A 55787-nucleotide genomic window follows, 5' to 3' on the forward strand; every position below is an offset into this window, starting at 1 on the left:
GATGAGAAAGGCCGGGATCGGCAGGAACAGCACGGCCAGGATGATGACGATGCCGAGCGCGAAAAAGATGTCGCGGCCGTTCTTGGCCACCGCGCCGGGCTGGATGCTTTCGCTGATCGCCATTCTCGTCCTCGAACCCATAGGGCTGCCGAGCATGCGACAGCCCGGCGAGGGTAGCTGGCCAAGCTTGCGCGAGGGTGGGAGAGTGGCCGGATCGACTCTCTCGCGAAGGACTATCCATGCTGCTGATCATCGGTACGATCCGCCTGCCGCCCGGCAGGCTCGACGAGGCAAGGCCGGTGATGGAGCGCATGGTCCGCGCCAGCCGCGCCGAGGACGGATGCCTTGAATATTCCTACGCGCAGGATGTGCTTGATCCCGGCTTGATCCGGGTCACCGAGGTATGGCGCGACCGGCCGGCACTCGATGCGCATTTCCGCTCGCCGCACATCGCCGACTGGCGCGCGAGCTGGCCGGGGCTCGGCATCGGCGAGCGCAATCTGGTGCTCTACGAGGCCGGCGAACCCATGCCGACCTGAACGGTCTGGCACCTCGCCAGCCGCCAGCAAGCAATCAGGTTTCGGCGGTATCGGCGGTGGCAACGCCGACCAGCCACCGCCTGACGGCTCGTTCCTCCGACGCCGACAGACCGGTGGCCAGTTCGGTCTCGATCGCATGCACACGGTCCCGGCATCGCCGCAGCAGCGCCTGTCCACTGGGGCTGAGCTCGATATGCTGGATGCGCCCATGTACGGCGTGGGGCTTGCGCAGCAGCGAGCCGGCGCGCTCCAGATTGGTGACGATGACGCTGAGCGTTTGCGGGGTGAGCAGCGCCAGCCGGGCAAGATCGGCGTTGGAGAGGCCGGGATAGGCCGCCAGCATGGTCAGCGTGACGAATTGCGGCTGCGTCACGCCGAGGTCGGCCAGCGCCCGGTCGACCCTCAGCCGATGCGCGCCGGCGGCCTGCCGCAGGAGATAGCCGAGATAGCCTTGCTCGCCGCGTTTGCCTTCGCCCGGAGCCGGAACCGAGGCATGTTGATCTGGCTTGCTCATGATGTAAGAGCTCTTATATGTTGTTCGAACCCTGAGATTATAGCAGAGCAAGGACGATGACGATGGCCTATCGGATTTTTCTCGCCGGCGCTTCGGGCGCCATCGGGCAGCGGCTGATCCCGCAACTCCTGGCCGCCGGCCATCAGGTGACGGGCACTACGCGCAATGCCGACAGAGCCGCCAAATTAGGGACCCTTGGCGTCGAGCCAGCGGTTGTGGACGTGTTCGATGCCGACGCACTGTCGCGGGCGATGCGTGCTGCCCGCCCCGACATCGTCGTCCACCAATTGACCGACCTGCCGGCAGGCCTGGACCCGAGCCGCATGGCCGAAGCTGTCGTGGGCAACGCCCGCATCCGCGAGGAGGGCACACGCAATCTGGTCGCCGCGGCCGTCGCATCCGGCGTCAGGCGCATGGTGGCGCAAAGCATCGCCTGGGCCTTCGCGCCAGGCTCCGAGCCGCATGCCGAGGCCGATCCGCTGGATAGCGGCGCGAGCGGCAATCGCGGAATCAGCGTCGGCGGGGTCATCGCGCTCGAAACGGCCGTGCTCAATGCACCATTCGCCGGCATCGTCCTGCGCTATGGCCAGCTCTACGGCCCCGGAACAGGAGCGGACACGCCCGCCGGCGCGTCGCCGCTGCATGTCGATGCGGCTGCCTATGCGGCGCTGCTTGCACTGGACAAGGGCGCGCCAGGCATCTTCAACATTGCCGAATCCAATGAGGCCGTCTCGACGCGAAAGGCGGCCGAGGAACTCGGCTGGCGCGCCGATTTCCGCTTGCCCGCCTGAACCAATCCGCTCGGAGACATCGACATGATCACCCATCAAGCTCGTTTGCGGACCGGCCAGTCCCTGATCGCCGTCAGTGCCGTCGCGGTTCTGTTCGCGCTGGCGGCCAAGTGGACCGGTCCGGGTTTGATGGCTGTCGAGCCGGTCGGCATGGAAACGCACATGAACATGGAAGGCGCTGCCGTGGGTAGCTCCGCCGCACGGCCCAAGACGGTCGTCACGCCTGTCTCCTGTGAAAGGCTACCCAACGTACCGGGCAAGTCGATCACCACGGTCGTCGTCGTATTTCCTCCAAATGCTTATACGCCCCGCCATCGGCATCCGGGCTCGGTCAGCGCCTTCGTGCTGAAGGGTACGCTGCGTTCACAACTGGCGGGCGGCCCCGTCGGCACCTATGCGCAGGGACAAACATGGTTCGAGCCGCCCGGGGCGATCCATCTCTTCGCCGAGAATGCCAGCACGACGGTGCCGGCCGAACTGCTGGCGACCTTCATTGCCGACGACGATTGCGGCCCGCTGACGATCCCGGATTGACCACCGCGCCGGTGGCTTTCCGATCCAGGGCTGGAAAGGCTGGCGGCATCGCGGCCATATTGGCGCCTTCGATGTCGGCATTGTGGTTGTCACGACGTGCCGCCCGGCGTATCAGGCGGGTCTTCCTTTGCCTTTGATATCGGCGAGCCGCCCCGTGCTTTCCAGAAACCAACCCCAAGTCTACGCCCGCCGGCTGCGCGCGGTGCTTCTGAGGTCAATCCCTCTGCTGGAGGCGCGCGGCATTGCCGTGGTCATCCTGGCGGGCGTTGTCGGCGTCATGGCAGGCATGCTGGTCACCGCGATGAGCCAGATCGTGCAGGATCTGCACGGGCTTCTGTTCGGTGTCCAGCCCGGCGGCCGGCTGTCCGGCATGTTCTCGCTTGCCGATCCGATGCAGGCACTGATCCCGGCGATCGGCGGCATCCTGCTCGGGATATCGGTGGTCTGGCTCAGGCTTCGGAAATTCCGCACGCCGGTCGACCCGATCGAGGCCAACGCGCTCTATGGCGGGCGCATGTCACTGACCGATACCTTCATCATCGTCGTCCAGACGATGATTTCCAGCGGCTTCGGCGCTTCGGTCGGCCTGGAGGCCGGCTATACGCAGGTCGGCTCCGGCGTCGCCTCGCGGCTGGCGCGCGCCTTCCGGTTGCGCCGCAACGATGTCCGCATCCTGGTCGGCTGCGGCGCCGCCGGCGCCATAGCCGCCGCCTTCGATGCGCCGCTGACCGGCGCCTTCTACGGTTTCGAACTGGTCATCGGCATCTACTCGGTCGCCAATGTCGCGCCGGTCATGACCGCGGCGATCTCCGCCTCGCTGACGGCGGAAGTGTTCGGCGGCGTGCCGTTTCCGCTCGAGCTCTCAGGGTTGCCGCAACTCACCGCCAGCCAATATGTGCCGTTCCTGCTGCTCGGCCTGCTTGGCGGGGCGGCCTCGATCGCCATCATGCAACTGGTCACGCTGATCGAACGCGGTTTCAACAGGCTGTCGGTCGATGCCTCGCTGCGCCCCGTCATCGGCGGTGTCCTGGTCGGGCTCCTGGGGCTGATCACGCCGCAGGTCCTGTCCAGCGGCCACGGCGCGCTGCATCGCGAGTTCGCCATGAATTACGGGCTGGCGGTGGTGGCGAGCGTCTTCGTGCTGAAACTGGCGGCGTCGGCCATCTCGCTTGGCTCGGGCTTTCGCGGCGGATTGTTCTTCGCCTCGCTGTTCCTCGGCGCGCTGCTCGGCAAGGCGTTTGCCGGTGTCATGGCGCTCGTCTCGCCGGCCACTGGCATCGACCCCTCCGTCGCCGCCGTCGTCGGCATGACGTCGCTTGCCGTCGGTGTCGTCGGCGGTCCGCTGACCATGACCTTTCTGGCGCTGGAATCGACACGCGACCTGACGCTCACCGGCGTGGTGCTGGCCGCCTCGATCATGGCGGCGATCCTGGTGCGCGAGACCTTCGGCTATTCGTTCTCCACCTGGCGCTTCCACCTGCGCGGCGAGACGATCCGCAGCGCCCACGATGTCGGCTGGATGCGCAGCCTGACCGTCGGCTCGATGATGCGCAAGGATATCAAGACCATCGATGCGTCGACGACGCTGGCCGCCTTCCGCAAGGAATTCCCGCTGGGGTCGGCCCAGCGCGTAATCGCCGTCGATCCGGGGGATGAGTATGTCGGCGTGCTGATCGTGGCCGAACTGCACAGCGATCCTTCCGGAGGCGAGGCGACCGTGCGCGATCTTGCCCAGTACAAGGATGCCGTGCTGGTGCCGAGCATGAACGTGCAGGCCGCCGCCGAGACCTTCCAGCGCGCCGGTGCCGAGGAACTGGCCGTGGTCGAGGATTTCGCCGACCACATCGTGCTCGGTCTGCTGACCGAGGGCCATTTGATGCGGCGCTATGCCGAGGAACTCGAAAAGGCGCGCCGGGACCTGTCGGGGGAGGGATAAGCCGCCCGCGTTCTCCGAGTCGTCAGTGCTCGATCGGTCCCTTGGCCGGCACCAGAGCCGTGCCGGCTGTCGTCGGGCGCTCGATGACGCGGCGCACGCGCGGCGGCTCGTCGCCCGAGTGCAGCGCCCGCAAGCGTTCGCCGACCATGGCATCGGCATGGGTGATGCGGCCGTTATGCCTGACATATTCGAGCCAGGTCGGCGTGTGGTAATGCTCGATCCAGATCGACGGATTTTCGAGATCGCGCGCCAGCGTCCAGTTGCGGGCGCCGTCACGGCGGCGGATGCGGCCGCGCTCGGCCATGGTGGCGAGGAATTCCGCCTCGTCCTCGCGCCGGATCACATATTCGATCATGATGGCGATCGGGCCGCTGCGCGGCTTGAGGTCGAGCGCGAGGTGCGGTTCCCTGAAACGGTTGAGCGGGTCGAGGTTGAGCACCTGCTGCTGCGGCAGCGGCAGTACGAGGCCGATGGCGCCGCCGGCCAGCATGGCGATGGCCGCGGCGATCAGCGCCGTCTCGGCACCATGCGCATCGGCAACGACACCCCAGATCCAGCTGCCCAGCGCGATGCCGCCGAAGGTGGCGGTCTGGTAGACAGACAGGACCCGGCCGACCACCCAGCGCGGTGTCGCCATCTGCACGGTGACGTTGAAATGGGACAGCGCGATCACCCAGCAGGCACCGCCGACCAGCAGGCCGAGCGAGGTCTGCCAGGCATGCTGGCTGATGGCGGCGTTGAAGGCGCAGGCAGCGAAGCCGGCGAAGGCACAGCGCACCATCGTCTCGCTGGAGAGCAACTGCCGCAGCCGCACGCTGATCAGCGCGCCGCCGACGGCACCGATGCCGAAGGCGCCCAGCATGATGCCGTAGGTCAGCGCGTCGCCCTTGACGACGTCGCGCGCCACCAGCGGCAGCAGCGCCAGCACCGCGCCGGCGCTGAAGCCAAAGGCCGCGCCCCTGACCAGCACCTTGCCGATGTTGGGCGACATGGCGACGTAACGCAGGCCGGCGCCCATGGCGGCCCCCAATGACTCGCGCGGCAAGGTCGAGACCGGTAGATCCGGTTTCCAGCGTGCCAGCACGACGATGAGGCCGATATAGCTCACCGCGTTCGCCGCGAAGGCGGCGGCCGCGCCGGCGGCCGCGACGATGATGCCGCCGATCGCCGGGCCGACGCTGCGGGTCAGGTTGAACCCCATGGAATTCAGCGCCACGGCGGCAGGCACCTTGTTGCGCGGAACGATGTCGCCGACGGAGGCCTGCCATGACGGGCTGTTGAGCGCCGTGCCGCTGTCGATCAGGAAGGTAAAGGCCAGCAGCGTCCACGGCGTGATCAGGTCCAGATAGGTGAACGCGGTCAGAAGCACCGAAACGACCAGCATGAAGGTCTGGGCGACCAGCATCACCTTGCGGCGGTCGAAGCTGTCGGCGATGGCGCCGGCGACAAGCGCGAACAGCATGATCGGCAAGGTGGTCGAGGCCTGGACCAGGGCGACCTGATAGGGCGAGGTGGCGATGGTGGTCATCATCCAGGCGGCGCCGACGCCCTGGATCAAGCCGCCGAAATTGGAGACGAGACTTGCGCCCCATACGGCGCGGAAGATGCCGTGCCGGAACGGCGCCAGCGCCGAGACGCTTTCGCTATCCGGCTTTTCGTCAATCATCGGTGGGTTCCTGCCACGGCGCGCTGATCCTTGCGGTGATCCGTTTCCCCGCATGATTTGCCGAAACTATGGCATTGCGGCGCAAAGCGCGAATGCCTTGCGGGGAAGATCATGGTCCAACAAGGGGATAGCGAAGGGCCACACGCCTCCAACCTGACGTTTCAGCGCGTCTCGGCGACGGCCGCGTGCAGTGCCTCGGTCAGGTGGCCGGTGGATTGGCCGCCGGCATGGAGACGAAGGAAAAGCTCCATTCCCACCAGCCGAAGCCTCGAGGCCTGATCGCGCCTGGCGAGGTCGATCAGGTCCGCGACCGAAGATGCCGGCCACTTCATCGCATCGCGCAGAAAGCCGCCATGCAACAGGGACTCGGTGCCGGCTGTGAAGTTCGCCGATACCTGGAAACCGTTCTTCCTGGCCCTCACGTTCTGAAGTGGAATGTGTTTTTCCGCGACTTTCTTCAAAAGCCATTTTCCTTGCTTCTGGCGGTATTTGTGTCGCCGAGGCAGATGGATCGCGAAGTCGATCAGCCGGTTCTCGAGGAACGGCACCCTGAGCTCAACCGAGGCCGCCATGCTGAGCCGGTCATGCCGGTTCAGCAGATCCTGCAGATGCGAATACATGTCGTGAAGGCAGCATCCGAGGAAGGCGCGGTCGCCAAGCGGCGTCACCGGCTCCAGCCGGTCGAAGATCTTCGCCTGAAGGAAATTCAATTCCGGCGAAAGCGCCCTGAGCACGATGTTGCGATCCCAGGCATGGCCACCCGCGATCGATGTGCGGAACGGGGCATGACGCTGGCGCTCGAATTTGCGGGTCAGGCTTCGCTTCGAAAGAAACAGCCGCCTCGGCCAGGACCAGGGCCGCCACAATTTCAGGCTGGCTTCCTGCCAGTCGTAGCCGCCAAAGAGTTCGTCGGCGCCTTCACCGGTCAGCAGCACCTTGATGCCATCGGCCCGGCACTGCTCGGCGAGCGCGAGCAGGCAGACATGGCTTGCATGCCAACCGTCGCTTTCCAGATGCCAGATGGTCTTCGGCCATAGGTCGAGGAACCGGTCCTTGTCGACCGGCACCCTGTTCAGCGGCACATGGGCTTGGCTGGCGGTGCGCTCGGCGTCATCGGCTTCGCTGTGGCCAATGCCGGGATCGACGACATAGGCCGTCATCTCCGGCCTGAACCGTTTGGCCAGCGTGGTGACGAGACCAGAATCGACACCGCCGCTGCAGGCCGCGGCCAGGCTGGTATCGGCGATGCAATGGAGCTCGACGCTGTCCTTGATCAGCGCTTCCAGCGTTGCCATGTGCTCGGCGTCGCTGGCCGTATCGCCAACGATGCGGGCGGGGTCGAGCGCATCGAGGACATGCCAGAAACAGCGCTTCTCAATGCCGGCATCGCTGATCTTCCACAGGCCTGCCGGCGGCAGCCGCTCTATGCCCTGGAACAGGCTGGAACAGGAGTCACGGCTCTGCCAGGCAAGGCGCAAGGTGATCTCGCGCGCATCCACGCTCCGTGCAACGCCATCGCAGGCCAGGATCGCCTTGTCCTCGGAGGCGAACAGGATTCGCTCGCCCGTCTCGGCCACCGACATCGGCTTGATGCCGAGACGATCGCGCGCGAGCCACAGGGCGCCGGCACGCGCGTCGAAATAGGCGATGGCGAACATGCCGTCGAACATCGGGATCGCCTTGTCCGGCCCCCAGTGATGCAGCGCTTCGAGAACCACCTCTGTATCCGAGACCGTCCGGAACCGCCTGCCCTCAGCCTCCAGCGCGTCCCGCAGCGAGCGATAATTGTAGACCTCGCCATTGTAGACCAGCACGCCCTTGCCACAGGCCGTGAGCATGGGCTCGCGCGCCTGCGCGGACAGATCGATGATCGACAGCCGCCGGTGACCGAGCGCCAGCCGGCCGTCGTTCCAGCTGGCATGGTCGTCGGGCCCGCGATGGGCCAGCGCCTGCATCATGCTGTTGACGTCGGCGATGTCGCCGCCGCTGATCGGATCGCGTTTGCGCCAGACGCCGGCTATGCCGCACATGGCGTGCCGGCCGGTCTGGGCTGGTCCGGGGTTCTGCGAGAAGCCATTGGGACAAAACGATCGCCTGGCCGGGAGTGGCCAACACGGCAATCTAGCCGGAACCGGGTCAACCGCAAGCGGGCCGCCGCTTTCAGGGCATTCCGAAGGGAAGCCGCACCGTCCCGGAAGGTTCCGGATCAGAAACCGTTCTGGATGCGCTCGAAGATGACATTGGTGAAAGCCGATATCTGGCCGCCGATGAAGGGACCCGTAAGCGCCACCACAAGCATGATGGCGACGATTTTGGGCACGAAGGTCAAGGTGATCTCCTGGACCTGCGTCAGTGCCTGGATCAGCGCGATGCCGATGCCGACCGCCATTGCGACCAGCACCACCGGCGCGGAGGCGGTCAGCACCGTCCACACCGCATACTGGACGATGTCGAGAGCGTCGGCCTCATTCATGTGGCGGTTGGCCTAGCTCGCCGGCTTGATCGATACGCCCGCGCCGACGGGGACCGTGGTGCCATCCTGCAGCACCGCGATCAGTCCGTTGCTGCCAAGCGTCACCGACGCCACCGTGCCCGTGGTCTTGCCATCGGCCGAGGTGATGTTGCGGCCTATGAGAGCGTCGGCCTGCGACAGCGCCGACGACTGCATGATCTGGTCGAGCTTGGTGTTGGTCTGCACTGACTGCTCGACCTGCGAGAAGGTGGCGAGCTGGGCGACGTACTGCGTCGAATCCATCGGCTTGGTCGGATCCTGGTTCTTCATCTCGGCGATCAGAAGTTTCAGGAACGAGTTGTAGTCGACAGCGGTCTTGGCGGTCTGCGTGGTGGTCTGGTTGGCGCCAACCGGTATCGAAGTCGTCATGTCCACGGTCATTAGTATCGTGCTCCCACGGCCAGCGGGCGCGCGGCGCCCGGAACGTCGTCATTGCCGCCAAGCGCGCGGCGTTCGAGAGGATAAAGCGAACGGATCGCCTTCAAGGCCTCGTAGATGTGATCCTCGCCGACCATGCGGTCGACCTGTTTCAGCGCGTTGCCGATCTCGGCGTCTTCGAAGCTTGCAATGAGCAGCGGCAGCGAGCGGCGGAACATCTCGCGCGCTTCATCGGCACCAGCGGGGTTCATCAGCATGACCTGCACGATGAAGTAGAGCTGCCGCAATGGCGTCGACGCCTCGTCGGCCTGGATCACGTGGCTCTCGAGCAGGAACTGCACGTCGTTCATCAGCTCGACGGTGACCTTGCGGTCGACGCGGATGACCGCGCCGTTGATGTAGATCTTCTCGTTGGGCTTCAGTGATATCTTCAGCGTGTTGGTCATTGAATGCCGTCGCGGATGATCTGGGATACTTCGATCAGCCCCTCGAAATTGTCGGTGCGGCCCTGGCGGATGTCCTCCGCCTCGCGCAGCAGCCACAGGCCGATGGAAATCAGGTTGGCGCGCAATTCCTTGGGGAGCGCATTGTCGCTGGAGCCGAGGTCTTCGACGAAGACAGTCCAGATACGGTTGGTGAAATTCAGTGCCTCCACGGCCTCCATCGAATCCCGGCCGGCCGCCGCCGCGGCCGACAGCATGTCGATCGAGCGGGTCAGCAGCTCGCGCTCGCGGTCCTTGGCGTCCGTGACGGAGGTGCTTTGGACGTCGGCGTAGGAGAATTGGTACATCGTTGGCTCTACCGTTCCGGTTCAGAGTGCTTTCAGGTCAGGTAATTCAACAGGCTGAGCTGCTGCAGGCGCGCCGTCAGAGCAAAGGACGTCTCGATATGCTGCGTCAGGTCGGCGACGCGGGTCGCGGCTTCCGCCGGATCGACTGCTTCGAGATCCAGAATGTGCCGTTCGAACAGGTCGATCTGCGTTTTCATACGGTCGCTGGCGTCGGACACGCGCTTCTGGACGATACCGGTCTGGGATTGGACCTGCGCGATGCCGCTCAGCGCCTCGCCGACCAGTTTCTGCGAGTGGTCGATGATGCTGTCCTTTGCCGCCTGGCTGATATTGGTGGACATCAGGCTGGAGACCATGGCCGCCGCCATGGCGAGCTTCCTGATGCCGTCGTTGTTGGCGCCGGTCGAGGTCTCGGTGGTTTCGTTGAGCGCGATGCGGCTGACGATCTGCTGGTCGGTGGCATTCGACATGTTGGTCTGCCAGCCCGCGCCGAGGAACTGCGGCGTGACATAGTTGGTGATGAAATCGTCCATCTGGGCCGCAGTGATGTTGGCCGCGAGCGGGTCAGCGGGCGTGAAGCCGAATTTGGCGACGAAGGAGGCGTCGAAGGCAGCCTTGGCGGGAGAGCCGGCGGCGGTGAAATCGTTGATCGGCTTGACGTCGGTGTTGGTGCCAGCGAACAGATATTCGCCGTTGACGCTCGTGTTGAGGATCGACGTAAGCTGCTGGATAGTTGTCTGGCCGGTCGATTGGGTCAGGCTGTCTGAGTTGTCGCCCGACGATGCGGTGGTCAGGCTGGACAGGAAAGTCTGCGCGACGTTGGAGAGCTGGCCGAGCGAGGTCTGGGTCGACGAGAGCCGGGCGGCCACCAGTCCGTTGGAATCGACAATGACGTTGAGCCGGTCGAGGTCGCGCGAAAAGGTAACGGACTGGGCGGTACGTCCACCAAGTGCCAGACCGACATCGGCGACCTTGCCGGTAGAGGACTCCTTCGTGGCTTTGACGAGATCGGCTTGCATGCGCATCTGCTGATAGCGCATGGCATTCGTAAGGGCAGCAGAGGAGACGAAGGTCATGGCTTATCCCACCGCGTTCAACAGCGCCGTCATCATGTCGTCGACGGTCTTCATCATCCGGGCGGATGCCTGATAGGTGTGCTCGAGATCGAGCATCAGCGACATTTCCTGATCGACATTGACGCCGGTTGCGTTGGACAAGGCATCGGCACTGCGCTGTGCCAGGGCTTCCTTGGCGTCGGCGGCGGTCGAAGCCTGCTGACGAATGCCCTGCAACCAGCCTATCGAATTGGCGGCGTAGTCGGCAACGCTGGAGGTTGCCGAAATCCCGGCCGAGGGATCGAACGTCATCGGCTTGTCGAGCTGGTCGCCATAGGCGACCAGAAGATTGGAGTATGAAGGCCCGCCAGTGGTGTTGGCGACGTAGGCGGCGCCGTTGGCGCCCCCATCGCGCAGCAATGTCGGGTTGCCGCCGGCGCTGGGGTCCATCGCGGCATTGATCTTGATCGTTCCAGCAAGGCCATCGACGAGCGTGCCTGCGGCTGGCACCGCCGGTGCGCCCGGCCAGGTGAACAGGCCGGCCGCGTTGGGCATCGACGGTGCGGTTTCGGCAAAGGCGGTGATCAGGCCGCGCGCGGTTTCGTCGAGCTGGCCCTGCATTGTCGAGGCGACGCCGTCACGCAATTGCAGCAGGCCGGCAATCGTGCCGCTGGCGGTGGTGTTGCCGCCGCTGCCCGCCGAGACCGGTACGTTGTCGATATAGACGGTGTTGCCGGCCGCACCCGCCGCATAGCCCGAGGAGGGGGCGAAGCTGACGGTGCGTGGGATCGTCTCGAACAATGTCGTGCCGTCACCGGTGGTGATGACCATGTCATTGTCGCCACGCGTGAAGGTCGATACCGGAATGTAATTGGCGATCTTCTTCAACAATGCGTCGCGTTGGTCGAGCGCATCGGAAACGTCGGTGCCGGAACGGGTTCCGGACATGACCGCCGTGTTGGCATCCTGGAACTGGTTGAGCAGCGAGTTGAGATCTTTGACGGCGGTATCGATCTGGCCGTCGGTTTGGGTACGAAAGTCCTGAATGGCCTTGGAGCCTTCATTCAGGGACCGCACGACCTGTTTGGCCGCGTCGATGACGCTCGCGCCAAGATTCTGGTTGGACGGCGAGGTCGCGTATAGTTGCAGCGCCTGCTGCAGGTTGCCGATCGCAGTCGAAGGTGAGGAGGCGTTGTCGACGCCATTCACTGAAACGTCGAGCTGATCCATGCCGCTGTAAAGCGCGCTCTGGCCGGCGTAGGCGGACAGGGCGCCGAGGTTCTGGCGAAACAGCAGGTCGTTGGCTGCACGCTGGACATCAACCGAACGTGCGCCGGGCGTCGTGCTGGTGACGAGCGCGATGCGGCGCGAATAGTTCGGATTGTCGGCGTCTGCCACATTGCGCGTGACGACGCTTGTCTGCCGCGAGGTGGCCAGAAGCGCCGATTGGGCGATGCTCAGTGCGGTGGAAAGCGACATGCTGGTCTTTCACGGGCGGAGCCCGGTTATCTCTTCAGGTTGACAAGGACGTCCATCAGATCGGAACCGGTCTGGAAGACTTTCGAATTGGCGGTGTAGCTGCGCTGGGCCGCGATCATGTCGGTCAATTCCTCGGCGATATCGACGTTGGAATTCTCGAGCGCGCCGGAGATGATCGAGCCGGCCTTGCCTTCATTGGCAAAGCCGACACGGACCGCGCCGGACTCAGTGCCTTGCGCGTAGACGTTGCCAGGCAGCGCCTTGAGCTGGTCGGGGCTCTGCACGTCGGCCAGCGGAATCTTGTAGAGCGGCTTGGAGGTGCCATCCTTGTACTGAGCGTAGATGGTGCCATCCTTGCTGATCTGGATCTTGTCGATGGTGCTCGGCGCATTGCCGTTGACCTGGGCATCGGAAACGGTGAATCCGGTCCCGAGCTGGGTCAGCTTCGACAAGTCGAGATTGAGGCTGGCGCCACCCGGCACGGTGAATGAAATGCCTGTGGGTGTGCCGGTCAGCTTGCCCGTCGTGGTATCGAAGGTCAGGTTGGCTGAGCCGAGCGCGCCGCCGACGGCGTAGGGAAAACCGGTTCCAGGCGTTGCCTTCGACTGATCGAAGACTGCTACCTCCCAGGTGCCGGTGCCGGTGTTGGTGAAATAGACGTCGAGCAGCTTCTTGTTGCCGAGATTGTCATAGGCGACCATCGACGTTTTCTGAGTGTACTGTGCGGTGGCGGCGTTGGCGCTGGGCAGGTTGGCGGCAGCGACCGGTGTCGCGCCCGCCGGCAGATTGCCACTGAAATTACCCTCGGTGCTCGGTGTCGCGGTCAGTCCCTGGTCGGAGATGACGACCGGCTCGAGACCTTCGAAGCCGTTCACTGTCGCCGCCGGCGTGCCATTGGCGTAGCTGTAGGCCATCAGCTGAAAGCCGGCGGCATTGACCAGCCGGCCCTGTGCGTCGGGCACGAAGGCGCCGGCGCGGGTCAGGAAAGGCGTGCCGCTGGGATCCTGGACGACGAAGAAGCCATCGCCGCTGACGGCAAGGTCGGAAACCGATGTCGTGTATTGAAGCACGCCCGGATCGCTGACCGCCTGGCGGATCGTCGTGGTGACGCCGCCGGAATTATAGGCGCCGCCTGTCGACGGCATGATCAGCGTCGAAAATTCAGCCGAGGACCGCTTGTAGCCGGTGGTGTCGGAGTTGGCGATGTTGTCGGCTGTCGTCGACAAGCGGTTTGCCTGTGCGTTCATGCCGGAAACGCCGGTCCGCATCATTCCGTAGAGGCTCATCGAGATGTCTCCGCAATATCCATGCCACTGGCTTCGAGGCTACGCGTCCTGTCTTGCGCGAGGCTGGCGCGGCGCCGCATCAGAACACGAGCCGGTAGCCGAGGAAGCGCTTGGAATCGATAGGGTCGGTGCCCAGCTTCTCGCGCAGTTTCTTGCGCAACTTGCTGATGTGGCTCTCCACCACGTTCTCCTCGACCTCTTCGTCGAAGATGCCGTAGATGGCGTTGAACACCTGGGTCTTGGTGACGCGGCGGCCGCGGTTGCTCGCCAGATATTCCAGGATACGGCGCTCGCGGCGCGGCAAGGGCAAAGGCTGGCCGTCGATCTCGGGATCGCGGCCGTCCATGAAGATGCGCATGGCGCCGATCTCGGTATAGGCGACGTCTTCGCTGGCGCGTCGGCGGATGGCGGTGATGCGGGCCAGGATTTCACGGATGTGCACCGGCTTGCGGATGACGTCGTCGACGCCGCTCTCGAACAACCGCAGCGTGTTTTCCAGCGAATGCTGCTCGCTGAGCGCAATGACCGGAGCCCCGGTGCGGTCGCGGATCTGGCGCGGCGAGATCGCGCCGTCACGGCAGTCGCCGATCAGGAACGCCCGGACCGAGCGCAGATCGGTGTCGGCGGCCGAGTTGACCCACTCGCCGAATTCGCCCGGTGCGAAACCGGCGCAGGCGATCCCCTCGCGGTCGAAAAGTGAATTGTAGCCCTCTGTCACGAGCTCTCGCTCGTCAACGATAACGATCATCGGCCCCGCCTCCGAATCAGCACATTTGCCCCGTGGGGAAAGGCGTATCCGCTGCCGGGAATCCTGAACAACCGTCATTTCTTATAACTAGTTTCTTGGGAGTCTGGAATCGGATCGGTTGCATTAGCGTACAGCCAGATATGCTTGCGGGTGCAAGTCTTGACCAAGTCGTGCCGAACCGCTCCGCAGTCGGGGATTGATGTATTAGAAGCAGAAAATGCGCTTACGGGTTGCAGAAGGTGCGCGCGTTCGTGGTCCATTTGCCAAAGCCGGTGGCAACCATGTTGGCGATCACCCTGCAGACATAGACCTTCTGCGCCGGGTCGTTGTCGGGACCGGCATGATAGCGGGCGACGGCCATCGACCAGGTCTCGTGGCGGGCATGGAGGCTGGCCAGGAAGCGCGCCGCGTAGTCGACGTTCTGGCGTGGGTCGAGCATGTCCTCGACGCTGCGGAAATGCGAGGCGTGGTAGTGATGGTTGATCTGCATGCAGCCGAGATCGATCAGCGTCTTGCCCTCGCGCTGGGCGTTGGCGAAGGCGGCAAGCGCTTCGGTTCGGCTTCTCGGAAAGACTGCTTTTCCTTCTATATTCAATGCGTTGGGCTGAAGACTGCCCTTGTTGCCGGTTTCCGTCAACCCGACGGCATAGAGGATGCCGGCGGGCACGCCATAGCGGTCGGCGGCACGCAGGATCTCGGGTTCGCAGGGATTGGTGGCGGCGCCGGCGCTGCTCGCGAGGCTAGATAAATATATCGCCGCCAGCGCGCTCGCGAGAAGGCGAAGCGACGCGGCCGTGTGTTTGCGCATCATCATGGCTACCCCTTGCGGAATGCTGACCCGACTGCTGGCCACCGGCCCCACTATTGCCGCCGCCGGAGTTTCCGGGCTGGAAGGATGATGGATCGCGGCCGGGTGCCGCGCTCACGGAGGCGGTTGTATCCGTCCGGATTGTGGAGGTGACTGCAATCGATGGTTGCAAGATGGTCACCTTGTCAACCTCGAAACCGAGCCCGCGCAGCGACTTGACGATCGCTTCGCTGTCGCTGGAAAGCCGGCGATAGGCATCGTGTGTTTCGGGCTTCAACTCAATCGACAGTTGTTCTCCGGAGAGCCGAAGATGGGCCGTGACCATGCCCAGTTCGGCCGGGTGAAGTTCGATCTTCAAGACATGTGTCGGAACGGCAACAGAGCCCGTCAGCTGAGCGGTCGCGGACGCCGTGGCGAGCGCCTGGTTCGGGCCGCCGTCGGCTGAAATGGCGCCGATCACGTTGAGGGCCGCCTGGCTCATCGGGGCCTGCGGCGGCGCGGGGAAGCTGCGCTCGGAAACGACGTCGATGCGTGCCGCCGCCGACTGCTGTTTTCCTGGTTCGGACCGCAATGAAGACTGAAGGTCGGCGATGGATTTCAGCTGCGGCGCCGCCTGCTTCGTCTCCACCCCCGGCACCTCCGCGGATGTCTCGGGCAGGGGGCCGGCCTCGATCATGCCGTCGTGTCTTGGCGCGCCGGCGGCATCGCGGACGAGCTGACCGTCGAGTTTGGTCAACGGCCCGTCTGCGAGCGATACCCGCTCAGGCTTGGAGATGGGGTCGAGACCGTCACTCGGGGCGGCGGATTTCTGCCGATAGCCCTTCGTGGGAAGCTGTCCAACGACAGCGGCGTCCTGTCCTGTTTCGCCCGCGCTCGAGTCGGCCGACTTGGCCGACGTCGAGAAATGGCGCAGGTCATGAAACGCCATCAGCAGCGGCAGATGCTCGTCGAGCGCGGTTGCACCCGGTTCGACGGCCGACGCGTCGGCATCGGCATCCTTGTCCATCCCGGTGTCCTTGCCATCCTTCATGGATTTCGCGGCAGATGATCCACTCGGCGTAGTCCTTGCCTTGCCGGCGGGCATCGGCTCATCCTCGCCAGTCTTCGCCGCAAGGTCTGCCGCAAGCCTGCTCCAGCGCGGATCGCGAGAGCCAGCCTCGGCCGGTGGCTGCTTTTCCGAATTGGCAGGGCTCGCGCCGCCGTGCACCATCTTGCCGAAACCGGTGTCGTCCTTCTTTCCAGGCGCGGCCGGCTGCTCGGCCGTGCGCGCGGCGGTAAATCCTGGCAGGGCCGGGCCGAGGCTGGGGGTCATTTCGGGGCGGCTCCAAGCATCTGGTCGATCAGGTCGAGCTGTCGACGGGTTTTTGTCATGGCGGCGTCGGTCGGGTCTGTCGTGTCGGCGCTGGCCGAGGTCGCCGGCGCCGATGCCGGCAGGGCGGTTGCCGCGTCGGTTGCCGGCGCGGATGCGTTCGGCGCAGCAGGCGCGGCGGCCAGGGATGGCGCCACGGCCGGCCGTTCGGAGACGGCGCCCTCGACGGGGGGCAATCCGGCGGCATCAGTGGTCGGCACCGCCGCAACCTCCGGTTCGGGTGCCGGCACCACTGGTGCGGGCGCCGGGTTTGCGGCCGCAAGTGAGGCAGGCGGCGCCACCACTTCGCCGGCGATGGCCTGGGCCGCGTCGAGCAAGGCGCGGTCGCCGTCCGACAATTTGCCGCGGTCGATCTTGCGCAGTTTGGCGCGCACGTCCTCGATGGTATCGGAGGTCACCGTGGACAGGCTGGAATAGAGCAGCGCGCGCGGATCGCCCTGATTGGTGTTGCCGTCGCGACCCTGTTCGGCCCGTGCCGAGGCGAAGGCCGACAAGTCGCTCATGCCGTCAATCGCGGCGCGGCGGGCGATGCGCAGATAGATCACTTTCTCGCGCTCGGGATCCATCATCGAGGTGATGTCGGCAAGCTTGTCCTGACTGATCGACATGTGCAGTGCGATGACGCCGGAGACGAAGGAGTCGGCGAACTGGCTGGCGTAAGGCGAATAGAGATAGCGCTCGACATATTGGGTCGAGGCAAGCGCGAACCGTGCCGCGTCGCCTTGCGTCACCGCAATGCCGACCGAGCGCCGCAAAGCCGCTTCCTCGACCAGAGTGCCGGGGCTGAGCAGCTTGGCCTCATCGAGCAGCATCAGCGCGGCGGCCGGCTGTTCCGTGGCGAGCAGTGACCCTTTGACCAAAGCGAGGAACGCGCCGAGATCGCTTGGCTGGGTCATCGGGTCGATCGGCCTCAAGGCTTCGATCGCCTCGCCGGGCCGGCCGTTCAGATAGCCGATCACGCCTTTGGCGATGGCAAGGTTCCGCGGATCGGAGGCGGCGCGCGATACGGCCGCCTCGACGGTCACCGGATTGCCGCCGCTCATGCCGTAGACCAGCAGCGCGCGAAAATTCTTGGGGTCCTTGAAATCCTCGGCATCCGCGGCGCGCAACCGGGCATCGGTCATCTCGAGCAATTTGGCCTGCATCGGCATCGCGGCATGATCGCCGGCCGCGATACGGTCCTGGACGAGCTGCAACGAGCGCACCAGCTGATAGGGCTGCAGCGTATCCTGGGCGAGGCCCGTGGACGGACACGCCGCGGCCAGCAGCAACAGGCCTGTCAGGCGGCTGGTCAGCGCCCCCCTCTTCATCCGCCGGTCGCCATCAGGATCTCGATGCGGCGGTTGGCCGCCGACATCGGGTCTGCCGGATCCTTGGGCTGGCGATCCGCGAAGCCGGCAACCTCGGTGATACGGCGTTCATCGACGCCACCACGCACGAGCATGTAATAGGCCGAATGCGCGCGCGCCGTCGACAGCCGCCAATTGTCGTAGCTGTCGCTGCGGAAAGGGCGCGCATCGGTGTGGCCGTTGATGCTGATGGTGCCCTTCTGGCTGTTGACGATGCGGCCGATCTTCTCCATCGCCAGCACCAGTTCACGGCTCGGCACCGCCGATCCGACCTCGAACATGCCGAAGTCGAGCTGATCGGTGATGGAGATGACGACACCCTTGTCAGTGGCTTCGACCGAGACACCGTCATGCAGCTTGTCGCCGGGCTTGAAGGCATCGGCAAGCTGCTGCTTGACGTCGGCGGCCGCTTTCACCGCGGCGGCGGTCGGAGCCTTGTCCGCCGCCTCGGGCTTTGCGGCCTCCTGCTGCGCGACGGCCTTGGGCGTATCCGCAGCCTTGCTGTCTCCAGCCTTGGCGTTGCCCGCCTTGGCATCCCCAGCTTTCACATCGCCGGCCTTGGCCGTTGCCGCGGCGGCATCCTTGCCATCCCCGGCCAAGGGCTCCAGCGGTGCGTCCTTGACCGGGGGTGCCGGCGGCACGGCCTTGACCTTGGCGATCTGTGTCTCGGCAGCCTTGTCGCCGGGCTTGAGCGGATCGCCCTCGACCCTGGGGCGCTGGGCACTCGCCTCGGCGCCAGGTGCGGCGACCTGCTGCGACCAGAAGTCAGGCTCGAAGGGATCGCGGTAGGACGCGCCGCCCGAGGCGCCCGTCGCCGGACCAGAATTCTGCGCGCCGCCGTCGCCTTTCTGGCTGACATTCTGCATGACGCCGGTCTCCGTGGCGATCTCCGAGAGCACCGCATAGGGGTCGGCGAAGAGATGCTCGTCGGACTGTTGCGACTGCTGCGGTTCCTGCTTGTCTTGCTTGCGGTTGGATGAGCCCGCGGCGCCGCTGCCGTCCTGCCCGGCCTTGGTTGTCGCTTCCTGCGGTTCGTCGGCCATCAGCCCGACCGAGCGCGGCCCATTGCCGAGATCCTGGAGGCCCTTGCGGCTCGACTCGCGATCGACCAGCTTGACGGGATTGAAGTAGCTGGCGACGGCCGCCTTGGTTTGTTCGTTGGCGGCATTGATCAGCCACATGACCAGGAAGAAGCACATCATCGCGGTCATGAAGTCGGCGAAGGCGATCTTCCAGACGCCGCCATGATGACCTTCGTCGTGGTCGTCATGCCCGCGCCGCACGATGATGATCTCGTGCCTGCCGTGATCGGCATCGGCGACGCTCATGACAGGACCTCGGAAAGGGTTGCCGACCATTCGGCCATGCGCGTCTCGAACACGGCCTCGTCGATGGTGACCGTCAGGTCGAAGCCGGGCGCCTCGATGAAGTCGAGATTTTCGGCGCGCGGCCCAAGCGATGCCTTCAGCGTTTCGAACAGCGAGAGTGGCCCGCGGACGGCGATGCGCACGGCTTCGCCATCGCGAACGGCTTCGCGGATCGCGCCGGCGAGCGCTTCAAGCGAGCGCTTGCGCAGATCGTCGCTGACAACGCCGCCGATGATGCGGGCGACCGTGGCGCCGACAAGATCCGTCACGCGCGCCTCCATGGCGTCGAGCCGCGACGAAACCGCCTTACCGACATCGCCACCGAAGCTGTCGAGAAACGCCCTCGCTTCCTCGGCATTTGCCTGGCGTTCCGCTTCCAGCGCTGCTTGATGGGTCGCGGCAAGCCGCTCGCCGAGCGCTGCCTCCGCCTGGGCAACCGCCTCGGCGATCAGCGTGCCGATATCGGCCGGCGGTGCCGCCGCCTCGGGCTTGTGCTCGGCGGCGGGCTGGGGCTGGCTGGCGCGTTGCGCGCGCGCGCCGAAGTCCGGAAGAAGATCGAAGAGGGCTGCGGAGGGCATGGTCTACGCCGCGACTTCCTGGGCCGCCCATTTGCGCAGGATCTGCGCGGTGCGTTCCTCGTTGATGTCGACCATGCGGGCAAGCCGCTCCTGCGGGGCCGGCCTAATCTTTTGGCGCAAATCGTCGAGCGGGGTGGCGCCGGCACGCGTGCCGGGCAAGGCGCCGACGGCGGCACCCGCATCGGCGGAAGCGGCTGCCTCCGGGGTCGGCAGAGAGCGTTGGACTTCATCGAAATTGGGGCCTGCTATGGCGGGCGTCGCCTTGGCCGTCAGCGCGGCCGCCATCGGCCGCAAGCCGAAGAAGGCGACCAGGAACACCACGACAATGAAGGCGCCGGCATTGATCAACGTGCCGGCATGCTGGCCGATGGAATCGAGCATTCCCCCCTGCGGGATCGCCTCGCCGTCCAGCCCGTCGATGAACTCGACCGCCGAGACGTCGATGACGTCGCCACGCTTGTCGTCGAAGCCGGTGGCGGAACTCACCATCTTCTGGATTTCGGCGACGCGCTTGGCGATCTGGTCGGGCGTCGCGTCCTTGCCCAGGATCGCCTTCAGCCGGTCCTGGTTGACGACGACTGCGATCGACATCTTGGTGACGCTGTAGCCATTGGAGACGGTGGCGATCTTCTTGGAGTTGATCTCGTAATTGGTGATTTCCTCCTTGCGGTCGTTCGCCGAGGAGGTCTGCGGACCCTCGGTGCTGGTCGCCTGGGTCTCGGGCAGGTTCTGCTCGACGCTGGCCGGGGTGGAGGCCTGTTTCTGATTGCTGTTCTCGTTGGCGCGCACCGACTGCACCGAGCGTTCGACGCGGGACTCCGGATCGAAGATCGTCTCTTCGGTCTGGCGGGTGTCGGTGTTGACGTCGGCCTTGACGCTGGCGCGGAAATTGTCAGGCCCGAGATAGGGCGTCAGCGCGCGGCGGATGTTGTCGCCGATCTGCGCCTCCACGGTCTGCTCGACGCCGAGTGTGCGGGCGGCGCTGGTGTTGGAGGGATCATCGCCCGCGGCCAGCAGATTGCCGTTGGAATCGAGCACCGTCACCTTGTCGGCCGACAGGCCAGGGACGGCGGCGGCGACGAGGTGGCGGATCGACATGGCGCTCTTCTCCGCGTCGATGCCGGAGTAGCGAATGACGACCGAGGCGGATGGCTGCTGTTCATCGCGGCGGAAATTGGCGCGCTCGGACATGACGATGTGGACGCGTGCCGCCTTGATGCCGGCGATGGACTGGATGGTGCGGGCGATCTCGCCTTCGAGCGCACGCACGCGGGTGATCTGCTGCATGAAGGAGGTGAGGCCCATCGCGCCGACATTGTCGAACAGCTCGTAGCCGGCATTGGCGCTGGTCGGCAGGCCCTTCTCGGCAAGCAGCATGCGGGCCTGCGCCGTGGTGCCGGCCGGCACCAGCACGGAGGTTCCGTCGGAGCCGACGTCGAAGCCGATGCCTGCCTCGCCCAGAACGAGGCCGATCTGGTTCACGTCGGAGCGGTCGAGCCCGACATAGAGCGTGTCATAGGCCGGGCGGTTGAGGTAGACCGAGGCAATGCCGATGACGCCCATCACCAGGACAGCGATGCCCGCCAGCATGGCGAGGCGCCTGACGCCAAAGCCGCGGAGATTCGAGATGATGCTCTGGATCTGTTGCGGCACGGTTGAGCGACTCCCAGCATGACTGTCCGCCGGAACACTAAGCCTCGAAGCTTGTGCGAAAATGAAATCGGGCCGCGCTTGCGGCGCGGCCCGTGAATTGGAAGTCGAAGTATCCGTCGGCTAAGGCTGAACTAGCCGTTCTTGAACAGCGACAGGATCGACTGCGAGGAGCTGTTGGCGATAGACAGCGACTGGATGCCGAGCTGCTGCTGCACCTGCAGCGCCTGGAGGCGGGTCGATTCCTTGTTCATGTCGGCATCGACGAGCTGGCCGACGCCGCGGTCGATGGAGTCCATCAGGCTCTGCGTGAAGGTCTTCTGCAGATCGATGCTGCTCTTGGCCGAACCGAGGATGGTGGCCTGGTCGGTCAACTGAGCCATGACGTTGTCGATCTTGCCGATCATCTGGGTGATGATGTCGTCGGTCACGCCGGCCGCGGTGATGTCGAGATTGAACGCGGAGACGTTGTCGATCTTCGTGGCCGTGCTCGCCGCGGCCGCGGTCTGGCCGGCGGTGTTGGCGGCGGCGTCCGTGCCGCCGCCGGCGAGTGCTGTCGCATAGGCGGCGTCGTACAAGGCCTGGGCGGCGGCGGTGGAGTAGACCGAGGTCTGGCGGTCGAGCGTGCCCTGGTTCTTGACGACGGCAGGAAGGCCGGAATCGAACAGCTTGGTGCTCTCCAAATTGATGTCGATCGTTCCGAGCGAGATGGCGCCCGAGGAGGAGCGATTGAAGGACGAGACGATCTTGGCGTCAGATTGGACGCCACCATTGGCGGCGTTGGACGTCACCGAAAGATAATTCGAACCCGAAAAAGTGGCGGCGTCGGCGAAGGACTTCATCTGCGCCTGAAGCGTCGTGATCTCGGTCTGCGTCTTTGCCTTGGCGGCTGCCGTCTGGCCAATGGTCGAAAGCAACTTGGTCTTGATCTTGCCGATCGTATCCAGCGCATTGTTCATGCCAGTATAGGCAATGTCCACTTTCGAGGCGCCGAGGCCGAGCGCGTCCTGCACTGTCGACAGCGCCTGGTTGTCGGAGCGCATCGTCGTGGCGATCGACCAGTAGGCGGCGTTGTCGGATGCTTCGGAGACCCTGTAACCGGTCGAGATCCTGGCCTGGGTCTGCTCGAGCGACTTGTTGGTGGCGTTAAGGCTTTGAAGTGCGGTCAACGCCGCGGCGTTTGTCATGATGCTCGCCAAGAAACTCGCTCCTTTTTTCAGACCGGTCTTTCTCAAAGACCGGCGTTGCCCTCGCGAGCCGCTCGACCCGCCCCTGGATTGCCGCCACGCCGATCGGGCCGATTCGGCAATCCGTTGTAGTCATTGGTTAACCATGACTAGCTCGTTATGGTTAACGGCCTGTTAAAAGCCAGCTTCAGAGGGTTAAGGAACGAGGGTTGCGCGGGGCTGGAGCAAACGCAAAACGGGCCGCGCTTTTGGCGCGGCCCGTTTGCCTGGTTTGGTCGGTCGAGAGGGATCAGCCGCGGAAGAGCGACAGGATCGACTGCGAGGAGCCGTTGGCGATCGACAGCGCCTGGACGCCGAGCTGCTGCTGAACCTGCAGAGCCTGGAGGCGGGTCGATTCCTTGTTCATGTCGGCATCGACGAGCTGGCCAACGCCGCGGTCGATGGAGTCCATCAGGCTCTGCGTGAAGGTCTTCTGCAGGTCGATGGAGCTCTTGGCGGCGCCGAGCTTGGTAGCGGCGGTCGTCATGTCCTTGAGCGCGGCGTCGACGACGGTCATCATCTGCGAGATCTGAGCGTCGCTGGCGGCCGTGGTGCCTGAGAAGATGGCCAGGCTGGCGACCGAATAGGTATCGCCGGCAACGATAGCGCCACCAAGGGTCGGGGCCTGTGCTGTGGTGGTTGCAGCGCCAGTGGTGCCAAGGCGGGCTGTGTCGAGGATGCCCTTGGCGGTCGGCGCGGCGCCGGAGTCATAGAGCTTGATGCTTTCGACTTTGACGTCGATCGTCGAGATCGAAACCGCGCCGGCGGAGGTGCGGTTGAAAGCCGAAACGACCTTGACGTCGGCTGCCGTGCCCGAGGCGGTGGACACCGACAGCATGTTGGTGCCGGAGAAGGTGGCGGAGTCGGCGTAACCCTTCAGCTGAGCCTGAAGGGCGGCGATTTCGACCTGGGTCTTTTCCTTGGCGGCGTCGGTCTGACCGTAGGACGCGGTCAGCTTCTGCTGGATCGAGTTGATGGTGGTGATCGCGCTGTTCATGCCGGTGTAGGCGGTGTCGACCTTCGAAGCGCCGAGGCCGAGCGAGTCCGAAACGGTGGACATGGCCTGGTTGTCGGAGCGCATCGTGGTGGCGATCGACCAGTAGGCGGCATTGTCCGAAGCCTGGGAGACGCGATAGCCCGTCGAGATGCGGGACTGGGTGGTGTCGAGGCTCTTCTGGGTGGCGTTCAAGCTCTGCAGCGCGGTCAACGCTGCGGCGTTGGTCATGATACTGGCCATGGCTACTCGTACCTTGTTTTTACAGGTGTTTTTTGCATACCGGTTTGTCCGGTATGACGGAGCGGCATCATGCCAATGACCGTTGTGTTTGGGTCACCCGCCATCTGCGAGCGACTATGGCGGCGAGTCCCTACCAAAGGACTAAATCGGACGGTTAATCGAAAATAATTCGGAGAAAATTCGATGATGCTCGCGCCGTCCGATTCCTCGGGCGCGCGATGCCTGATGTCGAGCGCGGACGATCAGGTGAAAGAGCGCACCAGGCTGCCGACGAGCAGGTTCCAGCCGTCGATAAGGACGAAGAACAGGATCTTGAACGGCAGCGACACCACTGTTGGCGGCAGCATCATCATGCCCATCGCCATGGTGATGGTCGCCACGATCAGGTCGATGACCAGGAATGGCAGCACGATCAGGAAGCCGATCTCGAAGCCGCGGCGAATCTCGGAGATCATGAAGGCAGGCACCAGGATGCGCAGGTCGACCGTCTCCTTGGCAACGACCTGGCCGCGCTCGCGGGCGAGGTCGGCGAAAAGGTCGAAGTCCTTGTCGCGCACATTGTGCAGCATGAAGGTGCGGAAGGGATCGGAAATCTTCTCGAAGGCCTCGGTCTGGCTGATCTGGTTGTCCATCAACGGCTTGACGCCGGTGTTCCACGCCTGATCGAAGGTCGGCGCCATGACATAGAAGGTCATGAACAGCGCCAGCGAAATGAGGATGAGGTTCGCCGGCGTCGATTGCAGGCCGATGCCGGCACGCAGGATCGAGAAGGCGATGACGAAGCGGGTGAAGCTCGTCACCATGATCAGCAGCCCCGGCGCCACCGACAAGACGGTAAGCAGGCCGAACATCTGAATGATGTAGCCGACGGTGGTGCCATCGGCCTTGCCGATGCCGCCGAGGTCAAGCTGCTGGGCCGCCGCGACGGAGGTGGCGGCACCGATCAGTACCGCGGCAAGAAGGAATTTTCTCATTCGAGCAGCAATGTCCTGATAAGAACCTGTTTGACGTGCCCCTGACTGCGGATCGAGGCGCGTTCGTCGAGATCGGCCTTCAGGTGCTGGTAGCCGCTGGCGCCTTCGATCTGGTGCATTTTCAGGGTGCGCACGAAAGCCAGAAGATCCTGTTGAATATCCTCCGCCATGGCCGGCGGCTGCGGCGCGTCGTAGACCACGGATACTTCCATCCTGATCCATGTATCGGCAGGCGAGGCGATATTGGTGGTGATCGGCGCCAGTGTGACAAGCGTTGGACCCGTGCCTGGCTGTTGGGTGGCGGCGGGCTGGGCGACCTTGCTTTCATTTTCGGGCGCAACAGGCACCGATGATGGTGCGCCGACGCCTTTGAGATAGCCGCCTGACATCCAGCCCATGCCGATGGCGGCGGCCGTCACCACGAGCAGCATGGCGCCCTGGATGGCAAGGGAAGGACCCTTGCGAGGCTGAACCTGTTCGACATTGGCCACGGTGCTTTGCTCTCCAATCCCCAGAAGGCCAAGACCTAGAACGGAAGAACCTGGTCGAGGACCTGCTGGCCGTAGGCCGGCTGCTGGACCTCACTGACGCGACCGCGGCCGCCATAGGAGATCCGCGCCTCGGCGATACGTTCATAGGAGATGGTGTTCTCCGCGCCGATGTCCGACGGACGCACCATGCCGGCGATGGTGAGCACCCTGAGTTCGTAGTTGACGCGCACTTCCTGCGAACCCCTGATCATCAAATTGCCGTTGGGCAGGACCTCGGTGACGACGGCGGCGACGTTGAGCTCAAGGTTCTCCGAGCGCTTGATTTCGCCGTCGGCGTTGGTCTCGGTGCTGGAGCTCAAGCCGGCGTCGCCCTTGCCGCTCGTGCTGTTGCCTTCCCATCCCAGCGTGACGTCATAGCCCAGCTTGCGCGCGGCAGTCCGGCTCCTGTCGTTCTGGTTCTTGAAGTTGGCCTTGTCGTTGAGCTTGATCCTGACGGTCAGGATGTCGCCTTCGCGCAGCGCCCTGGGATCGGTGAACAGCCGGCTCTGACGATCGTCCCACAGAGAGAACTTCTTGACCGGCGTGGCGGGCGGCTGAGGATAGCTGTAGGGCGCTGCACCGTCGCTGCCGATGCCCGACCCGACCGGCGACATGGTCGGTTCCCTGCCGATCTCCTTGAAGTTGGTTCCGCAGCCCGACAAGGCTGCGGCCGCGCACAGGATGAGCATTTTGCGGATCATGACGGATCTACCCTTCGGGCTGCGCTGGCCATGATGCCGGTGAGCGTCGCCGCCGCCTTCTGGTCCATTTCGTTGAGGATGACGCCGGCCTTGCGTGAATCGAGCTTCATCAGGATGGCCGCGGCGAGGTCCGCATTGACGATTGCCAGGCGTTCGGCAGCCGCATCGGGCTTCATGCCGGCATAGATCTTGACGACGCCGTCCTCGGCCCTGGCCAGGAACACTTCGCGCCGCTTCAGCCAGGTCTCGTATTCGGCTTTCTTTGCGTCCAGCGCCTTCATGCGCTCGTCAATGCCGGCCTGCAGCTGCTTCAACTCCTCCGCCTGCAAGGCATAGCGGCGGTCGCGGGCGGCGTCGGCGATGTTGGAACAGAAGCGCTCTATCTCGCTTTGGTCCGGTGATTTCTCCCGCGTCAATTGCTGCGGCGCGACCGTGGGCTGCCCACCGGGCAGAACCTGCCGCACGGCATCGTCCGCGTGTGCGCCGCCAAGGACAGGCATGGCCGCCATCGCGGCCGCCAACAGGAAGATGCGGGAGCGGCGTCTTTCACGGGACGAGAGGGAGGAGATCATCGGCATCGCTATTGGAGAACCAGATCGGCTTGCAGGGCGCCGGCCGACTTGATGCCTTGCAGGATGGCAATGATGCCGTCCGGCTTGACGCCGAGACGGTTGAGGCCGGAAACGAGGGTTTGCAGGTCGGGCCCGTCGAGCACGGCAACGCGGGCGTCGGGCCGGCTGGCATCGATGGCGGTGAACGGCTCGACGGCGGTTTCACCCTTGGAGAAGGGTTCCGGCTGCACGACGCGCGGCGCTTCCGTGATGCGCACCGTCAGCGTGCCGTGGCTGATGGCGACACGCGAGATCTTGACGTCGTTGCCGATGACGATGGTGCCGGTGCGCTCGTCGATGACGACGCGAGCCGGCGTGTCGGACTCGACCACCAGATTCTCGATCTCGGCATAGAAGCGGGCCGCCGACACGCTCTTCGGCCGCCTGATCTGCACGGTGCGGGAATCGCGCTCGGCCGCCACGCGCATGCCGAAGCGCTGGGCGGTGTAGTCGTTGATCGCATCGGCGATGCGGATGGCGGTCGAAAAATCTGGATTGCGCAATTGCAGCGTCAGCGTCGACTGGTCGTCGAATTCGGCCTTCACCTGCCGCTCGACGATGGCGCCGTTCGGCACGCGGCCGGCGGTCGGCACGCCTTGCGTCAACTGCTCGGCCTGGCCCTGCGCAGTGAAACCGGAAACGATGACCGCGCCCTGGCCGACGGCGTAAATCTCGCCGTCCGCCGCCTTGAGCGGCGTCATGATCAGCGTGCCGCCGGCAAGCGAGGTGGCGTCGCCCATCGAGGAGACGTCGATGTCGATGCGTGCGCCCGACTGCACATAGGGTGGCATGTTGGCGGTGACGATGACGGCGGCGACGTTCTTGGCGCGCGCGCTGCCGCCTTCGGTGGCGATGCCGAGATTTTCGAGCATGGCGCGGATCGACTGTTCGGTGAACGGCGAGTTGCGCAGGCTGTCGCCGGATCCGGCGAGCCCGATGACGAGGCCGTAGCCGACGAGCTGGTTGTCGCGCGAGCTCTGCAGCTGCGCGATGTCCTTGATGCGCGAGGCGACCTGGCCTGGCGGCAGCGAACTCGGCCCGGGCGACACGCGGAACATGCGCGTGGTGGTGGCCGGATCATATTCCGGATCGTCGTAGACACCGCCATTCTTGGCGGCGAGCTCGCGCTTGGCCTTGGGCGTCAAGCCATCGGCCAGCGCCGGCTGCAGGCCAAGTGCCGCCGCGAGCAGAAGGGCAAACGGCCGCATCATGAAGCGCCGACCTGGATGGTGCCGTCGGCCATCACCGTGCCGGAGAGGATCTTGCCGCTGTCGCTGTTGCGAACCTTGATGAAGTCGCCGGCCGAGCCCGGTTGCAAGGTCACGGCGGTGGCCGTGATCGTCAGCCCGCCGGCGACGAAGAAGACCTGCACGGCCGCACCCTGTTCGACCAGCCAGGCCTCGCGGATGGCGGCGGAAGGAATGTAGCGGCCCGGCAGCAGCGTGCGCTTGGCTATCTTGCCCTGGAGTTCCTCGGAACGGGTCGCCACCGCATCGGGCTTGTGCTTGCCCGTGATGAGGGTGACCTGTTTCAGCGCGGCGAGTTCGATGGTCTCACCGGGATAGATGACGCGGTTGGGAATCAGCACGACCTCGCCGGCGGGCTGATTGGTGGCAATCTGGTTGGCCGACTGGCCCGTCGATTGGCTTGCCGATTGACTCGTCGATTCCTGGGCGAAAGCCGGCATGCCGCCGGCCACCAGCGCAAGGGTCAGCGCGGCGCGGCGGAATGCGGAGCGGGAGATCGGCATGGCCATCATCCGTTACCTGATGTTCTTGGACACAACGGAGGCCATGTCGTCGGCGGCCTGGATGACCTTGGAATTCATCTCATAGGCGCGCTGCGCCGAGATCAGTTCGGTGATTTCCTTGACCGGATCGACGTTGGAAGCCTCGAGATAGCCTTGCTGGATGGTGGCGAAGCCTGGATCGCCGGGCACGCCGACATTGGCGGGACCGGAGGCTGTCGTTTCCTGGAACAGATTGTCGCCGAGCGGTGCCAGGCCTGCCTCGTTGGCGAAGTTGACGATCTGGAGCTGGCCGAGATTCTGCAGGTCGGTTTGACCGTCGATGCGGGCAAAGACCTGGCCGGTCTTGTTGACGATGACCTCGACCGCGTCGACCGGCACGGTGATGGCCGGAATGACGTTGGCGCCGTCGACCGTCACCAGCTGGCCGGTGGCGTTGGTGTTGAAGGCGCCGGCGCGCGTATAGAGCGTGCCGCCATCGGCACCTTCGATCTGGAACCAGCCCCTGCCGGTGAGCGCCATGTCGAAACTGTTGCCGGTGCTGGTCAGTTCGCCCTGTGTGTGGACGTTGCGCACCGCGGTCGTCTTGACGCCGAGACCGATCGAAACGCCTTCCGGCACCAGCGATGCGTTGGAACGGTTCGGCACACCTTGCGTGCGATCGACCTGGTAGAGCAGGTCGGAGAATTCGGCGCGCGCGCGCTTGTAGCCGGTGGTGTTGATGTTGGCGATGTTGTTGGCGATGACTTCCAGATTGGTCTGCTGGGCATTCATGCCGGTGGCGGCGATTGCGAGTGCTTTCATGGCCTGCTCCTCAGATGCCCATACGACTGACTTCGAGATAGGCCGAAACGACCTTGTCGCGGATAGCAACGGCGGTCTGCAGCGCCTGCTGGGCGCTCATCACGGCATCGACCACCTGGCGGGTGTCGGCGTCGCCCTTGAGCGCCTGCAGCGACACCTGCTCGGCATTCTGCATGGTGCTGACGGTCTTGGAGGCTGCCTGGCTCACCGCCTCGGCAAAGGAGGTGCCGAGGTTTCCCGATGCCGCCGGCGCAACGCCACCCTGCAGCAGGTCGGTGGCCGTGTCGCCCAGCCCAGGCTTCAGGTTAAGCGCGCCGATGCCGTTGACGATCATTGGTTCCTCATCAGGTCGATGGTCATTGAAATGAGGTCGCGCGCCTGCTTCACGACTTGCAGGTTGGCCTCGTAGGAGCGGTTGGCCTCGGTCATGTCGGCCATTTCGATCAGCACGTTCACATTGGGCATCTTGACATAGCCCTTGTCGTCGGCGGCCTCGTTGCCGGGCTGGAATTCGACGGGAAAGTCGCTCGGGTCGCGGTCGATCGAGTTCACCTCAACGGTCGAGCTGCCGGAGGCCCGGTCGAGTTCGGAGACGAAGCTGATGGTCTTGCGGCGATAAGGGTCGGCGCCCGGCGTGGTTCCTGTCGACTGGGCGTTGGCGAGGTTTTCCGAAACCACGCGCAAGCGCTCGGACTGGGCGCCGAGGCCTGATGCTGCGACTTTGAGGGCTGCGGTCAGCGCGTCCATGGTCAGCTCTTCACCGCCATCATCATCATTGAATGAAATGCCTTGACGATGGCCGTGTTGAGCTCGAAGGAGCGGCGCACCTCGCCGGCCTTGAGAAGCTGGTCTTCAAGCACGACCGTGTTCTTGGACGGCAAGATCACGCCGTCGTCTTCCTGCGGCTTGATGGCGAAGCCGGCATTGGTGGCAGCGCTGCCGAGATGGCCGGGCTCGGTGATCTCAAGCGACACCGCGGTACGGTCGAGCACCTTCTCGAACGGCTCGACATCGTTTGCCGTGTAGCCCGGCGTGTTGGCATTGGCGATGTTGCCGGCCACGGCCGACTGACGCACGGACAGCCACTGCGCTTGCTTGGCGGCGAGATCGAAAAGGGAAACAGGCTCCATGGGAATCTCCGGGCATGTGCCCAAAGACTAGGCCGCCAGTCTTGCGTGGACCTTGCGGACGGTCGCTAGAGCAGGATGCCGAAAAGTGTGAAGCGGTTTTCGAACGATATTCTGCTCTATCTTGGATCCGGCTCTGGGCAAGGCCGAGACGGCCTTACCTGGAAAGCTCGATCACCTGGTTGGCGCTGGTGAGCATGACCCATTTGCCGTTGCGCTGTTCGATCGCCGAGACCTTGCTGGAATCCGGCAGCGTTGAACCGCGTTGGACCATCCACAGGCCGGTGTCGTCCTCGATCATGGCGCGGCCGTTGGCGACATGGACCATGCGGAACTTCGCGATATCGGCGGGGAAGGGCTGGTCGCCGGGCGGCTCCGTTTTGGCATCGTCCTGCACCGCGCCGGTGGCGAGCAGGTCGACACCTGCGTTGGGAACGTCCTTGGCGGTCAGCGGCGCGCTGCGTGCCGCGACCACGCCGCCGCCCACGCGTCCTGAATTGGTGCCGGTGCCGCCGAACTTGATCGCCTGGACGCCGAACTGGTCCTGGTTGAAGAAAATGTACCAGGGAAACAGAGCGCAGATCAGGCCGAGCGTGATGCCGAGCGCGGCGATGACGACGTCGCTGCGACGGTCCGCCTTCTTTCGCAATTTTGGAAATTGCGCCTTTGGCGGTTGCGGCCATTCGGCGACCGGAAAAAGGTCTTCGATCAGCAATTCGCGGCTGGCCTGCATCATCTCCGGAGCATCGACGCCGGGAGCCACATGCGTTGAGGAAAGGGCGGTCCGGCCCAGAACAGGTTCGGATCTGGGGAGAGCCGGTTTGACGGCCCTGGCCAGAACAGCCGCGGTCCTGGCAGCAATGGCGCCGGCGGCGTTTGCTTTGGCGACCCTGGCCTCCTCCGCTCGAGCCTGCTCCGCGGCGTTCGCCTCGGCGATCATCTCGTTCAGGAGGCGCTCCGTGTACTGGCGTTCAGTCTCCTGGTTCGACATTCTGCTTTCCCTTGAGATGGCGGGCAAGGTCGGAGAACGGATCGGCGGACGGACGGTCCCTGGGTGATTGCGTCAGCGCCTCATAGATCAGGGGCACCTGGCGCACCGCCATGTCGAGTTCGGCGTCGACGCCGCCCTGATAGGCGCCGAGCAGGCGGATGTCGCGGGTGTCCTCGAAGCGGGAGATCATCGACTTCAGCCGCGTCACCAGGGCTCGTTGCTCGATGCTCCAGGCCTTGCCTGCCAGCCGCGATATGGACGACAGCGGATTGACGGGCGGATAGCGGCCCTGTTCGGCGATCGCGCGGTCGAGCACGACATGGCCGTCGAGAATGCCGCGCACGGAATCGGCGACCGGGTCATTGTGGTCGTCGCCGTCGACCAGCACGGAAATGATGGCGGTTATAGAGCCTTTACCTTCGATCCCGGGGCCGGCGCGCTCAAGCAGCTTGGGCAGTTCGGTGAAGACCGAGGCGGGATAGCCGCGCGCGACCGGCGGCTCGCCGGTTCCCGTCGCCACTTCGCGCAGCGCGTGAGCGAAGCGGGTGATCGAATCCAGCACCAGAAGCACACGGTGGCCCTGGTCGCGAAAATGCTCGGCCACACGCATGGCGGTATCGGGCGCCCGCCTGCGCATCATGGCGCTCTCGTCGCTGGTGGCGACGACGGCGACGGTCTTGGCCATGCTGTCGCCGATCGTATCCTCGAGGAATTCGCGGACCTCGCGGCCACGTTCCCCGATCAGCGCCACGACGACGGTGTCGAACGCGTCGGCGCCGGCGAGCATGGCTAACAGCGTCGACTTGCCGACGCCGGAGCCGGCGAAAACGCCCATGCGCTGGCCAAAGCAGAGTGGCGTGAAGATGTCGATGACCTTGACGCCGGTCATGAAGGCTGTGCCGACACGCTGCCGCGCCATGGCGCCGGGCGTCGCGGCTATCGCCGCCATGTCGTCGCCCCTCATCAAAGGCGGACCACCATCGATTGCCCGGGTGAGCGCGTCGATGGCGCGGCCGCGCCATGAGGCATGCGGCGCCACCGCGAGCGGACCCCTGCGGAACACGGCATCGCCGATGCCGGCGTCGGCACTGCGTTCGAAGGGAGCGATCACAACCTCGTCACGGCTGATCTTGACGATCTCGCCGCGACGCGCGCCGGCCTGGCCGCGCTGTTCGACAATGTCGCCCAGCCTGGTGAAATCGGAAAGGCCGCGCACCTTGTAATGCGTGGGCGTGACTTCGGTGACGAGGCCGCCGCGCTTGACCAGCCCGTCGCTATCGCCGAAGCGCCTGATAACCCGCTCCAAAGCGGCAAGCCGATCTTTCGGCGCCGGCTGGAGCTGTCTTTCGGGTGCGCGGATGGATGGCTGCTCTGACGACATGCTAAGACTTCGAGCCGAGCGTCTTTATCGCCTCATCGGTGGAGGAATCGGTCTGCCGCATCATCGCGGCGGTGTTCTCGAAGGCGCGCTGGACCATGATCAGCCGGGTCATTTCCAGCACCGGATTGACGTTGGATTCCTCGACGAAACCTTGCGCTATGCCGACATCGGAACGGTCGGTGACCGGTTCGGGCGTGCGTGCGGGCACAATGCCGGAATTGCCGTAGCGCACGAAATTCTGGCCCGGGTCGAAATTGTAGAGGCCGATCGAGCCGACGAGCTGTTCGTTCTGGCGCAGCGAGCCATCGGCGCCCGCCTTGGGCGGGCCGTTGCGGGGATCGAGCTGGATCGGCGCGCCGCCGGCGTCGAGCACCGGGTGGCCCTCGACCGACATCAGCTCGCCATTCTCGTTCATGGAGAAGCGGCCGTCGCGAGTCATGACGGTGCCGGCCGGCGTGTCGATGGCGAACCAGGCGTCGCCCTGGATGGCGAAATCGAATGGGTTGCCGGTTTCTGTCATGGCGCCGTGAGCCCCCGACAGATAGGTCTTGCCGGAGGAAGCGAACGATACCGACTTCTGCCCTGCACCCGACACCACATCCTCGAATTTCACGCCGGTGGCGCGAAAGCCGACGGTGCTGGCGTTGGCGACATTGTCGGCGATCGTATCGAGCCGCCGCTCGAGGGCCATCTGCGCGGAGAGGGCGACGTAAAGACTGTCTCGCATGATCAGAACTTCAGTTTCTGCATGGCCATCATCAGGTCGGTGGAGATGCCCGATGTGACCGGTTTGGCGAAGAGCACGCTGATCGATGTCACGGCCGTCGAGGTCGGGTTGTTGATCTCGTACATGCTGGTGAAGCGGGTCAGGAACTTGTTCAGTTTCACGGGATCCGTGAAATCCGAGATGTCGAGCTTCTGCTCGAACAGTTGCGCCTGCTTGTCGATGTCGGCGGTGGCGAAGGAATCAGGCAGCCCCAGCGCGGTGCGCACCACGCTGGCCAGCGCGGTGTCGGCCAACACGTCGTACCAACTGGTGATGTCGGGCGCCTTACGGTTGAAATAGAGCGCCAGCCGCACGCCCTCATTGGTTTGGCCGGCATCCTCTTCCAGCGTCTGGCGCATGTATTTGTCGACGGTCGGCTGCTGCGCCGGATTGATGGTGGTGGCATTTTCGCCGTATTGTTCGAAGTTAAGGGCCGTGGCCAGTCCCGCGTAAGCCGGGTTCGTCTGCTTGTTGGCGACACTGTTGGGGTCGCGCACGCCACCCTGCAGGACCTGCTTGATAAGGTCCTTGTTCTCCGTCGCCGAATCGAGGCCGTACGCCGCCAGCGCGTAGGTGTAGAGCCGGCTGTTCGACATCAGATCGTCGACCGACTTCACCTTGGTGATGTTGGCAAGATAGTAGGTCGTCTCGCCCTTCACATAGGCGGAATTCGGATCGAGGCCGGCGATTTGCGCCTGCGTGGCGTAGTTCTTCGCCACCAGCTGCTGCGCCTTGTTGTAGATGGTCGCATCGGCACCGTTGGCGGCGAAGTTGAAGGCGGTGACGAACGCGGCGTAGCGCTTGTCGGTGAGCTTGTTGGCGAAACTGTTGGGGTTGGAAACGCCTTCCTTGAGCGCCTTGACCATGAACGCCTTGGCGTAGTCCATGTCCCCCAGCCCGTACGCCTTCATGGCATATTTGAACAAGCGGTCGTTGTTGACGAAATCGTCGATCGATTTCACCTTGGTGATGTTGGCGAGATAATATTTGGTATCGCGATCGACCGTCGGCTGTTGCTCGATACGGTCGATCGACTTGTTGATGTCTTTGGTGATCAACTGGTAGCTGGTATAGGTACTGAGCAAGGACGCGCCTCCGGCCGAAGCTATGCCGGCACAATAAGCGCACTTCCTTGCGCGAAACTGAATCGCCAACATTCGGCCCCATGGCGGCTCCGATTCAAGCCTCACACAAGGCACGGGGGCTATCCCTTGTCCGACGTGAAATGCGGAAGGACCGGTCGTGGGCATTCTGATTGGACTTGTGGTGACGCTCGGCTGCGTCCTTGGCGGCTTCATGGCCATGGGCGGGCATCTGCACGTGCTGGTGCAGCCATGGGAAGCCGTGGTCATCTGCGGCGCCGCGCTCGGCACCTTCCTGGTCGCCAATCCGATGAAGACGGTCAAGGATACCGGCAAGGGCATTCTCGAAGCTTTCAAGCAGGCTGTGCCTAAGGAGCAGGACTATCTGGAAACGCTTGGCGTGCTGCACAGCCTGATGCGCGAGCTGCGCTCCAAGTCGCGCAGCGAGGTCGAGGCGCATATCGACAATCCGGAGGAGTCGGCGATCTTCCAGGCCTTTCCGACCGTGCTCAAGAATCACGACCTGATGAATTTCATCTGCGACTACTGCCGCATCATCATCATCGGCAATGCCCGCTCGCACGAGATCGAGGCGCTGATGGACGAGGAAATCCAGACCATCAAGTCCGACAAGATGAAGGCCTATCACGCGCTGGTCGCGGTCGGCGACGGCCTGCCGGCACTCGGCATCGTCGCCGCCGTGCTCGGCGTGGTGAAGGCGATGGGAGCGCTCGACCAGTCGCCGGAAATCCTCGGCGGCCTGATCGGCGCCGCGCTGGTCGGCACCTTCCTCGGCATCTTCCTGTCCTATGCGGTGGTCGGGCCTGTCGCCACCAAGATCAAGACTGTGCGCGAGAAGAAGAACCGCCTCTACATCATCGTCAAGCAGACGCTGCTCGCCTACATGAACGGCGCGCTGCCGCAGGTGGCGATCGAGTTCGGCCGCAAGACCATCTCCTCCTATGAGCGGCCGACCATCGACGCCGTCGAGCAGAGCACGATGAACACCGGCAGCGCCGAGAAGAAGGCCGCCTGAGCGATGCGCGACAGACCGGTGCCAAAACTGTCATGACGAGTCCGGGCAGCCCCTCGCAAGCGCGTTCGCTGATCATCGAGCGCCTGGTCGGCGACAGCGGCGAGGCCGACCAGGTCATCGACGCCGGCCGCGCCATGGCCGAACGGGCCATACCGCTGCTGCAGAAGGCGCTCTCGAGCGAGCTTGGAACTCCCGTGAGCGTCGACCTCAGGACCGTGGAAATCAGTCGTGTCCCCGAGGCGCGTTCGCGCGCCGGCGAGACGTTCGCCATGACCGTTGTCGGCTCACCGGCATCCTCCGATGCGATGACCCTCGTCATCGACGCTGCCGCGATCGCGATCATCGTCTCGACGCTGTTCGGCGGCGACCCGGACATGCCGGTGTCGCCGATCGAGCGCGACCTGTCGCAGATCGAGGCCGATGTCTCGTCCATGGTGTTCCAGGAGGTTGCGCAGGCGCTGAACGGATCGGGGCAGCGCTCGCTCGAACTGCGGCTGCCCGCGCCGCGCGCAATGTCGGGCCTCGAGGCCAGGCGGCACGTGTTGCGCGACGGCGCCGCGATCCGCATCGTCCTCGGCATCTCGACGCCGGTCGACAGCGGCTCGATCACGGTGATGATGCCGCAGCGTATCGTGCTGGCCGGCCGCGATGGTACGGCCGGCGCCAGCGAGGACGATCACGGCACCAGCTGGCGGGCTCGCTTTTCGGAAGAGGTGATGCGCTCGACCGTGGCGCTCGAAGCCACCATGCCGCTGACGCAGCTGACGCTTGGGGACCTCGCCAATCTCGAAGTGGGCCAGGTCATCGATTTCGATGAGACGGCGCAATCACGGGCTCGCCTCGGCGCGCGCGGCCAGACGCTGTTCGTATGCGAGTTCGGCAAACTGGGGCAGAATTACACCGTCCGAATCAGGCATCCTTTCGATGCCGGGCAGGACTTCATCGATGGGCTCATGCCGGCCGGTGCCGGGCGCGCCTGAGCTTTTGGAGACGACGCATGGCCAAGACCAAGGTAGAACCAGAGCTCGATCAGCCGGACGAGCAGCTCGATCGCGCCATCGAGGAATTGCGCGGGGTCCTGCATGAGGAAGAGCAGCGCCCCGAGATGGCGGCCAGGGCCGCGGCATCGGCCAATTCAAGCGTCATCATGAATATCCCCGTCGATGTCCAGATCATCCTTGGCAGCACCGAGATGGCGGTTGCCGATCTGATGGCGCTGCAGAAGGGTTCGACGGTCGCGCTCAACCGCCGCATCGGCGAACCGGTCGATGTCGTGGTGAATGGCCGCAAGATAGCGCGCGGCGAGATCACCGTGCTCGAAAGCGACCCTTCGCGCTTCGGCATCAGGCTGACCGAAATCATCGCCGGCACGAAGGGCGCCTAGACATGGCTGGCGGGGCTTGCCGATGGCAGCGGAGGCGAAAGGCATGACAACGCCGCTGACGACCCTGACACGCGCACAGAAGGCGGCCGCCATACTGGTGGCGATGGGCAAACCGTCCGCCAGCCGCCTGCTGAAATTCTTCAAGCAGGAAGAGCTGAAGGCGCTGATCGAGGGCGCCCGGCTGCTCAGGACCATTCCACAGAGCGATCTCGAGCGTATCGTCGCCGAATTCGAGGCCGAATTCACCGAAGGCGCGGGCCTGCTCGATTCCGCCGACAGGATGGACACCATCCTCAACGAGTCGCTCTCGCCCGAAGAGATGAGCGCCATCATGGGCAACAAGAAACCGGAGGCTGCGCCCGAAGGGCCGCCGCCGATCTGGCCCGATCTCGAAAAGCTCGAACCCGCGCGGCTCGGCGCCTTCCTCGCGGGCGAACATCCGCAGACGGCGGCCATGGTGCTGTCGAAACTGGCGCCGCAGGCGGCGGCAAGCGTGCTTTTGACGCTGACGAAGCCAATGCGTGGCGAAATCATCAAGCGCATGGTGACGATGGCCAACGTTCCGGCCGCCGCCACCAGGATCGTCGAGAACAGGCTGCGCGCCAGCGTGCTGTCGGACACCTCGACCAAGGACACGTCGGCCGGGCAGGCGCGCGTCGCCAGCGTGCTCAACGAGTTGGAAAAGCCCCTGCTCGACGAGGTCATGCAGGATCTCGAAGCCGCCGGCACGCCCGACCTCGACGGTGTTCGGGCCCGGCTGTTCGCTTTCGACGACCTGCCGCTGCTCACCCAGAAGGCGCGCGTGCTTTTGTTCGACGGGCTGTCGACCGAGCTTGTCACGCTGGCGCTGCGCGGCACGTCGGCGGCACTGGCCGAAGCGGTGCTGTCGGCGATCGGCGCCCGCTCCCGGCGGATGATCGAGGCCGAACTCGGGCAAGGGTCGGAGGGTGTCCCCGCCGCCGACATCATGGCGGCACGCAAGACGATCGTGACCACCACCATCCGGCTGTCGCGCGAAGGCGCATTCGAACTTCCCTCGACGCAGAACGCCGCCTAAGGCATGTCCGACGCCGTCGACAAGGATTCGAAAACCGAAGAGGCGACGGAAAAGAAGATCCGCGACACCATCGAACAGGGCAAGTTGCCCCATTCGAGGGAAACCGCGATCCTGGCCTCCTTTGTCGCCATACTGGTGTTTACCGTCTTCTATGCCAAGGACGCCATCGTCGAGCTCGGCATGTTCCTGTCGATGTTTCTCGAGAAGCCCGAGGCCTGGCCGATGGACACCGAGACCGATGTCATCGACCTCTACAAGATCGTGATGCTGGAAGTCGGCCGCGCCGTGCTTAGCCTGCTGGTGCTGCTGACCGTTGCCGGGATCGGCGCCTCGGTGCTGCAGAACATGCCGCAATTCGTCGGCGAGCGGATCAGGCCGCAGATGTCACGCATCTCGATCGTCAAGGGCTGGAACCGGATGTTCGGCGCCCAGGGCTGGGTCGAATTCCTGAAGTCCCTTGCAAAAGTCGGTTTTGCCATCGCCGTGCTCGCCTTCACGCTGTCGGAGGACCACCGCAAGCTGCTTGCCGGGATGATCACCAATCCGGTCGCTTTCGGCCTCGTCATCCGCGGCATCTCCGTCGACATACTGGTGGCGATCGTCTTCGTCATGGGACTGATCGCGGCGGTCGACATCGTCTGGTCGCGCTTCCACTGGAGGCAGGACCTGCGCATGAGCAAGCAGGAGGTCAAGGACGAGTTCAAGCAGTCAGAGGGCGACCCGATCGTCAAGTCGCGGCTGCGTTCATTGGCCCGCGACCGGGCGCGCAAGCGGATGATGACGGCAGTGCCGCGCGCGACGCTTGTCATCGCCAACCCGACCCACTTCTCGATCGCGCTGAAATATGTGCGCGACGAGGATTCGGCGCCGCTGGTGGTGGCGAAGGGGCAGGATCTCGTGGCGCTCAAAATTCGCGAAATCGCCAAGGAACATAACATCCCGATCTTCGAGGACGTGGCGCTCGCCCGCTCCATGTACAAGCAAGTTTCGGTCGATAATGTGATCCCGTCGCAATTCTACCAGGCCGTCGCCGAACTGGTGCGGATCGTCTACTCGAAAAAGGCTGAGCGCAGACAGATTTCATGAACCGCCAACCGCACGCAAAATCCCGCGAGATCATCGTCGCCAGCGCCATCGAACAGGTGGTGGTGGAACTCAGACTGATCGACGTCGCCGACTATATCGCCTTCATCCGGCTGGAGCATTTCGCCTGCCTGTCGGATCTGGTCGATTCAGCGGCGGAGCTGTTCTTCATGCCGGGTACGCTGAGGCTCGGCCATGGCGGCGAAGCGCATGTCGACTGGAGCGGCAGCCCGCGCATCGTGCTCGACCTGGAGCTCAGGCCACCCGGCGTGACCGTCTATTTCCAGCTGACGCTGAGCGAGACCGGCAACACGGTCGTGGTCAACTACGTGTCGTTTGAAAAACCGGGCGAAGACCCCCAGCATAATACGGCGCTGCTGGAGGCTGTGATTGAACAGGCCCGCATCCGCAAGGTCGAAGCTCTTACTCGATAAGCCCCAGCCGCAGCGCCTTGGCGACCGCCTGGTTGCGGTTGACGGCATTGAGCTTCTGGGTCGACTGGGTGAGGTATTGGTTGGCGGTATGCACCGATAGTTTCAGCAGCCGCGCGATCTCCTCGCTGGTGTTGCCGTTGGCGGTCAGCTTCAGGCATTCGAGCTCGCGCTTGGAGATCGAGCGCATTCTGCCGGCATCGCCCGGACGCATGCGCGCGACGGCGGCGAACAGCGAGAAGCAGCGAGCGTGGATTTCGTAGAGCGCATCCTGCGGCAGCGCGATCTCCGATCCCAGGAAGACGACGAGCCCGCATTGGCCGCGATCGGCATGGACGGGAAAGGCAATGCCGCTCGATCCGGGTGTCAGCGGCGCCATCTGTCCGGTCCAGGCGAGACTGCCGAACATGCCGGCCATGGCCGCCACGCCATCATCCGTCCACCAGCGCGGCTCGGTCGAAATCCGGCTATGGCGCACGATCTCCTCGCCATTGGCGCCCGAAATGAACTTCGTCGCCACCGCGGTGCCGGGATAATCGGAATCAAAGCACGGGACCAGCCGGGCGCGCTCGGGCGACGGGCTGACGAAGAACAGGCCGAAGGCCGAGGCGTTGATGTCGACTGATATCCAGCGGCAGCGGCGCACCGCATCGGGAATGGTGACGGCGTGATGCGTTTCGGAGCCAAGCGAAAAGGCGCCGAAAGGGCTGCGCTGCTCGTTGAAAAGGGCTTCCGCGGTGTCCTTGATGTCGGCGTGTTTCAAATGATGCCACTCCTGATCGCCGTGGCGATGGCCATCGCACGGTTGCTGGCCGCGAATTTCTGGATGGCGTGGGTGATGTAGCTGTTGACAGTGTTGGAGGAGACGCCAAGGATGACCGCCACCTCGTCGGTGGTCTTGCCTTCCGAAACCCAGAACAGGCATTCGCGCTCGCGGTCCGACAGCGGATCCTGCATGGCGGCGGCGGCGATCAACTGCGGAATATGCGAGAGCGCGTAGCAGCATTTCAGCTGCGCCCTCATCAGCGCCGGCTGGTCGATCCGGCCGGCGGCCGCCGCCGAGAACAAGGCGAACAGGCGCTGACGGCCGACATTCAGCCGCAGTGAATAGATCTCGGCATGGCCGAGCACGTCGAGGAGCCGGGCTTCTTCGCCCGAGACCAGCCCGTCGGCCTCCGGCGCCTGGGCCGCCACCAGCGGTGTCGGACGGATACCGGGTGCCGCGGTGAGCGGTCCCTGGGCAAGGCCGGCGATCAGCCGCTTGCCGATCAGCTCGATGACGTCGAAGATCCAGTTCGAGGAGACGATACGCGCATCGTTGCGGTCCTGGTCATGGACGATGGCGACCAGCATGTAGCTGTCGGCGCCGATCTCGGCGGTCAGTTCCATGAAGAAGCTGGTGAGATCACCGCGCGACGTCAGGCGCGAGCCTAATGTGTCGGATTGAAGAGGCGCGGCGGGACTGCTCATCTGCTGCTTTTGGCCGGAATCGGTTCTGATGTCCGGTTGCTGGAGAGCCAGCCGCCGAACTCGAAAACGCGTTACTTTTACGAGACACACACGAGGCGCGGGGCCGCGCCCAACCAGACGGAATCCATTCAGGGAACGCGAAGACGTCCGCGTCTGGCGCCGGAAAAATCCGGAACGTGAGACTTTGGGTGGTCGCCGCGCCCCCCGAGGACCGGCTGATTCGGGTCTAATCTACCCGCAGATGAATCTGACATCAAACGCGATTTGACAAAATCGAATCTGGGGGACTCTGCCTGCGACTCAGCGGCCGGTTTCCGTGCCTTTCCATGGCGGGAACGTCGAGCCGCACGGGCCGGCCATGGCGTTTGCGATGGCCTCATGGGGTGCCGGTGGATGCAAAAAAGGGCGGCTGACGCCACCCTTCCTTTGTCCGTCTTCCGCGCAGCCGGCTGCGTTCCCTGGACGACGATCTACCGGTCCTCGAAGCCGGTCAGCACGCCGACGGCATTGATGCCGATCTCCTCGACGGCATAGCCGCCTTCCTGGACGAACAGCGTCGGCAGGCCGAGCTTGGCGATGCGCCGGCCGATCTTGGGATAGTCTGATGTCTTCAGCTTGAACTGGCTGATCGGGTCCTTCTCGAAAGTGTCGACGCCGAGCGAGACGACGACGATGTCGGGCGCGTAGGCGGCGAGCCTGGCGCAGGCGTCTTCCAGTGAGACGTTCCAGGCGTCCCAGCCGGTGCCGAACGGCATGGGATAGTTGATATTGAAGCCTTCGCCTGCGCCGGCGCCACGCTCGTCGGCATGGCCGAGGAAGAACGGGTACTCGACCATCGGATCGCCGTGCAGGTTGATCACCTGCACGTCGGCGCGGTCATAGAAGATCTCCTGCGTCCCGTTGCCGTGGTGATAGTCGACGTCGAGGATCGAGACGCGTTTGGCGCCCTGGTCGCGGAACCATTGCGCGGCGACCGCCGCGTTGTTGATGTAGCAGTAGCCGCCCATGAAGCCGGCCCCGGCATGGTGGCCGGGCGGTCGGCAGAGCGCAAAGGCCGCTCTCTCGCCGTCCTTGACCAGGCCGGCGGCGGTCCGCGCCACGTCATAGGATGATTTGATCGCGGCCCAGGTGCCCTCGACGAAGGTGGCGCCGCCGTCGAAGGAATAATAGCCGAGCAGGGCGTCGATGCGCTTGGGCGGCACGTCGCCACGCAGGCCGCGCGTCGGCCAGGTGAAGGGCATCGCCGTACCCGTGTGGCCCTCGGCGATCCATTGCGGCCAGACGGTCGGCAGGAAGTCGATATAGTCTGACCTGTGGACGCGCTTGGCCGCGGCAAGGTCGTGCTCGACCGGTGCGATGATCGCGCCGAGCTTCTCGCTTTCGACCCGCGCCTTGATGAACTCCGCCCGCGAGGGCTTTTCGAAGCCGGGCACGATGGCTGAGGTAACCAGTTCCATCTGGCCGGCATGGCCGGCGTGAAGCGGCGAATAGACAGTCTTCATAAGGTTCCTCTCGAAATGCGAAATTAATCAAGATTGAGATAGGGGGTCACCAAGGCGAGCCACATGACTTCCACATCGTCCTCGATGAGGTCGAATGTCCTGCGGTCCTTCTTCAGCCCCACGAGCCGGCAGGCATGCCCGACCTCCATCATCACAACGCCGAGCCGGCTGGCGATCTTGCCTTCAAGGGCCGGGTTCACATGCCGCAGCCATGCGGCGTAGAGGGCGATGATCTGGTCGTCATATTCGTTCTGGATCGGCCGCAGGTCGGCATTGCCCGAAATGGCCTCGATCACCGGCATCAGGGTGGCGTTTTCGAGGTAGAGCTTCGAGGTGTCGATGAAGAGCTTGCGCACTTCACGCCGAAACTCTTCCCGGTTGGTCGGCGGGGCGACCTTGATGCGCCGCGCGATCACTTCGGGAAAGGATGACAGCCAGCGCCTGGCGAGGTCCAGAAGAATGGCTTCCTTGTTGGGAAAGTACTGGTAGACCGAACCGACCGACAGGCCGGCGCGCTGCGCGATGGCGAGCGTCGTCGGCGTCTTGGTTCCTTGCTCCCGCGTCAGGATCAGCGCGGCGTCGAGAATCCTGTCGACCACCTTGCTGGACCGTTGTTGCCGCGGCTGCTTGCGCGGTTCAAGCGCTATCCTGGTTTTGCGGTCGAGACTGCGCTTCACTGCTTGATGCCCTCGTTCCCCGCCTGGTCCCAACACAGGCGGAGCGTGCTGTCCACAATACATTCTAAATCCGGCATGTTGACAAACGCGAATAATCAGTCGCATTCTTTTATCCACACTGTCTCTCGGGATAACAAGGGGAATCTCGAAGACAGCGCGCCGGCATCATTCGTTGTCCGATAGCCCACGCTCCGTGGTGTGGCGGGTCGTTGGGCACGAGCTTTGCCGGTCTCAGTCAGTCGTCAAAAGCGCGGAGTCGCGATGTCGGTCACGGGTGCGGGTCATAGTGCGGATCTGATTGTCCTCAACGGTCGTGTGCTGACCATGGACAATGACAATCCCGCCGCCGAAGCCGTTGCCGTCAAGGACGGCGCCATCATCGCCATCGGCAGCAGCACCTCTATCGAAGAGTTCAAGGGACCGGCTACCAAGGTCATCGATGCGCTTGGCGGATCAGTCCTGCCCGGCTTCATCGAAGCCCACATGCATCTGTTTTCCGGCGCCGCCGAGCTCGCCCATCTGCAACTGGCTGGCGTGCATGGGTTCGAGGCGCTGCAGAAGGCGATCCGCGACTATGCAGCGACGCACCCCGACGCGCGGATGCTGGTTGGCCAGAGCGTCGACTACACCGTGCTCGACGACGAGCGGGTGACGCGTCACCATCTCGATGCGATCCTGCCGGACCGGCCTTTCGTCATGGCCGCCCCCGACCACCATACGATGTGGGCCAACACCAAGGCGCTTGAACTGGCCGGCATCCTCAATGGGCGCACGCTTGGGCCGGGCAATGAGATCGTCATGGGCGACGATGGCCTGGCAGCGGGCGAATTGCGCGAAGGCGAGGCCTTCGGCCCGGTTCTCGACCTTGCCGGCGAAGGCCGCGTGCGGCTGGGCCTGGCGACTGGCGGCGAGCCCGACCCGATGCCGTCGGCGGAAGAACGGGCTTTCGACCGCGACATCATGCGGCGCGGGCTTGCCTGGTGCGCGCGCCACGGCATCACCTCGATCCAGAACATGGACGGCAACCTCTACCAGCTCGAACTGCTGGCCGAGATCGAGGCCGAGGAAGGCCTGCCATGCCGCGTGCGGATGCCTTTCCACTACAAGAATTTCATGACGCTCGACATGCTCGGCAAGGCCTCCGTCATGGCCGAACGCTACGACAGCGAGTGGCTGTCATCGGGCATGGTCAAGGTGTTCTACGACGGAGTGCTCGATTCCTGGACGGCGGTCATGATCGAGCCTTATGCCGATCGGCCCGACTGGGTCGGCGAGCCATTGTTCACGCCGCAGCAGTTCATCGATCTGGCAGTCGCCATCGACAGGCGCGGGCTGCAGATCGCGGTGCACTCGATCGGTGACGGCGCGGTGCGCGCCGTGCTCGACGGCTACGAGGCGGCGCAGAAGGCCAATGGCAAGCGTGACAGCCGGCATCGCGTCGAACATATCGAGGTTACCACCGCCGCGGACGTACCACGTTTTGCCGAACTCGGCGTCATCGCTTCCATGCAGCCGCCGCATCCGCCCGGCGCCATGGATTTTCCGCTGGAGCCGACAGTGTCGCGCATCGGGCCGGCCCGCTGGCCGCTCAGCTATGCCTGGCGGACGTTGAAGGATGCCGGCGCCCATGTCGTGTTCGCGTCGGACTGGCCGGTATCGCCGATCGATCCGATCCTGGGCATCAAGGCGGCAGTGCTGCGCAAACCGTGGGCAGAAAGCGACCCGGACCAGAGCTTCTCGCTGCATGAATCGATCGCCGCCTACACGGTCGAGGGCGCCTACGCGGAATTCGCCGAGCACCGCAAGGGCATGCTGAAATCAGGCTACATGGCGGATCTGGTGGTGCTGTCGGCCGATATCGAGAAGACGGCGCCGGCCGATCTGCACAAGCTGCGGCCGGTGACGACGATCTGCGGCGGCAAGATCACCTATCAGGCCTGACAATGGCATGAGGCTTGCTGTCGAATGACTGACTGAACTGTGATTCAATGCCGGGCTTGCCAACCTACCGGCCATGTGGTCACATCCAACAGGGGACAAACTCCGCCAGCAAGAGCGGGGTCAACAGTGAGGCGTAATCGTGCCGGACAAACCGGATCGGAATGCGATTGAAGTAGTAAACGTCAGCAAAATTTTCGGATCGGGTGAAGGGCAGGTCGCTGCCCTCGACAAGGTCTCGGTGTCCATCCGCGAAAACGAGTTCTTCACGCTGCTGGGGCCGTCAGGCTGCGGCAAGACCACCTTGCTGCGGCTGATCGCCGGCTTCGACTTTCCAACCGCCGGCGAGATCCTGCTCTACGGCCAGGACATCGCGCCATTGCCGCCCTTCAAGCGGCCGGTCAACACCGTCTTCCAGTCCTACGCGCTGTTCCCGCACATGACGGTCGCCGACAATATCGGCTTTGGCCTTGAAATGCTGGGCAAGCCGAGGGCCGAGATCAAGGCGCGCGTCGCCGAGATGTTGAAGCTGGTCAAGATGGAAGCGCTGGCCGGTCGTCGCACCGGCCAGATTTCCGGCGGCCAGCAGCAGCGCGTGGCGCTGGCCCGGGCGCTGGCGCCGCAGCCGAAGGTGCTGTTGCTCGACGAACCACTCTCGGCGCTCGACTACAAGCTGCGCAAGGAGATGCAGATCGAGCTGAAGCGGCTGCAGCACGAGACCGGCATCACCTTCATCTTCGTCACCCACGACCAGGAAGAAGCGTTGACCATGTCGGACCGCATCGCGGTGATGTCGTCGGGCAAGATCCTGCAGGTCGGCTCGCCTTGGGACATCTACGACAAGCCGGCGGAACGCTTCGTGGCCGACTTCATCGGCGAAACCAATTTCCTCACCGCCGCCATCTCGGGCGTCGGCAGTGGCAAGGCGCGCGCGACGCTCAAATCCGGTACCACCATCGAGGCAACCGTTGCCGAAGGCTTTCAGCCGAAGGACAACGCCACCGTGGTGGTGAGGCCCGAGCATGCCAAGCTGACCAAGGACAAGGGCGACCTGTCGGGCACGGTCGAGAACATCGTCTATTTCGGCACCGACACGCATATTCATGTCCATCTCGACAGCGGCGAGGCCTTCACCGTGCGCCAGCAGAACACGCGCAGCGCCGGCTGCGGTTTCGAGCGCGGCGACAAGGTCGGCATCATCGTCGGCAACGACGCCGCGCAAGTGCTGAGGGACTGATGGCGACCGCGGAAGAAGTCGCCAAGGCAGCGGAACGGCGCGATGTCCGTGACCGCTGGCTTTTGTCAGCGCCGGCGCTGCTGGTCATCCTGTTTGCCGCCACCGGCCCGCTGCTGATCGTGCTGGTCTATTCGTTCCTGACGCCCGGCGCCTATGGCGACGTGAAATGGCTGTTCTCGGGCGATGCCTGGACGTCGGTATTCCTGGAACGCGATATTTTCGACGATACGCTGTCGCTCGCGGCGGCGCATGTCACCATATTCTGGCGCTCGATCAAGCTGGCGGTGGTGACGACGCTCGCCACCTTGGCGCTCGGTTTCCCGACCGCCTATTTCATGGCCACGCGTAGTGAGAAAACACGCGACCTCTGGCTGTTCCTGATCACCATCCCGTTCTGGACGAACCTGTTGATCCGGACCTTCGCCGTGCTGCAGATCATCCGCAACGAAGGCATCGTCAACACCATCCTTCTGAAGCTCGGCATCGTCTCGGCGCCGATCCAGATCCTCTATACCGACACGGCGATCCTGATCGGCATGGCCTATGTCTATCTGCCGCTGATGGTGCTGCCGATCTACGCCAGCATGGAGAAGCTCGACTTCCGGCTGGTCGAGGCGGGTTACGATCTCTACGCGACGCGCTTCAAGGTGCTGCGCAAGATCATTTTTCCGCTGGTCAAACCCGGCGTCATCGCCGGCTCGATCCTGGTCTTCATTCCGGCGCTCGGCGCCTATGTGACGCCGAGCGTCCTCGGCGGCGGCAAGAACATGATGCTGTCCAACCTGATTGAATTGCAGTTCGGACAGGGCCGCAACTGGCCGCTCGGCTCGGCCCTGTCGATCACGGTGATGATCATCGTCATGGCGGCGCTGCTTGCCTATGTGCGCAATGCCGGCAAGTCAGGGGTGCGGCATGGCTAGCAACTTCTCCATCAAGCACCAGCCGGGCTTCACCGCCATCGCGGCGACATGCTTCATCGTGCTCTACCTGCCGATTTTCGTGCTGGTGGTCTATGCCTTCAATGCGGCAAGCTCGACTTCGGAGTGGGGCGGCTTTTCGCTGAAATGGTTCCAGTCGGCATACCAGAACACGCAAGTCATCGATGCGACGCTGCGCTCGTTCCAGATCGGCGCCATCGCGGCGGTGCTGTCGACCATCTTCGCCACCATGGCCGCGCTCGCCACCACGCGCACGGCGTCCTATCCCGGTCTCACCTTCAAATACGCGGCGATCAACCAGCCGCTGATGGTGCCCGAGATCGTCACCGGCGTGGCGCTGCTGATCTTCTTCTCGCGCATCAAGATCTTCACCGGCTATTCCGGCATCGGCTATCTGGTCGCCGCGCATACGGCGTTCTGCATTCCCTTTGCCTATCTGCCGATCCGGGCGCGGCTGGAGAACATGGACCTGACGCTGGAACGCGCCGCGGCAGATCTCTACGCCACGCCGTGGAAGACCTTCCGCCGCATCACGCTGCCGCTTTTGTGGCCCGGTATCCTGGCCGGGCTGATGCTGGCCTTCGTCATCTCGCTCGACGACGTCGTCATCACCGAATTCGTCAAATCGGGCGGCCAGGATACGCTGCCCACCTACATGCTCGGCCAGATCCGCCGCGGCATCACACCCGAGATCAACGCGATATCGACCGCCTTCCTGCTGCTTTCGGTCGCGATCGTCACGTTGTTTTTCTTCGTCAGCAGGAAACGAGACTGAAACCGATAATGGGAGTTAGAACGATGAACTGGAAAACCACAGCGACCGCCATGGGGTTGGCGCTGCTCGCTTCGACGGGCCTCGCCCGCGCCGATGGCGTGCTCAACATCTACAATTGGGGCAACTACACCAGCCCCGACGTGATCAAGAAGTTCGAAGCCAAATACAACATCAAGGTGACGATCACCGACTACGATTCCAACGACACGGCGCTGGCCAAGGTTCGCCAGGGCGGCACCGGCTTCGACATAGCTGTGCCTTCGCAGACCTACGTGCCGATCTGGATCAAGGAAGGCCTCGTGCAGGAGACCGACCCGGGCCAGATGGAGAACGCCAAGAACATCGCGCCCGAATGGGCCAATCCCGACTTCGACCCCGGCCGCAAATACACTGTTCCGTGGGCCTGGGGCACGATCGGCGTCGTCGTCAATACCGATGCCTACAAGGGCCCGGCCAACACCTGGGGCATCATCTTCAACACGCCGGACGAACTGAAGGGCAAGACCAACGTCGTGCCGGAGATGGGTGACGTGATGTTCGCCGCGATCAAGTATGTCGGCGGCCAGCAGTGCACCAACGACAAGGCGGTGCTGAAGAAGGTGCGTGATCTCCTGGTGGCGGCCAAGCCGAACTGGATCGCCATGGAATACAACACCATCGAGAAGATGGGCGCCGGCGACTTCAAGGCAACCAGCGACTGGAACGGCTCGGCGCTGCGCCAGCGCCTGGCCAATCCGGCCATCCACTTCAACTATCCGAAGGAAGGCTACGGCCTGTGGAGCGACAACGTCGTCGTCCTGAAGGAAGCCAAGAACGTCGAGAACGCCAAGCTGTTCCAGAACTTCATCATGGATCCGGAAAACGCGGCGGGCCTGTCGGCCTTCCACCGTTACGCCAATGCCATCACCGGTTCGGACAAGTATATGCCGGCCGACATGAAGGACGCTCCGGAAGTCGTCATCCCGGCAGACGCCAAGCCGCTTGGTGAACTGCAGCAGATGTGCGCGCCAGAGACGCAGGAGCTCTACACCAAGATCTGGACCGAACTGCAGAAGTAATCGCTGCATGACGAACCCGGCGGCGGATGCCGCCGGGCTTTTTCTTTCCGGGAATGGCCTTTCATGCACTCCTATCGCAACAGCGATCCGCGGCCGCCGATCATGCAGGGCTCGCCGCCCGCAATGGTGCCGCCGAAGCTCGACTGGGACAGGCCGCCATGGAACCGCTGGGCCTTCCAGCACATCAGGGAAATTCTGCCGACCGTTGAAGTCTGGCGCGGCACTGGTCACCGTCACCGTCTCGAACGCGCCGAGGTCGATCTCGACAGGTTGGCGGTCGAGGACAGCGGGGGCAGGCCTTCGACGCTCGCCGGCTTGCTAGACGAGACCTATACGGACGGCTTCCTGGTGCTCAAGCACGGCAGGATTGCCTATGAGCGCTATTTCAATGGCATGGACGAGCGTACGCTGCATCTGTCGCAGTCGATGGCCAAATCGGTCACCGGCTCGGTGTTCGGCATACTGGCCGGACGCGGCCTGATCGATCCGGCCAGGCCGGTCACCGATTATTTGCCGGAGCTTGGCGCCACCGGCTGGGCCGGCGCCAGCGTCCAGCATGTGCTGGACATGACCACCGGCGTGCGCTTTTCCGAGGAATACACCGACCGCTACTCCGACATCGGCCAGGTCGATGTCGCCACCGGCTGGAAGCCGGTGCCACCGGGCAGCGATCCGGATTTCCGCTGGCCCTCACACATGTTCGAGCTGATCCTGGGCTTGAAAGAGACGGTGCGCCCGCACGGCGCTCAGTTCGAATACCGCTCGATCGAGACGGATGTGCTCGCCTTCATCATGGAACGGGTGACCGGCAAGCGGCTGGCGCAACTGGTTTCCGAGGAACTCTGGCAAAAGCTCGGCGCCGACGAAAGCGCCTGCTTCACCGTCGACAGCGCCGGCTATGCGCTGGCCGATGGCGGCTTCAACGCGACGCTGCGCGACTACGCCCGCTTTGGCCAGTTGATCCTCGACAATGGCGGCGGCATCGTGCCGGCCGACTGGATCGAGGCGACGCGCACTGGCACGCATGGTCCGGATTTCTCCGCCAGCCTGCCCGATGGCAGCTACCGCAACCAGTTCTGGATCGAGAATTCCAGGTCGCGGGCACTGATGTGCCGGGGTGTGTTCGGGCAGTTGATCCACATCGACTGGAACACCGGAATGGTGGTTGTGAAGCTGTCGACCTACCCGGATTTCAGCAACATGGCCTATTCCGTGGCGACGCTGAAGGCCGTGCACGCCATCGCCGCGGCGCTCGCCTGAACCTCAAGAAAGAAAAGACTGGGAGGAAACGCCATGACCGGCAAGACCGCGTTCGAGACCCGCTACGGCTTCCGCCGCAACGAGGTGCTGCTCGGCAACTGGCGCGAGAACCCGTTCAACCGCTGGTCATTCCAGAATCTCGGCGAACTGGTGCCGACGGCACGTGTGGCCGCGGCACCGGGCGTGGTCGAAGCTCCGGTGCGCGACTTGTCCGGCTTGCTCGGCGAAAAGGTTTCGGTTGCCGGTGCGCCAGAGACGGTGGCCGCATTCCTCTTGCGCTCCAGCACCGACGCGCTGACGGTGATGAAAGGCGGCAAGGTCATAGGCGACTGGTTCGCCCCGCATATGGATTTCGGCGCCCGCCACATCATCTTCTCGATCAGCAAATCGGTGACCGCCATCATCGCCGGCATACTGGAAGGCGAGGGGGTGTTCGACCCCAAGGCGCCGGTGACGCACTATATCCCCGAAGCCGCCGGTTCGGCCTATGGCGATGCGAGCGCGCGGCATGTGCTCGACATGAGCGTCAGCCTCGATTTCGAGGAGGCCTATCTCGATCCGGAAAGCGCCTTCGCCCGCTATCGCCGCGCCACGCTGTGGAATCCCGGCGGCGGCACCGAAAGCCTGCGCGAATTCATCCTGACCTTGCAGCGGCTTGCCGAGCCGCATGGCCAGACCTTCCGCTACCGCTCGCCCAATTCCGACCTGCTCGGCCTGCTGTTGGAGCGGGCGTCGGGACAGCGCTTCCCCGATCTGATGCGCGAGAAACTGTGGCAGCCGCTCGGCGCCGTCAGCGAAGCCTCGATCGGCGTCGACATGGAAGGCACGGCACGCACCGCCGGCGGCATTTCGGTGACACCGCGTGACCTGGCGCGCATTGGGGAGATGATGCGGCAAGGCGGCACGGCCAATGGCCGCCGCATCGTGCCCGAGGCCTGGGTGCGCGACACCACGGTCACCGGCGGCAGCTCGGAAGCCTGGCAGCGCGGTGCGATGCTGCCGTTGTTCCCGAAGGGCCGCTACCGCAACAAATGGTATCAGACCGGCTTCGAAAATGGCGCTTATTGCGGCATCGGCATCCATGGCCAGTGGCTTTATGTCGATCCCAGGACCGAAGTGGTGATCGCCAAGATGTCGTCGCAGCCGGAGCCGGTCGACGATCCGCTGGATGTCGAGATCGTCGCGTTCTTCGAGGCGCTGAGCCGGATGATTTGAGTTGGGGGTGGTGAGCCGGTTTATCAAACGGTAGCGCCGCCCCTCATCGCCCTGCCGGGCACTTCTCCCCGTATAGGGACGGGGAGAAGGAGCTGGCAGCAATGTCGGCTCACTTCTTGCGACGTTGGTGATTGGCGAAGCCAGTGAGACAGCGCCCTCTCCCCGTCACTATACGGGGACAGGATGCCGGCAGGCAGGTGAGGGGCAACGCTGACGTTCGATAGCAGACATGCTTTCCTGTGGACCTCGCGCACCGGCGAAGCGCTCAGCAGTTGGCGATGTGAACGTCGGCGCCTATGGTCGCCGCTCTTTTCGAAAAGAGTGGGAATAACATGGCATCCGACATCAAGCGCATCGCAGCCATCATCGCGGCCGAAATCAAGGCGCGGCCCGAACAGGCGGCCGCAGCGATCGGACTGCTCGATGAGGGTGCGACGGTGCCGTTCGTGGCGCGCTACCGCAAGGAAGTGACCGGCGGGCTGGACGACACGCAGCTGCGCGACCTTGCCGAGCGGCTCGCCTATCTGCGCGAGCTCGATGCGCGCCGCGACACCATCCTTGGCTCGATCCGCGAACAGGGCAAGCTGACCGAAGAGCTTGAAACCAAGATCGCGGCGGCGGTCACCAAGGCGGAGCTGGAAGACATCTATCTCCCCTACAAGCCGAAGCGCCGCACCAAGGCCGAGATCGCCCGCGAGCGAGGCCTGGGGCCTTTGGCGGAGGCAATCCTCGCAGACCGCTCGCTGGTGCCCGCTGAGGTGGCGCTGGCGTATGTGACCGAGGAGGTGGCCGACGCCAAGGCGGCGCTCGAGGGCGCGCGCGACATCCTGTCGGAGCAGTTCGCGGAAAATGCCGATCTGGTCGGCAAGCTGCGGACCTACATGAAGGAGCGCGCCTTCCTGCGGGCCAGGGTGGTCGATGGCAAGCAGGAAGCCGGCGCGAAATTCTCGGACTATTTCGACCATGTCGAGCGATGGTCCACGGCGCCAAGCCACCGCGCGCTGGCCATGCTGCGCGGCCGCAACGAGGAAGTGCTGTCGCTGGACATCGAGGTCGACGCGGATGACACCTCGCCGGTGAAGCCGGTCGAGCGGATGATCGCCAACGCCTATGCCATCGGCGGCAGCCTGCCGGGCGACCGCTGGCTGATGGAGGTCGCCGGCTGGACCTGGCGGATAAAACTGTCGCTGCACCTGACGCTCGATCTGATGCGCGACCTGCGCGAACGGGCCGAGGAAGAGGCGATCCACGTCTTTGCCCGCAACCTGAAGGATCTGCTGCTGGCGGCACCCGCCGGCTCGCGGCCGACGATGGGGCTCGATCCCGGCATCCGCACCGGCGTCAAGGTGGCGGTGGTGGATGGCACCGGCAAGCTGGTGGCGACGACAACGGTCTATCCGTTCCCGCCGAGGAACGATGTGCGTGGCACGCAGGCCGAGCTTGCCGCGCTAATCCGCCAGCACAAGGTGGAACTGATCTCGATCGGCAACGGCACCGGCAGCAGAGAAACGGAAAAGCTGGTGGCCGACATGCTGTCCGACCTGCCCGCGGGGGCAGGTCCGAAGCCGCTCAAGGTGATCGTCAGCGAGGCGGGTGCCTCGGTCTACTCGGCCTCGGCGGCGGCGGCGGCCGAGTTTCCCGGCCTCGACGTGTCGCTGCGCGGCGCGGTGTCGATCGCTCGGCGCCTGCAGGACCCGCTGGCCGAGCTGGTCAAGATCGAGCCGAAATCCATCGGTGTCGGCCAGTATCAGCATGATGTCGACCAGTACCGGCTCGGCCGCTCGCTGGAAGCTGTCGTGGAGGACGCCGTCAACGCGGTCGGCGTTGATCTCAACACCGCCTCGGCGCCGTTGCTGGCGCGCGTCTCGGGCCTCGGCGCGTCGCTCGCCGACGCCATTGTCGCACATCGCGATGCGACCGGACCATTCGCCAGCCGCAAGGAACTGCTCAAGGTGGCGCGGCTTGGACCGCGCGCCTTTGAACAGTCCGCCGGCTTCCTGCGCATTGCCAATGGCAGCGAGCCGCTCGATGCCTCGTCGGTGCATCCGGAAGCTTATGGCGTGGCCAAGAAGATCGTGGCGGCCTGTGGGCGCGACGTGCGTTCGCTGATGGGCGACAGCGCGGCGCTCAAGGCGCTCGATCCCCGTGTCTTCGTCGACGAGCGTTTCGGCCTGCCGACGGTGCGCGATATTCTGGCGGAGTTGGAGAAGCCCGGCCGCGACCCGCGCCCCGGCTTCAAGACCGCGACCTTCGCCGACGGCATCGACGACATCAAGGACCTGAAGCCCGGCATGCTGCTGGAAGGGACGGTGACCAACGTGGCGGCGTTTGGCGCCTTCGTCGATATCGGCGTCCACCAGGATGGGCTGGTGCATGTCTCGCAGCTTGCCGACCGTTTCATCAAGGACGCGCATGAGGTGGTCAAGGCCGGCGACGTGGTCAAGGTGCGCGTCGTCGATGTCGACATCAAGCGCAAGCGCATCGCGCTGTCCATGCGCAGGGATGGCGGCGAGGGCGGCGCATCGAAGGGTGGACCGCGCGACAATGGCGGCGGCAGGCCGGCGCCACGCTCGCCGGCGCCGCAGCGCCAGCCGGAGCGGCCGGCAGAGCAAGGTGCGTTTGGCGCGGCGCTGGCGGACGCGCTGAAGCGGAAGTAGCTACCACGCCAGAACAGCCGGCTCCTTCTCGAGCCGGCCCAGCAGCCAGTCTCGAAAACTGGCAACCGGTGGATAGCCGCGCTTGTCGTGGGGAACGACGAGGTAATAGGCGCTGCGGCTTTGCATCGGCTGGCCGGGCGCTGGCACAAGCTGGCCGCGCTGTAATTCACCCTCGATGAGGAGCAGCGGCAACAGCGCCACGCCGAGCCCCGCCATGCAGGCCTGGGCGGCGGTGCCGAACTGTTCGAACTGCATTCCGGGTCCGGTCGGAGCGCTCAGGCCCTGATGCTCGAACCATTCCGTCCAGGCGCCTGGGCGCGTCGTCATGTGCAGCAGCGGCAAACGGCCGATGTCGGCCGGCGTGGCGATGGCGCGGCCGGCGAGGAATTCGGGCGACACCACCGGCGCCACCGTTTCGCGCACCAGAAGCGTCGAGTCGGCTTCCGGCCAGTCCGGCAGGCCGAAGTGGATGGCCGCATCCAGCCTCTCCCTGGCGAAGTCGAAGCGGCCGACGCGGGTGACGAAGTTGATGGTTATGTCGGGATTGCTTTCGACGAAATCGGGGATCATCGGCATCAGCCAGCGCGTGCCGAAGGTCGGCAGAATGGCGAGGTTCAGGATGCCGCTATGCTGATTGCTCATCAATCCGAGCGCCGCGTCGCGCAATTGGCCAAGGGCGGAACGCACCGTCTCGGCATAGATTTCGCCTGCCGTGGACAGGCGGACGTTGCGGCTGTCGCGCTCGAACAATCGGCGGCCGAACTGATCTTCCAACAGCCTGATCTGCCGGCTGACCGCACCCTGGGTCAAATCCAGCTCCTGGGCAGCGGCGGTGAAGGAGCCGAGCCGGGCCACCGCCTCGAAGGCGGCGAGGGCACTGATGTTGGGCAAAAGGCGACGCTGGACACTCATGATCCATTCCTAATGCTCATTGATCGGTGAAGCAATTTCGTTTGATTTTTTCAAGGCACAGGCCGATAAGCCGGGCTTCACCCTTCGAAGGATCGAAAAGCCATGGCCGCTGACAAGAATGCATTCGTCTGGGAAGACCCGTTCCTGATCGAGGGCCAGCTTTCGGAAGATGAGCGTATGGTGCGCGACGGCGCTGCCGCCTTTGCCGCCGACAAGCTCGCGCCGCGCATCGAGGAAGCGTATCTCAACGAGACTTTCGACACGGCGATCTTCCGCGAGATGGGCGAGGCCGGCCTGCTCGGCATCAACATCCCGGAGGAGTTCGGTGGCCTCGGCGCAAACTATGTCACCTATGGGCTGGTGGCGCGGGAAGTCGAACGTGTCGATTCCGGCTACCGCTCGATGATGTCGGTGCAGTCGTCGCTGGTGATGTATCCAATTTACGCCTATGGCTCGGATGAACAGCGCAAGAAGTACCTGCCGAAGCTCGCCAGTGGCGAATGGATCGGCTGTTTTGGCCTGACCGAGCCGGATGCCGGCTCCGACCCCGGCGGCATGAAGACCCGCGCCGAAAAGACCGCCAACGGTTACAAGCTGACCGGCTCCAAGATGTGGATTTCCAATGCGCCGG

58 protein-coding genes (2 of these 58 running past the window's edge) are annotated in these 55787 nt (G+C 64.3%); 19 read left to right on the forward strand and 39 right to left on the reverse strand.

The window, feature by feature from the left end; genetic code table 11:
- Window positions 1–123, reverse strand: partial view of a flagellar biosynthesis protein FlhA gene (gene flhA, locus EN850_RS07320; RefSeq protein ID WP_127869888.1) — the 5' portion only. The gene continues 1965 nt to the left of window position 1, outside the view; only the first 123 of its 2088 coding nucleotides appear in the window; it begins with the start codon at window positions 121–123; its stop codon lies off the left edge, out of view.
- A gap of 116 nt (window positions 124–239) precedes the next feature.
- Here flhA and EN850_RS07325 point away from each other — a divergent pair, with 116 nt between their 5' ends.
- Window positions 240–539, forward strand: a complete 300-nt coding sequence (locus EN850_RS07325) for a putative quinol monooxygenase (protein ID WP_127869887.1) — start codon at window positions 240–242, stop codon at window positions 537–539.
- Between the two features lie 34 nt (window positions 540–573).
- Here the strand turns inward: EN850_RS07325 and EN850_RS07330 are convergent, their stop codons facing one another.
- Window positions 574–1053 (reverse strand): MarR family transcriptional regulator, encoded by a 480-nt coding sequence (locus tag EN850_RS07330; RefSeq protein WP_136090915.1) that lies wholly within the window; start codon window positions 1051–1053, stop codon window positions 574–576.
- Window positions 1054–1115: 62 nt separating this feature from the next.
- Here EN850_RS07330 and EN850_RS07335 point away from each other — a divergent pair, with 62 nt between their 5' ends.
- The 3 genes from EN850_RS07335 to EN850_RS07345 all read left to right on the forward strand — a co-directional run bounded on the left by EN850_RS07335 (window position 1116) and on the right by EN850_RS07345 (window position 4314).
- Complete coding sequence (locus EN850_RS07335; RefSeq protein WP_135929285.1) at window positions 1116–1844, forward strand: NAD(P)-dependent oxidoreductase; 729 nt, start codon at window positions 1116–1118, stop codon at window positions 1842–1844.
- A gap of 24 nt (window positions 1845–1868) precedes the next feature.
- Window positions 1869–2378, forward strand: coding sequence for a cupin domain-containing protein (locus EN850_RS07340; protein ID WP_136090916.1), 510 nt, complete (start codon window positions 1869–1871; stop codon window positions 2376–2378).
- Between the two features lie 154 nt (window positions 2379–2532).
- A complete protein-coding gene (locus EN850_RS07345) occupies window positions 2533–4314 on the forward strand; it encodes a chloride channel protein (protein WP_135865577.1) in 1782 nt (593 codons plus the stop codon).
- A 22-nt stretch (window positions 4315–4336) separates the two neighbouring features.
- Here the strand turns inward: EN850_RS07345 and EN850_RS07350 are convergent, their stop codons facing one another.
- From EN850_RS07350 to EN850_RS07505, 32 genes are all read right to left on the reverse strand, one after another.
- Window positions 4337–5980 carry an MFS transporter gene (locus EN850_RS07350; RefSeq protein ID WP_136090917.1) on the reverse strand — a complete coding sequence of 548 codons (1644 nt, stop codon included), beginning with the start codon at window positions 5978–5980 and terminating at the stop codon, window positions 4337–4339.
- Window positions 5981–6141: 161 nt separating this feature from the next.
- Window positions 6142–8010 carry an asparagine synthase (glutamine-hydrolyzing) gene (gene asnB, locus EN850_RS07355; RefSeq protein WP_136090918.1) on the reverse strand — a complete coding sequence of 623 codons (1869 nt, stop codon included), beginning with the start codon at window positions 8008–8010 and terminating at the stop codon, window positions 6142–6144.
- A gap of 176 nt (window positions 8011–8186) precedes the next feature.
- Complete coding sequence (fliQ, locus tag EN850_RS07360; protein WP_013893193.1) at window positions 8187–8453, reverse strand: flagellar biosynthesis protein FliQ; 267 nt, start codon at window positions 8451–8453, stop codon at window positions 8187–8189.
- Window positions 8454–8465: 12 nt separating this feature from the next.
- Entirely contained in the window at window positions 8466–8873 is a 408-nt protein-coding gene (flgD, locus tag EN850_RS07365; RefSeq protein WP_127280391.1) for a flagellar hook assembly protein FlgD, read from the reverse strand.
- Window positions 8873–9316, reverse strand: a complete 444-nt coding sequence (flbT, locus tag EN850_RS07370; protein WP_127869880.1) for a flagellar biosynthesis repressor FlbT — start codon at window positions 9314–9316, stop codon at window positions 8873–8875. Before flbT ends, flgD begins: the two co-directional genes overlap by 1 nt.
- On the reverse strand, window positions 9313–9660 hold the full coding sequence (gene flaF / locus EN850_RS07375; RefSeq protein WP_127869879.1) for a flagellar biosynthesis regulator FlaF: 348 nt from the start codon (window positions 9658–9660) through the stop codon (window positions 9313–9315). The genes flbT and flaF overlap by 4 nt, the downstream gene beginning before the upstream one ends.
- A 32-nt stretch (window positions 9661–9692) precedes the next feature.
- Window positions 9693–10736, reverse strand: a complete 1044-nt coding sequence (locus EN850_RS07380; protein ID WP_127280388.1) for a flagellar hook-associated family protein — start codon at window positions 10734–10736, stop codon at window positions 9693–9695.
- A 3-nt stretch (window positions 10737–10739) separates the two neighbouring features.
- A complete protein-coding gene (gene flgK / locus EN850_RS07385; protein WP_127869878.1) occupies window positions 10740–12194 on the reverse strand; it encodes a flagellar hook-associated protein FlgK in 1455 nt (484 codons plus the stop codon).
- Window positions 12195–12220: 26 nt separating this feature from the next.
- Entirely contained in the window at window positions 12221–13480 is a 1260-nt protein-coding gene (locus EN850_RS07390) for a flagellar hook protein FlgE (RefSeq protein WP_127277938.1), read from the reverse strand.
- A gap of 79 nt (window positions 13481–13559) precedes the next feature.
- Complete coding sequence (locus EN850_RS07395) at window positions 13560–14228, reverse strand: response regulator transcription factor (protein WP_015315897.1); 669 nt, start codon at window positions 14226–14228, stop codon at window positions 13560–13562.
- A 223-nt stretch (window positions 14229–14451) separates the two neighbouring features.
- A complete protein-coding gene (locus EN850_RS07400) occupies window positions 14452–15039 on the reverse strand; it encodes a transglycosylase SLT domain-containing protein (protein WP_167531313.1) in 588 nt (195 codons plus the stop codon).
- A complete protein-coding gene (locus tag EN850_RS07405; RefSeq protein WP_246689159.1) occupies window positions 14969–16246 on the reverse strand; it encodes a flagellar hook-length control protein FliK in 1278 nt (425 codons plus the stop codon). Before EN850_RS07405 ends, EN850_RS07400 begins: the two co-directional genes overlap by 71 nt.
- 98 nt (window positions 16247–16344) lie before the next feature.
- Window positions 16345–17715 carry a chemotaxis protein MotC gene (locus tag EN850_RS07410; protein WP_136090920.1) on the reverse strand — a complete coding sequence of 457 codons (1371 nt, stop codon included), beginning with the start codon at window positions 17713–17715 and terminating at the stop codon, window positions 16345–16347.
- Window positions 17712–19082: a MotB family protein gene (locus EN850_RS07415; protein ID WP_136090921.1), complete on the reverse strand. Its 1371-nt coding sequence runs from the start codon at window positions 19080–19082 to the stop codon at window positions 17712–17714. The genes EN850_RS07410 and EN850_RS07415 overlap by 4 nt, the downstream gene beginning before the upstream one ends.
- Window positions 19079–19699 (reverse strand): hypothetical protein, encoded by a 621-nt coding sequence (locus EN850_RS07420; RefSeq protein ID WP_127277942.1) that lies wholly within the window; start codon window positions 19697–19699, stop codon window positions 19079–19081. The genes EN850_RS07415 and EN850_RS07420 overlap by 4 nt, the downstream gene beginning before the upstream one ends.
- A gap of 3 nt (window positions 19700–19702) precedes the next feature.
- Window positions 19703–21352, reverse strand: a complete 1650-nt coding sequence (fliF, locus tag EN850_RS07425; protein ID WP_135865559.1) for a flagellar basal-body MS-ring/collar protein FliF — start codon at window positions 21350–21352, stop codon at window positions 19703–19705.
- A 131-nt stretch (window positions 21353–21483) separates the two neighbouring features.
- Window positions 21484–22548, reverse strand: coding sequence for a flagellin (locus tag EN850_RS07430; protein ID WP_127277944.1), 1065 nt, complete (start codon window positions 22546–22548; stop codon window positions 21484–21486).
- A 277-nt stretch (window positions 22549–22825) separates the two neighbouring features.
- Window positions 22826–23812, reverse strand: a complete 987-nt coding sequence (locus EN850_RS07435; protein WP_135932423.1) for a flagellin — start codon at window positions 23810–23812, stop codon at window positions 22826–22828.
- A gap of 242 nt (window positions 23813–24054) precedes the next feature.
- Window positions 24055–24786, reverse strand: a complete 732-nt coding sequence (gene fliP, locus EN850_RS07440) for a flagellar type III secretion system pore protein FliP (RefSeq protein ID WP_136090922.1) — start codon at window positions 24784–24786, stop codon at window positions 24055–24057.
- Window positions 24783–25277 carry a flagellar basal body-associated FliL family protein gene (locus EN850_RS07445; protein WP_135932424.1) on the reverse strand — a complete coding sequence of 165 codons (495 nt, stop codon included), beginning with the start codon at window positions 25275–25277 and terminating at the stop codon, window positions 24783–24785. Before EN850_RS07445 ends, fliP begins: the two co-directional genes overlap by 4 nt.
- Before the next feature lie 35 nt (window positions 25278–25312).
- Window positions 25313–26017, reverse strand: coding sequence for a flagellar basal body L-ring protein FlgH (gene flgH / locus EN850_RS07450; RefSeq protein ID WP_127281130.1), 705 nt, complete (start codon window positions 26015–26017; stop codon window positions 25313–25315).
- On the reverse strand, window positions 26014–26595 hold the full coding sequence (locus tag EN850_RS07455; protein ID WP_189591021.1) for a MotE family protein: 582 nt from the start codon (window positions 26593–26595) through the stop codon (window positions 26014–26016). The genes flgH and EN850_RS07455 overlap by 4 nt, the downstream gene beginning before the upstream one ends.
- A 2-nt stretch (window positions 26596–26597) precedes the next feature.
- Window positions 26598–27839, reverse strand: coding sequence for a flagellar basal body P-ring protein FlgI (locus EN850_RS07460; protein WP_127275718.1), 1242 nt, complete (start codon window positions 27837–27839; stop codon window positions 26598–26600).
- A complete protein-coding gene (flgA, locus tag EN850_RS07465; RefSeq protein ID WP_135865557.1) occupies window positions 27836–28384 on the reverse strand; it encodes a flagellar basal body P-ring formation chaperone FlgA in 549 nt (182 codons plus the stop codon). Before flgA ends, EN850_RS07460 begins: the two co-directional genes overlap by 4 nt.
- A gap of 6 nt (window positions 28385–28390) precedes the next feature.
- Entirely contained in the window at window positions 28391–29179 is a 789-nt protein-coding gene (gene flgG / locus EN850_RS07470; protein WP_127275716.1) for a flagellar basal-body rod protein FlgG, read from the reverse strand.
- Between the two features lie 10 nt (window positions 29180–29189).
- A complete protein-coding gene (locus tag EN850_RS07475; protein ID WP_189343701.1) occupies window positions 29190–29513 on the reverse strand; it encodes a flagellar hook-basal body complex protein FliE in 324 nt (107 codons plus the stop codon).
- The gene (gene flgC, locus EN850_RS07480; RefSeq protein WP_127275715.1) at window positions 29510–29926 is read right to left on the reverse strand and encodes a flagellar basal body rod protein FlgC; all 417 of its coding nucleotides are present in this window, start codon (window positions 29924–29926) and stop codon (window positions 29510–29512) included. Before flgC ends, EN850_RS07475 begins: the two co-directional genes overlap by 4 nt.
- Before the next feature lie 2 nt (window positions 29927–29928).
- Complete coding sequence (flgB, locus tag EN850_RS07485) at window positions 29929–30309, reverse strand: flagellar basal body rod protein FlgB (protein ID WP_127275714.1); 381 nt, start codon at window positions 30307–30309, stop codon at window positions 29929–29931.
- A gap of 154 nt (window positions 30310–30463) precedes the next feature.
- Window positions 30464–31297: a hypothetical protein gene (locus EN850_RS07490; RefSeq protein WP_127275713.1), complete on the reverse strand. Its 834-nt coding sequence runs from the start codon at window positions 31295–31297 to the stop codon at window positions 30464–30466.
- Window positions 31278–32678, reverse strand: a complete 1401-nt coding sequence (gene fliI, locus EN850_RS07495; RefSeq protein WP_136090924.1) for a flagellar protein export ATPase FliI — start codon at window positions 32676–32678, stop codon at window positions 31278–31280. The genes EN850_RS07490 and fliI overlap by 20 nt, the downstream gene beginning before the upstream one ends.
- 1 nt (window position 32679) lies before the next feature.
- Window positions 32680–33405 carry a flagellar basal-body rod protein FlgF gene (gene flgF, locus EN850_RS07500; RefSeq protein WP_135918960.1) on the reverse strand — a complete coding sequence of 242 codons (726 nt, stop codon included), beginning with the start codon at window positions 33403–33405 and terminating at the stop codon, window positions 32680–32682.
- A gap of 2 nt (window positions 33406–33407) precedes the next feature.
- Window positions 33408–34529: a DUF1217 domain-containing protein gene (locus EN850_RS07505; protein ID WP_127275711.1), complete on the reverse strand. Its 1122-nt coding sequence runs from the start codon at window positions 34527–34529 to the stop codon at window positions 33408–33410.
- 157 nt (window positions 34530–34686) lie between these two features.
- Here EN850_RS07505 and motA point away from each other — a divergent pair, with 157 nt between their 5' ends.
- Genes motA through EN850_RS07535 form a run of 6 tightly spaced genes read left to right on the forward strand, consistent with a single transcriptional unit; the run spans window position 34687 to window position 39520 of the window.
- On the forward strand, window positions 34687–35562 hold the full coding sequence (gene motA / locus EN850_RS07510; RefSeq protein WP_015315920.1) for a flagellar motor stator protein MotA: 876 nt from the start codon (window positions 34687–34689) through the stop codon (window positions 35560–35562).
- A 32-nt stretch (window positions 35563–35594) separates the two neighbouring features.
- Window positions 35595–36542: a FliM/FliN family flagellar motor switch protein gene (locus tag EN850_RS07515; protein ID WP_136090925.1), complete on the forward strand. Its 948-nt coding sequence runs from the start codon at window positions 35595–35597 to the stop codon at window positions 36540–36542.
- Window positions 36543–36559: 17 nt separating this feature from the next.
- Window positions 36560–36946 (forward strand): flagellar motor switch protein FliN, encoded by a 387-nt coding sequence (gene fliN / locus EN850_RS07520; protein WP_127275709.1) that lies wholly within the window; start codon window positions 36560–36562, stop codon window positions 36944–36946.
- 43 nt (window positions 36947–36989) lie between these two features.
- Window positions 36990–38003: a flagellar motor switch protein FliG gene (locus EN850_RS07525; RefSeq protein ID WP_127275708.1), complete on the forward strand. Its 1014-nt coding sequence runs from the start codon at window positions 36990–36992 to the stop codon at window positions 38001–38003.
- Window positions 38004–38006: 3 nt separating this feature from the next.
- Complete coding sequence (gene flhB, locus EN850_RS07530) at window positions 38007–39089, forward strand: flagellar biosynthesis protein FlhB (RefSeq protein ID WP_136090926.1); 1083 nt, start codon at window positions 38007–38009, stop codon at window positions 39087–39089.
- Window positions 39086–39520, forward strand: a complete 435-nt coding sequence (locus tag EN850_RS07535) for a hypothetical protein (RefSeq protein WP_127275706.1) — start codon at window positions 39086–39088, stop codon at window positions 39518–39520. Before flhB ends, EN850_RS07535 begins: the two co-directional genes overlap by 4 nt.
- On the opposite strand, the gene EN850_RS07540 is transcribed toward EN850_RS07535, so the two are convergent.
- From EN850_RS07540 to EN850_RS07555, 4 genes are all read right to left on the reverse strand, one after another.
- Window positions 39510–40280, reverse strand: a complete 771-nt coding sequence (locus tag EN850_RS07540) for a helix-turn-helix transcriptional regulator (RefSeq protein ID WP_135865547.1) — start codon at window positions 40278–40280, stop codon at window positions 39510–39512. The genes EN850_RS07535 and EN850_RS07540 overlap by 11 nt on opposite strands.
- Window positions 40277–40987, reverse strand: a complete 711-nt coding sequence (locus EN850_RS07545) for a helix-turn-helix transcriptional regulator (protein ID WP_135865545.1) — start codon at window positions 40985–40987, stop codon at window positions 40277–40279. Before EN850_RS07545 ends, EN850_RS07540 begins: the two co-directional genes overlap by 4 nt.
- Before the next feature lie 470 nt (window positions 40988–41457).
- Window positions 41458–42489 (reverse strand): histone deacetylase family protein, encoded by a 1032-nt coding sequence (locus tag EN850_RS07550; protein ID WP_127869865.1) that lies wholly within the window; start codon window positions 42487–42489, stop codon window positions 41458–41460.
- Window positions 42490–42512: 23 nt separating this feature from the next.
- On the reverse strand, window positions 42513–43166 hold the full coding sequence (locus EN850_RS07555) for a TetR/AcrR family transcriptional regulator (protein ID WP_136090927.1): 654 nt from the start codon (window positions 43164–43166) through the stop codon (window positions 42513–42515).
- Window positions 43167–43427: 261 nt separating this feature from the next.
- Between EN850_RS07555 and EN850_RS07560 the strand changes: the two genes are divergently transcribed.
- The 8 genes from EN850_RS07560 to EN850_RS07600 all read left to right on the forward strand — a co-directional run bounded on the left by EN850_RS07560 (window position 43428) and on the right by EN850_RS07600 (window position 54244).
- Window positions 43428–45107: an amidohydrolase gene (locus tag EN850_RS07560; RefSeq protein WP_127275701.1), complete on the forward strand. Its 1680-nt coding sequence runs from the start codon at window positions 43428–43430 to the stop codon at window positions 45105–45107.
- Window positions 45108–45246: 139 nt separating this feature from the next.
- The gene (locus tag EN850_RS07565; protein WP_127869862.1) at window positions 45247–46341 is read left to right on the forward strand and encodes an ABC transporter ATP-binding protein; all 1095 of its coding nucleotides are present in this window, start codon (window positions 45247–45249) and stop codon (window positions 46339–46341) included.
- Window positions 46341–47261 carry an ABC transporter permease gene (locus tag EN850_RS07570; RefSeq protein WP_127869861.1) on the forward strand — a complete coding sequence of 307 codons (921 nt, stop codon included), beginning with the start codon at window positions 46341–46343 and terminating at the stop codon, window positions 47259–47261. The genes EN850_RS07565 and EN850_RS07570 overlap by 1 nt, the downstream gene beginning before the upstream one ends.
- The gene (locus EN850_RS07575; protein WP_127275698.1) at window positions 47254–48054 is read left to right on the forward strand and encodes an ABC transporter permease; all 801 of its coding nucleotides are present in this window, start codon (window positions 47254–47256) and stop codon (window positions 48052–48054) included. The genes EN850_RS07570 and EN850_RS07575 overlap by 8 nt, the downstream gene beginning before the upstream one ends.
- A 23-nt stretch (window positions 48055–48077) precedes the next feature.
- A complete protein-coding gene (locus EN850_RS07580; RefSeq protein ID WP_135865539.1) occupies window positions 48078–49112 on the forward strand; it encodes an extracellular solute-binding protein in 1035 nt (344 codons plus the stop codon).
- A gap of 63 nt (window positions 49113–49175) precedes the next feature.
- Window positions 49176–50372 (forward strand): serine hydrolase, encoded by a 1197-nt coding sequence (locus tag EN850_RS07585; protein ID WP_136090928.1) that lies wholly within the window; start codon window positions 49176–49178, stop codon window positions 50370–50372.
- 33 nt (window positions 50373–50405) lie between these two features.
- Window positions 50406–51587: a serine hydrolase gene (locus EN850_RS07590; protein WP_136090929.1), complete on the forward strand. Its 1182-nt coding sequence runs from the start codon at window positions 50406–50408 to the stop codon at window positions 51585–51587.
- Between the two features lie 332 nt (window positions 51588–51919).
- Window positions 51920–54244 (forward strand): Tex family protein, encoded by a 2325-nt coding sequence (locus EN850_RS07600; protein WP_136090930.1) that lies wholly within the window; start codon window positions 51920–51922, stop codon window positions 54242–54244.
- Here EN850_RS07600 and EN850_RS07605 read toward each other — a convergent pair whose 3' ends face one another.
- Window positions 54245–55156: a LysR family transcriptional regulator gene (locus tag EN850_RS07605; protein WP_135929269.1), complete on the reverse strand. Its 912-nt coding sequence runs from the start codon at window positions 55154–55156 to the stop codon at window positions 54245–54247.
- Window positions 55157–55258: 102 nt separating this feature from the next.
- Here EN850_RS07605 and EN850_RS07610 point away from each other — a divergent pair, with 102 nt between their 5' ends.
- Window positions 55259–55787: the start of an acyl-CoA dehydrogenase gene (locus EN850_RS07610; protein WP_127279617.1), read on the forward strand. Its footprint extends 668 nt past the window's final position; the window shows 529 of its 1197 coding nt (coding positions 1–529); its start codon is at window positions 55259–55261; its stop codon lies beyond the right edge, outside the window.

Origin of the sequence: Mesorhizobium sp. M8A.F.Ca.ET.207.01.1.1, from assembly GCF_004794715.1 — a bacterium.
In the GTDB taxonomy this organism is placed as follows: Bacteria; Pseudomonadota; Alphaproteobacteria; order Rhizobiales; family Rhizobiaceae; genus Mesorhizobium.

What these genes read in the sequence shown, in the direction of transcription:
- fliN (WP_127275709.1), top strand. Translation starts at nt 36,560, where the DNA reads ATGGCCAAGACCAAGGTAGAACCAGAGCTCGATCAGCCGGACGAGCAG.
- flgC (WP_127275715.1), bottom strand. Translation starts at nt 29,926, where the DNA reads ATGGACGCGCTGACCGCAGCCCTCAAAGTCGCAGCATCAGGCCTCGGC.
- asnB (WP_136090918.1), bottom strand. Translation starts at nt 8,010, where the DNA reads ATGTGCGGCATAGCCGGCGTCTGGCGCAAACGCGATCCGATCAGCGGC.
- EN850_RS07460 (WP_127275718.1), bottom strand. Translation starts at nt 27,839, where the DNA reads ATGATGCGGCCGTTTGCCCTTCTGCTCGCGGCGGCACTTGGCCTGCAG.
- EN850_RS07575 (WP_127275698.1), top strand. Translation starts at nt 47,254, where the DNA reads ATGGCTAGCAACTTCTCCATCAAGCACCAGCCGGGCTTCACCGCCATC.
- flbT (WP_127869880.1), bottom strand. Translation starts at nt 9,316, where the DNA reads ATGACCAACACGCTGAAGATATCACTGAAGCCCAACGAGAAGATCTAC.
- flgB (WP_127275714.1), bottom strand. Translation starts at nt 30,309, where the DNA reads ATGGAGCCTGTTTCCCTTTTCGATCTCGCCGCCAAGCAAGCGCAGTGG.
- EN850_RS07325 (WP_127869887.1), top strand. Translation starts at nt 240, where the DNA reads ATGCTGCTGATCATCGGTACGATCCGCCTGCCGCCCGGCAGGCTCGAC.
- EN850_RS07455 (WP_189591021.1), bottom strand. Translation starts at nt 26,595, where the DNA reads ATGCCGATGATCTCCTCCCTCTCGTCCCGTGAAAGACGCCGCTCCCGC.
- EN850_RS07580 (WP_135865539.1), top strand. Translation starts at nt 48,078, where the DNA reads ATGAACTGGAAAACCACAGCGACCGCCATGGGGTTGGCGCTGCTCGCT.
- EN850_RS07600 (WP_136090930.1), top strand. Translation starts at nt 51,920, where the DNA reads ATGGCATCCGACATCAAGCGCATCGCAGCCATCATCGCGGCCGAAATC.
- EN850_RS07435 (WP_135932423.1), bottom strand. Translation starts at nt 23,812, where the DNA reads ATGGCCAGTATCATGACCAACGCCGCAGCGTTGACCGCGCTGCAGAGC.
- EN850_RS07490 (WP_127275713.1), bottom strand. Translation starts at nt 31,297, where the DNA reads ATGTCGAACCAGGAGACTGAACGCCAGTACACGGAGCGCCTCCTGAAC.
- flgG (WP_127275716.1), bottom strand. Translation starts at nt 29,179, where the DNA reads ATGAAAGCACTCGCAATCGCCGCCACCGGCATGAATGCCCAGCAGACC.
- flgA (WP_135865557.1), bottom strand. Translation starts at nt 28,384, where the DNA reads ATGGCCATGCCGATCTCCCGCTCCGCATTCCGCCGCGCCGCGCTGACC.
- flhB (WP_136090926.1), top strand. Translation starts at nt 38,007, where the DNA reads ATGTCCGACGCCGTCGACAAGGATTCGAAAACCGAAGAGGCGACGGAA.
- EN850_RS07405 (WP_246689159.1), bottom strand. Translation starts at nt 16,246, where the DNA reads ATGGTGCACGGCGGCGCGAGCCCTGCCAATTCGGAAAAGCAGCCACCG.
- EN850_RS07605 (WP_135929269.1), bottom strand. Translation starts at nt 55,156, where the DNA reads ATGAGTGTCCAGCGTCGCCTTTTGCCCAACATCAGTGCCCTCGCCGCC.
- EN850_RS07400 (WP_167531313.1), bottom strand. Translation starts at nt 15,039, where the DNA reads ATGATGCGCAAACACACGGCCGCGTCGCTTCGCCTTCTCGCGAGCGCG.
- EN850_RS07515 (WP_136090925.1), top strand. Translation starts at nt 35,595, where the DNA reads ATGACGAGTCCGGGCAGCCCCTCGCAAGCGCGTTCGCTGATCATCGAG.
- EN850_RS07560 (WP_127275701.1), top strand. Translation starts at nt 43,428, where the DNA reads ATGTCGGTCACGGGTGCGGGTCATAGTGCGGATCTGATTGTCCTCAAC.
- EN850_RS07420 (WP_127277942.1), bottom strand. Translation starts at nt 19,699, where the DNA reads ATGCCCTCCGCAGCCCTCTTCGATCTTCTTCCGGACTTCGGCGCGCGC.
- fliQ (WP_013893193.1), bottom strand. Translation starts at nt 8,453, where the DNA reads ATGAATGAGGCCGACGCTCTCGACATCGTCCAGTATGCGGTGTGGACG.
- EN850_RS07395 (WP_015315897.1), bottom strand. Translation starts at nt 14,228, where the DNA reads ATGATCGTTATCGTTGACGAGCGAGAGCTCGTGACAGAGGGCTACAAT.
- flgK (WP_127869878.1), bottom strand. Translation starts at nt 12,194, where the DNA reads ATGTCGCTTTCCACCGCACTGAGCATCGCCCAATCGGCGCTTCTGGCC.
- EN850_RS07350 (WP_136090917.1), bottom strand. Translation starts at nt 5,980, where the DNA reads ATGATTGACGAAAAGCCGGATAGCGAAAGCGTCTCGGCGCTGGCGCCG.
- flaF (WP_127869879.1), bottom strand. Translation starts at nt 9,660, where the DNA reads ATGTACCAATTCTCCTACGCCGACGTCCAAAGCACCTCCGTCACGGAC.
- EN850_RS07390 (WP_127277938.1), bottom strand. Translation starts at nt 13,480, where the DNA reads ATGAGCCTCTACGGAATGATGCGGACCGGCGTTTCCGGCATGAACGCA.
- EN850_RS07535 (WP_127275706.1), top strand. Translation starts at nt 39,086, where the DNA reads ATGAACCGCCAACCGCACGCAAAATCCCGCGAGATCATCGTCGCCAGC.
- EN850_RS07590 (WP_136090929.1), top strand. Translation starts at nt 50,406, where the DNA reads ATGACCGGCAAGACCGCGTTCGAGACCCGCTACGGCTTCCGCCGCAAC.
- EN850_RS07585 (WP_136090928.1), top strand. Translation starts at nt 49,176, where the DNA reads ATGCACTCCTATCGCAACAGCGATCCGCGGCCGCCGATCATGCAGGGC.
- flgD (WP_127280391.1), bottom strand. Translation starts at nt 8,873, where the DNA reads ATGACCGTGGACATGACGACTTCGATACCGGTTGGCGCCAACCAGACC.
- EN850_RS07475 (WP_189343701.1), bottom strand. Translation starts at nt 29,513, where the DNA reads ATGATCGTCAACGGCATCGGCGCGCTTAACCTGAAGCCTGGGCTGGGC.
- EN850_RS07550 (WP_127869865.1), bottom strand. Translation starts at nt 42,489, where the DNA reads ATGAAGACTGTCTATTCGCCGCTTCACGCCGGCCATGCCGGCCAGATG.
- EN850_RS07380 (WP_127280388.1), bottom strand. Translation starts at nt 10,736, where the DNA reads ATGACCTTCGTCTCCTCTGCTGCCCTTACGAATGCCATGCGCTATCAG.
- flgH (WP_127281130.1), bottom strand. Translation starts at nt 26,017, where the DNA reads ATGATCCGCAAAATGCTCATCCTGTGCGCGGCCGCAGCCTTGTCGGGC.
- EN850_RS07545 (WP_135865545.1), bottom strand. Translation starts at nt 40,987, where the DNA reads ATGAGCAGTCCCGCCGCGCCTCTTCAATCCGACACATTAGGCTCGCGC.
- EN850_RS07525 (WP_127275708.1), top strand. Translation starts at nt 36,990, where the DNA reads ATGACAACGCCGCTGACGACCCTGACACGCGCACAGAAGGCGGCCGCC.
- flgF (WP_135918960.1), bottom strand. Translation starts at nt 33,405, where the DNA reads ATGCGAGACAGTCTTTACGTCGCCCTCTCCGCGCAGATGGCCCTCGAG.
- fliI (WP_136090924.1), bottom strand. Translation starts at nt 32,678, where the DNA reads ATGTCGTCAGAGCAGCCATCCATCCGCGCACCCGAAAGACAGCTCCAG.
- EN850_RS07340 (WP_136090916.1), top strand. Translation starts at nt 1,869, where the DNA reads ATGATCACCCATCAAGCTCGTTTGCGGACCGGCCAGTCCCTGATCGCC.
- EN850_RS07410 (WP_136090920.1), bottom strand. Translation starts at nt 17,715, where the DNA reads ATGAAGAGGGGGGCGCTGACCAGCCGCCTGACAGGCCTGTTGCTGCTG.
- EN850_RS07570 (WP_127869861.1), top strand. Translation starts at nt 46,341, where the DNA reads ATGGCGACCGCGGAAGAAGTCGCCAAGGCAGCGGAACGGCGCGATGTC.
- EN850_RS07330 (WP_136090915.1), bottom strand. Translation starts at nt 1,053, where the DNA reads ATGAGCAAGCCAGATCAACATGCCTCGGTTCCGGCTCCGGGCGAAGGC.
- EN850_RS07335 (WP_135929285.1), top strand. Translation starts at nt 1,116, where the DNA reads ATGGCCTATCGGATTTTTCTCGCCGGCGCTTCGGGCGCCATCGGGCAG.
- EN850_RS07415 (WP_136090921.1), bottom strand. Translation starts at nt 19,082, where the DNA reads ATGAGCGTCGCCGATGCCGATCACGGCAGGCACGAGATCATCATCGTG.
- fliP (WP_136090922.1), bottom strand. Translation starts at nt 24,786, where the DNA reads ATGAGAAAATTCCTTCTTGCCGCGGTACTGATCGGTGCCGCCACCTCC.